We start from the raw sequence: 56,058 nt of genomic DNA on the forward strand, positions 1-56,058 counted from the left end.
ACCGGCTTCTCGCAGATCAACCTGGCGATCAACGACATGGATTCGATGACCCAGCAAAATGCCGCGATGGTCGAGGAAGCCACCGCCGCCGCGCGCGAACTCGCGCAGGAAGCGACGGGCATGGCCGATACGGTCGGCCGGTTCGACCATGGCAGGGCCCTGCACGCCGCAGCCTGGGCACAGCCCGCCCGCCCCACCCGCCGGGCCGCATGATCCCGACGATTCGCCACCCAAGCCGACAGATATTTCCCCGATAACGAAGACCTGGCGCCGACAGGCAAAGCATTGCCCGGCGATGATCTTTGCCGAGAACAGCATATCTCAGAATAACCTCTAGCAGCGCATTACGACATATTCATTCCACCCATGTGACACTTCGGTTTCCGATCTGCGAAATCGTCGCAAAAGACTCGCGACTTGTCGTCAAATTGTCACCGCCTGCTGCGAACAGGGGCCGCATCGTCGTTCAACGGGATGCCCCTTCGATGGCAACGCAGATGAGTACCGCCAGCGTCACCAAGGCCTATGATCGCTGGTCGCCTGTCTATGATCTGGTCTTCGGCCCCGTCTTCAAAAAAGGCCGCTCCGCCGCGATCGTCGCGGCCGAACGCATCGGCGGCCGGATCATCGAGGTGGGCGTGGGCACCGGCATATCGCTGCCCCAATATTCGCGCGACAACCGCATCGTCGGCGTCGACCTGTCCGAGCCGATGCTCGACAAGGCGCGCGAACGGGTGGCGCGCGGCGGGCTGAGCCATGTCGAGCAGATCGCTTACGGCGATGCCGAGGCGCTGCAATTCGCCGACAACAGCTTCGACGTGGTGGTCGCGCAATATGTCATCACCGCCGTGCCGAACCCGGAAAAGGCGCTGGACGAGTTCGCGCGCATCTGCCGCCCCGGTGGCGAGATCGTCATCACGACGCGGGTGGGGGCGGGCGACGGGCTTCGCGGCACGATCGAAAAGACGCTGATGCCGATCACCAGCCGGTTGGGCTTCCGCACCGACTTCCCGTTCGAACGCTATACCGACTGGGCGGCGACGCGCGGCGATGTCGAACTGGTCGAAAGCCGCCCCCTGCCCCCGCTCGGCCATTTCTCGCTGGTCCGCTTCGCCAAGCGCCAGCCTTCCGCCCAAGGACATGTCCAATGACTGGTTTTCGCGCGCAGCTCGCCGAACAGCGGTGGGACGATCATCGCTATTATCATCACAGCCTGGTCAATCAGAGCCTGCACTTCGTCAGCGCCTGCACCTTCCTGACCGCCTATGTGCTGCTGTTCATCGATCCGGCGGTGGCCAGCCTCCTCGCCTGGGGCGTGGCGATGACCAGCCGCCAGGCCGGACACTTCTTCTTCGAGCCCAAGGGCTATGACCATGTGAACAAGGCGACCCACGAGCATAAGGAAGAGATCAAGGTCGGCTACAACCTCGTCCGCAAATATGTGCTGATGGGCATCTGGGGCGCGATCCCGCTGGTGCTGCTGGTCCAGCCGACCTTGTTCGGGACGCTCGACTATCCGGACGGCTTCATGGGCTATCTGCGCCATGTCGGCATCGGCTGGCTGGGCCTGGGCGTCAGCGCGATCGTGGTGCGCGTCATGCAGCTCTGGGCGAAGCGCGACCTGGAGACCGGCCTCGTCTGGGCGACCAAGATCGTCACCGACCCGTTCAACGACTTCAAGATGTACAAGAGCGCCCCCCGCCGCCTGATGAAGGGAGAGCGGATGGATCATCACGATGTCGATGATTTCGAGGATCTGAAGGCGGCGTAACACGCGGCTTCGGTTCGACGGACAAGGCGGCGGTTCGAGAAGGACCGCCGCCCCCTTTTATATTCCGGCCTCTCGTCTGGCCGCTCCCCTCCCGCAGGCGGGAGGGGATGGGGGAGGGCAAGGTGTCTCACAGAGAGCATCGCTTGCGGCCCTGCCCTCCCCAAACCCCTCCCGCCTGCGGGAGGGGCTTAAGAAGTGGGGGCTTTACCTTCCCCGCCCCAGTCGCACCGCCAGCGACTCCTTCAACACCCGCCGCCGGATCGCCTTGTTCGCCGCCTTCAACTCCTTCGGCGCATCGGGCGAGGTCCACCACCAGCCATCGTCACGCATCTGTTGTCCCGCTGCAACGAAGCGGTCGCAAATCTCGGCGAACAGGGTGTCGTCGATGTCGAGGCTGAAAATCAGCCGCCCGGTCCCGACCCAGCTCAACGCCAGTCCTTGCGCCCGGAGATAATATTGCAGCATCCAGTTATAGGGCGAAGCGACCGAATAGAGGATGGTCCAGATCGTCTGGACATGCGCGACCGACAGGGGCAGCCCCGCCGCCGCCATCGCTGCGTTGAACATCGCGGCCCGCGCATTCCACCGCTCGTCCAGCCCGTCATAGAGCGCGGCCACCTCGGGCGTTTCCAGCCGCCGCAGGAATGCGTTCATCGCCCCCATCACCATGGGATGCGAATTGAACGTGCCGCGTGCGAAGCAGATGTCGACCGGGCGATCCTCGCGCCACCGCTTCATCAGATGCGCCGGGCCGCACAGCACGCCGACCGGCAACCCGCCGCCCAGCGTCTTGCCATAGGTGATGAGGTCGGGCTTCACCCCGAAATATTCGGGCATCCCGCCTTTGGCCAGGCGGAAGCCCATGAACACCTCGTCAAAGATCAGGACGATGCCGTTCGCCCGGCACACATCCGCCAGCCGGTGCAGCCAGTCGCGATAGGCCGCCATGTCCGCCCCCGCCTTGCGCCCGCCATCGACCAGCTGCCCGTCGGACGGCGCCGAGCCATTGGGGTGCATCGCCTGGAGCGGATTGACCAGCACGCAGGCGATGTCCTTGCGCGTGGCGAGAACCTTCAGCGTCCGCTCGGACATGTCGGCCAGCGTCAGCGTGCGGTCGGCGGGCACGGGGTTGCCGATGCCGGGCTGCACATCGCCCCACCAGCCATGATAGGCCCCGGCGAACCGCACCAGGCGCGGACGCTTGGTGTGATAGCGCGCCAGCCGCACCGCCTGCATCACCGCCTCGGTCCCGGACATGTGGAAGGACACCTCGTCCATCCCCGTCAGGGTTGTCAGCCGACGGACATTGTCGGCGACGACCGGGTGGAACGACCCCAGCACCCCGCCCAGATCGGCGACGGTCGCCGCCCCCTCGGCCATGGTCCGTTTGTAGAAGTCGTTGCCGAACAGATTGACCCCGTAGGAGCCGGTCAGGTCGATCAGCCTGTTGCCGTCCAGATCGACCAGGATCGGCCCCTCCGACCGCTGGTAAAAGGCCCCGGTCGCCAGCGTCGTGCGGACCTTCTCGCGAAACTGGAACGGCACGCGGTATGCGCCGGTGAATTGCAGGTCGGACAGGCCGGACCGCGTCTCGCGGGTCAGCGCCAGCGTCTGCGCATAACGTTGCGCGAACAAGGCGCCCAGCCGCTCGAACCCTGCGCGCCGCTGCCCGGCCACCGCATCGGGGGCGCCATCGACCCGAAAGAAGCGATCCTCGCCATAGCTGTAGAACGGGATCTGCCCAGCGATCCGCTTGGCCATGCGGACATGGCCGCCCAGTCCGGGATGCTTGGCGCGCGACAGGGTCAGGCGGCGATGCCCTTTCGTCAGGGCGACCGCACCGGCGGAGACGGCCATCAGGCCAGTGAGAATCGGGTTCATGCGGCCTTTGACCGCGTGCCCATGACGGAGGCATGACAATGCGCGGACCCATCATGCGGTTCTTTCTGAACGAGGACATCAATTTCCTCGTCACCAACCGCCTGCCGCGCCGGTTCGCGACCAAGATGGTCGGTCGGATCGCACGGATCGAGCATCCGCTGATCGCCCGGCCCTGCCTGGCCCTGTGGAAATTCTTCGCGGGCGTCGACCTGTCGGACGCGCGGACGACGCGGTTCCGGTCGTTGCGCGACGGCTTCGTCCGCCCCTTGCGCGACGGGGCCCGCCCGTTCGACGGCGATCCCGACACGGTCGCATCCCCTTGCGACGCGCTGGTCGGCGCGCATGGCGAAATCGCGGACGATCGACTCTATCAGGTAAAGGGCTTTCCCTATCGGTTGGGCGACCTGATCCCCGACCCCGCGCTGGTCGAGCGGTTCCGCAACGGATCGTTCGTCACGCTGCGGCTGACGGCGGGCATGTATCACCGTTTCCACGCGCCGACCGACATTGCGGTGGAGGGCGTGACCTATCTCTCGGGCGATTGCTGGAACGTCAATCCGATCGCGCTCAAGCGGGTCGAGCGGCTCTTCTGTCGCAACGAACGCGCGGTGATCGAGGCGCGGACCCTGGTGTCGGGCCAGCCGCTGCTGATCGTGCCGGTCGCGGCGATCCTGGTGGCGAGCATCCGGCTCCATTGCCTCGACACCGAACGCACCCTGCGCGAGCATGGTCCCGGCCGCCGCGCCTGCACCGCGCGGATCGGCAAGGGCGAGGAGATGGGCTGGTTCGAGCATGGCTCGACCATCATCCTGTTCCTGCCTCGGGGCATGCGATTGCTGGATACGCTGACGGAGGGACAGACCATCCGTGCGGGTGAGGCGATCGGGCGCACGGCGTGACCGCTCGCGCGGCTCTCCCGAACGCCGGTCACTGGCTGTCGTTCTCGTCGCGCAGGGCCCGTCCGGCGATCGTGATCTCGCCGACGAAACAGGCCAACCCCGCCACCGCGAACAGCAGGCCCCCGCCGAAGAAGAAGAACAGCAGGGAGGCATGGCCCGATTCGCGCAACGTCCCCAGGAACAGCGTGATCGCCGAGCAACAGGTCATCGCGCCCGCTGCCGCCGTCATCGTCACCGCGATGTCGAGGATCTTCGAGCGCAGGCGCAACCGGCGCATCTCGAAGCTCTTCGCCCGTCCGTCGCGCTTGAGCGCCTGGATCCGGTCGCTGATCCGCCCCAGCCGGGTGGCGAACACGTTGAGCAACGATCCCACGGCGGTCAGCAGAAAGATTGGCGTCAGCGCCAGTTGAATGACATGCGCGGCCGCGTTCAAGGGTTCGGTCATATCGGGTCCATTCTCCACCGATCCCCGATCGATCAAGCCGCCGCGATGTTCCCCGCCATGTCCCCGGCACCGCCCTGACATATTTGTCATGGAACAGGCGATCGGTCCCGATACTTGGAAGGCGATCGGATAACCCAGGAGGATGTCATGCGGATCGCCCTAATCGCCCTTGCCGGTGCCACGCTGCTCGCCAGCCCGGTCTATGCCAAGGGCTGTATCCGCGGCGCGGTGGCGGGCGGTGTCGCGGGCCATATGGTCGGAAAGGGGCATGGCGTCGCCGGGGCAGCGGCGGGCTGCGCGCTGGCGCACCATCATTATGCCAAGAAGGCCAAGAAGCAGAAATAAGCCGGTCGGCCTGGCCGGACAGCGGAGCCGCAGCCACCGGTTGCGGCTCTTTTTCCACGCCCGGCAGGGATCGCCAAGGCATTGGAAAATTGACATGGTGACCCCGACTGGATTCGAACCAGTGGCCCTCAGATTAGGAATCTGATGCTCTATCCTGCTGAGCTACGGGGCCCCATGCGGGCGCGGTGATACAGGGGACGCGGGGTCCGGTCCAGAGCGTTTGCCGCGCCCCATGCGCGCCGGTCAGTTGGTCAGCTTGGGCGGCACCACCGGAAAGGGCAAGGGCGCGACGGGCACGCCCTCCTCGACCAGCGCCTTGGCCTCGGCAAGGCTGGCCTGGCCATGGATCTGGGTGACGGGAGCCTCGCCGTCATGCATCGCACGGGCCCGGTCGGCAAAGGCGGTGCCGACCCAGGTCGATTTTTCCAGCATCCTGGCCTGTTCTCCGGCCAGATGGCGGAGCGCGGCCTTGATCGCTTCGGGCGACGGGGCGTCGGGGCGGCTATTGCCCTTGGCCGCGATCTGCGGCGCCATCACCGCCTTTTCGATGTCGCGGTCGCCGCATATCGGGCATTCGATCCGCCCGCTCTCGCGCTGTTCGGCATAGGCGCCGGACGAGGCGAACCATGCCTCGAACACATGCGCCTGGCCGCAGCGCAGGTCGAAGACGATCATGTCACGGCCACCGGCGGAATGGCGCGACGATGGCGGATGGCGGGCAGCCGCTCGCGCACCGCCTCCACCTGCGCGGGGTCGATCGCGGCCACGCCCAGCCCCGCCGCCTCGCCCATGTCGAGCAGCACCTCGCCCCAGGGCCCGACGACCAGCGAATGGCCATAGGTCGCGCGGCCGTCCTGATGCTCGCCGGTCTGCGCGGCGGCGACCAGATGCACGCCCGCTTCGATCGCCCGCGCGCGCAACAGCACATGCCAGTGCGCCGCGCCGGTCGGCCGGGTAAAGGCGGCGGGCACCGACAGGATCGTCGCCCCCGCCTCGGTCAGCGCGGCGAACAGCGCGGGGAAGCGCAGGTCGTAGCAGATGGCGAGGCCCAGCCGCCCGACCGGCGTGTCGACCACCACCGCCTGCTCGCCGGGCGCGTAGGAGGCGGATTCGCGCCAGCTCTCGCCGCTGGGCAGGTCGACGTCGAACAGATGCATCTTGTCATAGCGGGCCCGGATCGCGCCCGCATCGTCGATGACATAGCCGCGATTGGCGAGCCGCCCGTCCGCTCCGCGCACCGCCAGCGAACCCAGATGGACCCAAAGCCCATGCGCGGCGGCCGCCGCCCGGACACGCGCCAGCACCGGATCGTCCGCCTCGACCACCAGATGCCCGGCCGCCCGCGCACGATCGCGGTCGATCAGCCCGGACATTTCGGGGGTGAACAGCATGGCGCAGCCGCGCCCCGCCGCCTCGGCGATCGCCTGTTCCAGCACGGCCGCATTGGCGGCGGGGTCGATCCCCGCCGTCATCTGCAGGACGGCGATGTCGGTCATGCCGACAGCAGCGGGTCGAGCCCTCCCCGCTTGTCGAGCGCGGCCAGATCGTCCGATCCGCCGATATGCTGGCCGTCGATGAAGACCTGCGGCACGGTGGTCCGCCCCCCTGCGCGCTCGATCATCTCGGCGCGCTGCGGCCCGCCCATGGTGATGTCATATTCCTGGGGCTCGACGCCCTTGGAGGCGAGCAGCGCCTTGGCCCGGGTGCAATAGGGGCAGAACGCCTTGGTGTAGATTTCGACCTTTGCCATCCCCCTCAGGTGTGGCGCGCGGGCCCTATTGTCAATCGTCCGCCCCCTCCACGACCCGCGCCCAGCACAGGATCGCCACCGAAGCGGCCCCCGCCGCCAGCAGCGCGCGGACGCACGCCCCCGTCGTCGCACCGGTGGTATAGACATCGTCGACCAGCACCACCCGCCGCCCCGCGACCCGCGCCGGGTCGGGCACGCGAAAGGCCGAGGTCATCGCCGCCCGCCGCTGCCGGGGCGACAGGCCGCGCAGCAACGGGGTCGCCCTGACCCGCACCAGCCCGTCGCGCAGCATCGGCACGCCCGTCCGCCGCGACAGGCTGGCGCCGATCAATACGGCCTGGTTGAAGCCGCGCCGCCACAGCCGCCAGCGATGCAGCGGCACCGGCACCAGCAGTTCGGCCCCTTCCGGCATCCGCCGCGCCATCGGCCCGGCCATCGTCTCGGCCACCCCGATCCGCCCGCCATGCTTCAGCCGGATCGGCAATTCGCGGGCAATCGGGCCATAGGCGACCGCCGCATGGATCCCCGCATGGACCGGCGGCGAGGCGAGGCACGTCGCACAGCGCGCCTCCCGCCCCGCTTCCGGAACGATCGGCAGCCCGCAACTCGCGCATCCCATGTCATCCAGAAAGCGCAACTGCCCCCAGCAGCCCGCGCAGAAGCGATGATCCGCCTCGACCGGCTCGCCGCAGCCGGGACAGCGCGGCGGCAACGCCCAATCGGCGACGAGGCGGATCAACGAGCCGACCAGCCTGTACGCCGCCCGCCCCGCCGCAAATCCCGGCCGCGTCATGTCCCCCGCCCCATGATCCGACTTGTCCCCGATCGGTTGAGCGCGCACAAGCGCGACCGTGACCCCCACCACCATCTTCGACCGTAACGCCCGCCGCCACCGCCGCGACCGCGCCCAGCCCGATTATGCCGCGCACGACTTTCTGCGCGCCGCGATGCTCGACGGCCTGGCGGAGCGGCTGGATGCGGTGACGCGGCCGTTCCGCGACGTCCTGGACCTGGGCTGTTTCGACGGGGGCTTTCCGGTTCCGCCGGGCGCGCATGTGGCGCGGCTGGACCCCGGTTTCGCCTTTGCCCGCGCGGCGGGCGGCGTACAGGCGGACGAGGACCGACTGCCCTTCGCCGATCGCAGCTTCGACCTGGTGGTCAGCGCGGGCGTGCTCGACCAGATCGACGACCTGCCCGGCGTGCTGACGCTGATCCGGCGGGTGCTGCGCCCCGACGGGCTGTTCCTGGGGGCGTTTGTCGGCGGCGGCTCGCTGCCCCGGCTTCGCGCGGCGCTGCGCGTGGCGGAGGCGGAGCGGCCGGTGGCGCGGCTTCACCCGCAGGTCGATGTCCGCTCGGCGGGGGATTTGCTGATGCGCGCCGGGTTCACCTTGCCGGTCGCGGATATCGAGACGCTGGAGGTGCGCTACCGCGATTTCGGGCGGCTGCTGGGCGATCTGCGCGGCATGGCAGCAAGCAACCTGCTGGCCGAGCGGCGGCCGATCGGGCGGACCGCCCTGGCCTCCGCCGCCGCCGCCTTTGCCGACATGGCCGACGAGGACGGCCGGACCAGCGAGCAGTTCAGCCTGATCTTCCTGACCGGCTGGACCCCCGATCCGTCGCAGCCCGTACCCGCCAAGCGGGGCAGCGCGACCGCTTCGCTGGCCGACGCGCTGAAGGCCAAGCCCCCGGCCGAATAATCTAGGAGATCATGGCCCCGCCGCGATCCCCCGCCAGGATACGGCCGATCGCCTCGAACAGCTGGTCCATCGCGACGGGCTTGACGATCACATCGTCCGCGCCCGCCGTCATGCAACGTTCGCGCAGATCGACGCCGCTGTCGGCGGTGACGACGATGATCGGCAGTTCCGCCTTGTCGTCGCCGCGCGCGCGGATGTGGCGGATCGCGGTGATGCCGTCCATGCCGGGCATCCGCAGATCGATCAGGATCATGTGATAGGTGTCGCGGTCGATCATCTCCAAGCCGATTTCCGCGCTCTCGGCCTCGGCCATGGTTGCGCCCGCGACGTCCAGCATGTCGCGCACGACCCGGCGGTTCATGCGGTCATCCTCGATGAAAAGAACGTTCATCCGCGTCCTTTTGCCACGTCGAGCCCGAATGCGTTGATGCTCAAGGTCATGGGGTCCGCCCTAACGATCATGCCGCTTGCGTTACAAGAGGCGACGGAGCGGTTTGCGATGAGGTGCCGAACAACATGCGCATCACCTCTCCCCCGGAGATCGGTTTGGCGATAACCTTGATTAAGTCGCGTTCGGTAAAATCGTTCCCAGCCAACGACTCCGTTTTCGGCCACAAGAGATGAAGCGGGAGGTTCGCCGGAGCAGCGCCCCGGATGCCGGCGATCGCGGCGGCCACACCGTCCCTGTCGATCGCGCTGTCGTCGATCAGGACATGGGTGATGCCCCCCTCGCCCAGCCGGACCACCGCCTCCGCGACGTCGGCGGCAAAGACGATGGCGGCCTGCGACGCGGACAGCTTGGCCAACATGGCGCGGCGAATGGGGTTGCGGTCGACGAGCAGCAGATGCGGGCGTTCGCCCTCCTCCTGCGGCACCGCCGCCAGTTCGGTCAGCGGCAGGGTCAGGGTGAAGCGGGTGCCGCGCCCCGGCTCGCTCTCGACGGTCACGTCGCCGCCCATCGCGCGCGCCAGCCGCCGGCAGATGGCGAGCCCCAGCCCGGTGCCGCCGAACTGGCGCGTCGTGCTGGCATCGGCCTGGCGAAACGCCTCGAATATATCCTCCAGCGTGTCCGCCGCGATGCCGATGCCGGTGTCGCGGACCTGCACCTCTACCCCCTGGCCGCTGCGCCGCGCCGTCAGGTCGACGCGGCCGGACGGGGTGAACTTCAGCGCGTTGGACAGGAGGTTGAAGACGATCTGGCGAATCCGCGCCGAATCCCCCTCCACCCTTTGCGGACAGTCCGCCAGGTCGAGCGCAAAGCCCAGCCCCTTGGCCGCCGCCTGATCCTCCCATAGTCGCGAGGCGTCGCGGATCGTCGCGACCAGATCGAACGGCGCCTTTTCCAGCGTCAGGCCGCCATGTTCGATCTTGGCGACATCCAGCAGGTCGTCGACCAGCGCGCGCATGGTCAGCCCCGCGCCATGCATCACCTCGACCCGCTCGCGCTGGTCGCGCGCCAGCGCCCGGTCGGCCAGCATGACCTGCGTCATCCCCAATATGCCGTTCAGCGGCGTGCGGATCTCATGGCTGGTGGTCGCCAGGAACTCGGTCTTGACCGCCAGCGCCTTTTCCAGCCGGTCGTTGGTGATCGCCAGGTCGCCATGCGCCGCGCGGATACGGTTGCGGCTGCGCCCCAGCGTGACCAGCCAGATACCGAGCAGCGCGAGCACGACGACGATCCCGGCGACCGACCCGATCAGGATCAGCCGCTCGGTCCGCAACTGCTCCCGCTCGAAGGCAATGTTGCGTTGCAGGTCGGCGGCCTTCATCCGTGCGATCCGCAATTCCTGATTGGCGAAGTCGAACCGCGCGCCCATCAGCGCCAGGCTGGTCGAGGTCGCCAGCCGCGTCGCCTCGTCATCGATGCGTTTGAGCGCCTGGAGATGGCGCAGCGCATCGACGGTCCGCCCGGCGGCGGCATAGATGCGATAGGCGCTCTGATGCGCGTCGCGCTGCGTCATCGGCGTCCCGCTCGGATCGACACCCGCAAAGCTCCGGTCGATCAGCCGCGTCGCCCCCGCCACGTCGCCGCGCTGGAACGCCGCCTGCGCCGCGATGCTGTCTAGCGCGCGACGATCCTCCTCGCCGGCCTGCGGATCGGCCCTGGTCGCGCTGGCGAGCGCCGCCTGCCCCTCGGCGATCCGTCCCGCCTCCAGCCGGGCGCGGGCGATGTTGCGCCAGATCAGCGCCTGGAGGCCTGGGCTGTGCATCGCCTCGGCCAGACGACGCGCCTCGCGCAGCTGCGCCAGCGCATCGTCGAACCGCGTCAGCTCGACCAGCGTCAGCGCGCGGTTGTTGAGGATCGCCAGCCGCAGCGCATCGTCGCCGCGATAGGCGGTCCGCGCCTGCTCCAGATAGCGCAGCGCCGAGGTCAGGTCCTTGCCGTCGCTGTACAGGCCCGCAATCTGGACGAGCGCACGGGCCTGTCCGCGCGTGTCGTCCAGATATTGGAAGACCCGGTGCGCGACCTGATAGGCTTTGAGCGCGTCGGCGATATCGCCCCGGTCGCGGTCCAGCCCGCCCCTGGACAAAAGGAGATTGCCGAACAGATCGGATCGCGGTGCCAACCGCCGCGCGGTGGTCAGCGCGCGCGCGATGATCGGATAGGCATCCTGGCCGCGCCCCAGCCGGATCATGCTCTCGCCGCGCAGCCAGTCCGCCGTCGCCAGCGCGACCAGGCGGCGATCGCCCTGCGCCATGGCCTGCGCCTGGTCCCGCGCGCGCTCGGCCTGGTCCATGGCCTGGGCCGGGTCGCGCAGCATCTCGGCCCTGGCCGCGTCGATCGCATGGGCGAAGCCCGGCGGCCATGGCGCAACCGCCGCCCCCTGCCCCTTCGCCTCGACCACCGCCACCAGAAGGGCCGCGGCGACCAGCAGGACTCTAAGCACGCGCACGGGTAGCGAGCCGGGCAAAGGGCATGGGCGGCGACGGCGCCACCGTCGCCTGATGCGCCTGGGCGTCGAGGAACGGGATCAGCGCGTCGAGCGCGATCGGGCGGCTCATCAGATAACCCTGCACCATGTCGCAGCCCATCACGCTGAGCAGCGCGAGTGTCGCGGGCGTCTCCACCCCTTCGGCGACCACTTCCATCTCCAGCGCATGCGCCAGGTCGATGGTCGAGCGGACGATCAGCGGATCGCGGTGCGAACTGGTCAGCTGGGTGATGAACAGCTTGTCGATCTTCAGCTCGCAGGCGGGCAGCTGCTTGAGATAGGATAGCGAGGACAGGCCCGCGCCATAATCGTCGATCGCGACCGCGATGCCCATGGCGGCGAACGCGCGGAGATTGGCGATCGCGCTGTCGGGATCGCGGATGACCGAGGTTTCGGTGATCTCGAACCCGATGCTGGCGCCGCTGTCGATGACGATCGCACAGGCTTCGCGCACGAAATCCTGATCGCCCAGCAACATGCCCGAGATGTTGATGAAGATGCGCTGCGCATGGCCCAGCGTCGCCAGACGCCGCTGGTCGGCGATGACCCGGCGCAGCACCCACAGGGTCAGCGGCGCGATGATCCGCGATTCCTCGGCCACCGGAATGAACTCGACCGGCGAGATCAGGCCGTGCGTGCCGTGACGCCAGCGCAGCAGCGCCTCCAGGCTCGACACGCGTTGCTGGCGGACATGGACCTTGGGCTGATATTCGATGAACAGCGCATCCTGCTCGATCGCCTCGCTCAGCTCCTGCGCCAGCGTGAGCCGGTCGAGTCGGTCGGTCCGCGTCGCCATGTCGCGGATGACGGTCCGCCCCTCGACCTGCGATTCGGCGAGCGCCTGTTCGGCCTCTTCCAGCAGGCGGATATCATCGTCATGCGGCATCCGCGCGGCCGCGACGCCCAGCATGGGCTTGATGCGGCAGGACGCGTCGCCCAGCGCGAAGGGGTGGACCAGCACCTCGCTCAAGGTCGCCAGATAGGCATCCAGCCCGACGCGACCGGTGGCGTGCAGCATGACCTCGACCTGCGAGGGGCCGGACGGGCGGGCGACGGCATCGGGAATGCACCGGGCGATCCGGTCCGCGATCGCCTCGATCAGCGTGGCGCTTCCCGCCCGCCCCAGGCGACGGCGCAGCGCGTTGAAGTTGCTCAAGCCGATCAGGACCAGGAACTGCCAGGGCGAATCGCGATCGTCCGCCGGATGGCCGTCGGGGGTGAGGCACATAGCGTCACCGGGTGGGGTTCGGGACAATCCTTTACTCACGCCCCTTGGTCTAGGGGCGATCCTTAAACAAGGTGTTAACCGCCTTTGCGTGGGGATCTCAATCGCTTGGCAATTCGTCGCAATGCCATTGCGCCATGGTTAACAGCGTATTAACCATGGCGTCGCGCCAACAAAAGGGGCGCTCTTAGGGAGGTACCCATGCTGAACTTCATTCTCGCGCTGATCTACGGCGAACAGATTCGCCCCTGGTAATCATATCCGCCCCTGAAGCGGGTCGGATGCGCGGCATCCGCTCGCTTCGGGGCGCATATCGGCCGGTCTAGCCGAGCAGATCGTCCGCCAGCCGCAGCATGAAGGCGGCCCCGCGCTCCATCTGCGCGACCTCGATATATTCGTCCGGCTGATGCGCCTGCGCGATCGATCCCGGTCCGCAGATCACGGTCGAAAATCCCGCCCCCTGAAACTGCCCCGCCTCCGCGGCATAGGGCACCGCACGGGCCGGACCATTGTCCCCCGCCCATCGCCGCGCCAGCCGTTCGGCCGCTCCGTCCGCCTCGGGCGCGAAGGACGGTGTGCGCGAGCGCCGCTCGACACGCACCCCCGCCTCGGGGAACCGGGCGCGAAGCGCGGCGTCGGCGTTGGCGCAGGCCGCGAAGAAGGGCGCGAGCAACGCCTCCGGGTCCTGCCCCGGCAGCGTCCGCAGATCGAAGGCGAACCGGCATTCGCGCGCCAGGATGTTGACCGCCGTGCCGCCCGCCATCTGTCCGATGGTCAACGTGGCATGGTGCGGGCAGAAGGGGCCGTGCGGATCGCCCTCGCCCGCCAGCCGGTCGGCCAGATCGGCCAGCTCCTGCATCAGCCGCACCGCGACCATGTTGGCCGATGCGCCCAGATGGATCAGGCTGGAATGCGCCTCATGCCCGGTGACGGTCACGGTCCAGGTCGCGATGCCCTTGTGACCGCTGACCACCACCATCTCGGTCGGCTCGCCTACCACCACCGCCGCCGGCGCGGGAAGCTCGCGCGCGATCTCGGCGATCATCGACGGCGCGCCGAGGCAGCCGACCTCCTCGTCATAGGAAATCGCCAGGTGCAGCGGGCGGACCATCCGCCCCCCGGCGACATGCGGCGCGATCGCCAGCGACAGCGCCAGAAACCCCTTCATGTCGCAGGTGCCGCGCCCGAACAGCCGGTCGCCGCGCCGGGTCAGCCGCCACGGGTCGCTGGTCCAGGGCTGGCCATCGACCGGTACCACATCGCTATGCCCCGACAGGACGACGCCGCCGGGCTCCGCCGGGCCGATGCTGGCATAGAGATTGGCCTTCGTCCCCTCGTCGTTGAAGACCCTCCGCCCGGTCACCCCGAACCCCGCCAGATGCCGCTCGACATAGGCGATCAGGTCCAGATTGGACTCGCGCGAAGTGGTGTCGATCGCGATCAGATCGGCGAGGATGGCGGTTGCATCGGCGGCAAGGCGGTCCGGGGTCATGGCCCCATCCTGCCGGATGTTTCACTATGATGAAACCCCGCCGGGCGGTCCCGGCGGGGTTTCGCCATCGATCAGAAATCGCGCGAATAGCGCAGGCTGGCCGCCGATCCGCCGAACGAGCCGGTCTGGGTCAACAGGCTGAGCGTGCGGGTCAGCGCGATCTGCAACTGGGTGGCGGTGAAGCCGCGCGCATCGGTGACGATCTCGACATAGATATTGTCGGTCAGATATTTGCCCGCCGCCAGGCTGGTGCCCCGGCCGGTCGCCTCGTCCGCGCCCAGCACGCGCAGCCGGTCGAAGCCGACCGCCGAGCGCAGCTTGCCCAGCGGATTGAGCCCGCCGCCGCCCGATCCGCGCAGCGAGTTGAGCGCGGCGGCCAGCTGGATCGCCTCGGTCGCGGACAGATTCTCGGGGTTGGTGCCGAACAGCAACCGGCTGAGCACCTCGTCCTGCGGTAGGGTCGGCGTCGAGGTGAAGCTGATCTGCGGACGCTGGCCGGTGCCGGTGACGTTGATGACCGCAGTGATGCCGTCGGTGGTCGTCGTCGCCTGGATATTGATGTCCGGATCGGTCAGCGCGCCGCCGCGGAAGCGGATCGTGCCGCGATTCACCTCGAACCGCTTGCCGGCGAAGCTGTACGTGCCGCGCACCAGGTCGAGCCCGCCATTGATCGTCGGCGCCGCGCTGGTGCCGCCGATGCGCAGGTCCATCTCCCATTCCGACTCCAGCCCCATGCCCGAGACGAACAGCTGGTTGTCGGCATGGACCCGCAGATCGAGGCGGAACAGCCCCGGCGGCGGGGTGGGCGCGGGCCGGTCGGTCGGACGCGGGGTGCGGATCTCGCTGCGACGGCGCACGCCGGTCAGCTCGGGCACCTCGGCCTGGCCCTGGCGGATGATCTGATAGCGCGCATTGGGCACGGTCAGATCGCCCTGGATCAGTCCGCCGTCGCGGCCATGGGTCAGCCGGATCGTACCGCTGGTCGTCGCGGCCAGCGCATCGCTGTCGGCCAGCCGCGCATTGTTCAGCCTGGCGCGCAGATCGATGGGATAGCCGCTGTCCGCCGCCAGCCCGATCGTGCCCTGCGCCTGGATGCTGCCCTCGCCCGCCTTGGCCTGCATCCGGGTGATCTCCAGCCGGTCGTTGTTGAAGCGTCCCGCCAGCTGCATGTTGTTCAGCCGCGTGCCGTACGCCTCATTGTCATAGGTCAGGTTGTCGGCGCGGATCAGGCCGTTGAGCTGCGGCGCGGACACCCGCCCGCCGAAATCGGCGGCGATCGCGATCGGTCCGCTCAACTGCTGGTTGGGCAGCGCCGCGAAGGAGAACAGCACCGAGGACGGGCCGTTATAGCGCAGGCCGCCGGACAGCGGCGCCTGCATCAGCCGGTTGACCCAGCCGCCATTGCCCGGCGGCAGCGGACGCAGGTTCGCGACCATCCGACCAACGACCATCTGCCCGCGCCGGATCAGCGCGCGCGCCTCGCCGCCGTCGGACACGAGCCGTCCGGCAAAGACGATGTCCACCGCCTCCGACACCGCCGACAGGCCGGTGCGCCGGAAGTTGTTGATGGTCAGCCGCGCCTCGGCCGCGGGGAAGCTGCTGCCCTGCGCCTGGGTGAAATTGAGCGCACCGCTCGCCTGACCCGAAATGCCCAGATTGGGGATGAAGGCGTCGAGGATCGAAAGCTGCAGCTTGTCCAGCCGCGTCTGGACGTTCAGCCCCTTGCCATAGGAACCCGCCATCAGCACCGATCCCTGATCGAAATTGATCCGGGTCGGCGCCAGACGCCAAGTCCCCTGCTCCTGACGGATGCGCGCGGGATTGGTGGTCCGGAAGCCGATGCCGTTGGCCTGCCCCTTGGCCGCCACCAGATAGTCGTTGGGCGCCAGCCGCGCATTGAGCGCGACGTTGAACGGGATGCTCGACGATCCGGTCAGCACCGCCTGCGCCGTACCGCGCCCGCCGGTGTAGTTCACCTTGGCGCGCGCCGATTGGATGACGACCTCGCCATAACGGGTGTCGGCCAGCTGCGCGTCGGCGACGATCTGCGGGGCCTTGGGCAGCATGACGATGCTGGCGTTGACGATGGCGCGGCCGATGGTGAAGTCGACCATCCCCGGCACGCGGGCGTTATAGGCGCGCGCGGCGATGTCGGCGCGCTGGCTGCCGCCCTGATCGGCCAGCTGGACGCGCCCGCTGATCCCCTGGCCGGCGAACTGCAACGCGCCCGCGAACGGTCCCGCCGCCGTCTGGACGACGCGGCCGGTTGCGTTGATCCCGGCGAAGACCAGGCTGCGAATGTCGATCGCCAGCTGTCGCCCGGTGCTGACCAGCACATTGGCGGTGAAGGGGCCGTAATTGGTGTCGCCGCTAGCGTTGACCGCATAGGCGCCGTTCCGCCCGACGATCCGCGCCTTGAGATTGGCCAGCCCCACGCCGACGCCCGGCCTGGCCGCGCGCAGCACGATGACCGGATTGGTCTGCGACCCCGTCACGCGCGCGGTCAACGGGCCATATTGGTTGGAATAGGCATCCGCCTCCACCGCCAGCGCGCCGTTTGCGGGATCGTAGCGACCGCTGCCCCGCGTCACGCGGAATTGCGGCGCGGCCAGCCTCAGGCGGCTGAAGGTCACGATCCCCTGCGGGCTATACTCGACATCGGCGCGGACGACGGCGTTGCCGCCCAGGAAGTTGCGCGCGCCCTCGTTGAAGATCTGCGAGGTGCGCGCGACCACCCGGCCTTTCATCCCGAACCCGCCCGGCGTCGCCACCAGATTGGCGTCGGTGGTCAGGTTGATGATGCCGATGCTCTCGACCCGGTAATTGTTCACCCGGCCCTTCAGCGCGCCGGTATAGCGACCGGTCGACAGGTTCGCGACGACGACCGCCGTCGCGTCGATATTGTCGGAGCGGATGCGCAGATTGTCCGACAGGATATTGGGCATAGCGATCGCGAAATCGCCCTCGATCGCGACATTGTTGGTCAGCCCGCCGACCGCCGCGTTCAGCCCCGCGATCCGCTTCGCCCGCGCCTTGACCGGCACCAGGATGCGGTCGGCATTCACCTTGGCCAACCCCTCGGCATAGAGGTTCTGGACCGAGGTCTCGCCGAAACCGAGCGCCGCCGCGCGGATCTTGTAATCCACCGTCGGCGTCGCGAACGCGCCGTTCAGCACCACGCGCGCCAGCACGTCGCGCCCCGTCAGGTTGGGCGCGATCGCGCCGGGCGTCAGCAGCTTGGCGTCGACCGCGAAATTGCCGAACTGGCTGTTCGCCAGATCGAGCAGACCGCCCGCATCGACCAGCAGCGCCGAGGAGCGCAGCTTCATCCGCGTGTCGGCGCGACGTTCGTTCAGCGTGGTGTCGATCGCGACCTGGAGCGCAGGCGCGGTCAGCCGTTCGACCGGCCCTTCCAGATACAGGCCGGGCCGCGTCACGCCGCGCACCTCGATATGCCCGTCGCGCGCGGTGGCGTTCAGATTGGCCAGCTCGCCGCCGCCCAACGTCGCGATGGCGCGGCCCTGCCAGGCCTTCCAGCCGCCACGCCCGTCGACCGACAGAGTCAGCGGCGCCTTCAGCCCCGCCATCGACGCGACCACGCCGCCGGTCGGCGCGGTCAGCTTGACGTCGACCGCCAGCCGGTCGGCATCGGGCACCGCGTCGAGCACCAGCCGCAGCCGGTCGCCACCCGCGATGCCGGGTCCGCGCAGCGCATCGGCGCTGGCCGTCACCTGGGCGCGGCGATCGGCGATATGCACCTTGCCGTCGATCGCCAGGATATGACGCTGCCCGGTCACCGGCGCACCCAGAACGAAGCGCTTGATGGTCAGGCGGTTCACATCGATGTCGAGATCGGGGAGCAGCGGCGCATTGGGGTCGCTGGGCGTCGGCTTCAGCTCGGGCTTGCGCGCCAGCGTGACCAGATCGGCGCTCAGCGAGCGGACATCGACATGGTTGCGCGTATAGGCAAAGGGGCGCCAGTCCACCGCCAGCTTCGGGCTGGACAGGAACACGCCCTTGGGATCGCTGACCCGCAGGTCGATCAGGTTCATCCGGCCGTAGAGCGACCCCTCGATCCGTCCGACGCGGATGTTCAGGCCCGAGGCGGTGGTATAGCCGCCCAGCTGGTCCGCGACGAAGCGGCGGCCGGGATCGGTGTTGATGCCCAACAGGATCGCCCCGACCAGCAGGATCAGGCCCAGGATCGTGAAGCCGATCCATTTCAGCACACGCTGCCAGAGCGGGCGGCGCACGACGACGGTTTCGGTCGCGGGCTCAGGCACCATGGTCTGTTCGTCCGCCATCAGAAGGCCTGCCCGATCGAGATATACAGCGCGACCTTGCCGTCGCCCGGACGCGGGTTCAGCGGGGTAGCGACATCGACGCGCAACGGCCCGAAATTGGTGTAGAAGCGCCCACCTATGCCCGCGCCGAAGCGCAGGTTCTTGCCCGTCGGCAAGGTGCTTTCATAGCTGTTGCCCGCATCGACGAACGGCACGATGCCGAAATTGCCGAAGCGATAGCGCGCCTCCAGCGAGAATTCGTTCAGGCTACGCCCGCCGACCGGATTGCCCTGCGGATCGAACGGCCCGAGCCGCTGGAAGCCATAGCCGCGCACCGAGCCGCCGCCGCCGCCATAATAGCGCCGCGACGGGGCCAGATCGTCACGCTCGATCCCGAAGATCGCGCCCGCCCGCGCCCGCCCCGCCAGCACCAGGCTGTCGTTGAAGGGATAGTAGAAGGTCCCCTCGACCATCGTCCGGACATAGGGCCGCACCGCGCCGCGCACCGAGGTTTCGGGGCTGAGGTTCAGTTTCAGGCGATAGCCGCGCGTCGGGTTGAGCAGGTCGTTGGACTGGTCGAACACCGCCTGCGCCGGGATGGCCGCGATGCCATAGGTTGCGCGCCGCCGCTCGCCGCGGGCGAAGTCATAGACGCTTTCGTTGGTGCCGGTCAGCTCGCCGCCATAGGCATAGGTGAATTTCTTCTGCCAGATCGGCGTCGAGTCGTAGCTCCAGCGGAACGCCACCGTGCCGATGAACGCATCGAACGCATCGTAATTCTGGTGGCTGGCCGAGCCGATGACCTGGAAGGTCCGGTCGCGCCGCCCGGCATTGGAACGGCGGAAGGTGCCGCTCAGCCCCTGTTCCTGCGTGCCCGCGATCACCGAGGCGATGATCGCCCCCTCGGGCTTGAAGGCGTTGCGGTTGGTGAAGCTGCCCTGCAACCGGACGCCCTGCCCGGTCGAATAGCCGCCCTCGCCCGACAGGGTGCGCGCGGGGCCCTTGGTCTGGGTGACTTGCAGGTCGATCTGCTCGGTCCCGTCGGGGTTCATCCGCCCGGTCCGCTTGGGCTCGACCGCGATGCCGTTGAACAGCCCCGTCGCGACCAGCGCATTGCGCAGATCGTCGGTCAGCCGCGAATCGTAAAGCTGGCCTTCGTCGAAGCGCGGGAAGACGTTCAGATGGTCGAGATCGAACACCCGGTCGCCGACCGTGGTCAGCTTGCCGAACGCGGATCGCGGCCCCGTATCGACCGGCAGCGTATAGGCGCCCACCGGCTCGGGCCCCTGATCCTCCAGCAATATGTCGCGGTCGCCGACCTTGACGAAGGGATAGCCGCGCTGCGGCAGGACCAGGCTGACATTGGCCTCCGCACCCTGGATACGCGCCGCCTCGATCGGCTCGCCGACCTTGAGCGGCAGGTTGGATCGGATCAGGTCGGGCGGGACCGTGGGATCGGCCTTCACCGTGATCGACGACAGGCGATAGAGCCGCCCCGGCGTCGCGGTCAGCACGACCTTCAATCGGCCAGCCTGCGCCTCTCCCTCGCCATCGCCCGCCGCTTCGCGTTGCAGCGTCGAGACGGCGGTGGCGTCATAATAGCCGAGCGACTTCATCAGCCGGATCGCCAGCTGTTCGTCCTCGCGCGCGCGGGCGGCGACCTGGGTCGCGTTCGCCGCCTTGCCCTTGCCTTCGCGCAGCGCCGACAGGCCCCGGAACTCGTCCTCCAGCTTCAGCTCGGCCAGCCCGCGCACGTCCATGTCGTACCGGATTTCGGGGGCGCGCGTCCCCTTGATGTCGGCGGCGGTCTGGAGCGGGGTGGAGTCGAAGCCGGTCAGCGGGGTCAGCGGTTGCGCCAGCTGCGGATCCTCCGGAGCGATCGGGCCGATGGTGTCGCCGGTCGCCAGCGGCTGGGCCGACTGCGCAGCAGGCAGCGGCGGCGCGGTCTGCGGCACGGGGATCGCCTCGACCTTGGGCTGGCCCTTGGTCATCGAGGACATGGATTCCAGCGGTGCGTTGATGTCGCCGCTCAAGGGGGGCAGCGCGGCGTTGAACTCGGCATCGGGAACGATCGGGGCATTGCCCTGCGGATCGCCGGCGGTCGCATTGTCGCCACCCTGGCGCTGTGCGTCGGACAGGCTGGGGCCCTGGGCGGGCGCGGTGCCAGGCTTGGACAATTGCGCCTGGGCGGGAAGGGAAAGCGGTGGAGCGATCAGCGCGAACGCAAGCCAGGTATGTCTGCCGATCCGTCCCGCCACGCCGTTCAAAGCCCCTTTATCCGACAGGGCCTTCCGTCATTCGGATCGATCCCCCACTATCCCGTCAACGCCGGAAGGTCAGTTGGAGTTCCCCCTACAGTTCACTTCTCACCGCGCGGCGGGCGCACATCCCACCAGCCCGCCGACCGGCACCGCGATCTCATCCTGTCCGTCGCGCCCGATCCGCAGCGTCGCGTCGGAGACGATCGCCCCGTCCTGAAGTGTTTCACGCTGCGCAATGGTCATCGACAGGGTGGCGGTCCATCCGCCCCCGGCAAAGCGGGTGCTGTCGGCGAACCCCAGCGTCCCCACCCCGCTTCCCTCGGCGGCGGGCAGGTCCCGGACCGCCCCGTCGACCAGGATGCGCAGCCGGGCGGGCTCCGCCATGGCGACCAGCCGCTGATCCTGCACTGTCCACAGATAGGCGGCGCATCCCCGTTCGGGCAGTCGCTGGCGCGGCAGGGTGCCGAGCACCGGCGGGGCGGCTGGCGGCGCTTGGATCAGCGCCAGGGCGAGGAGCGGCGACATCATGGCGCCGATGCTATCATCAACAGCCAGCTCAGGTAAGCGGCGATGGCCAGCAACAGCCCCAGCGGCACCATATCGTCCCCGGCGACCCGCTTGCCCGACAGGCGACGAAACGCGACATGGCCCAGCCCGATCACGCACGCCGTCAGCAGCACGGCGGGCAGCATCCGCCAGCCCAGCCACAGCCCGATCGCGCCCATCAGCTTGGGGTCGCCGCCCCCCATCCCCTCACGCCCCCGCCAGCGGCGATACGAGGCGGCGATGGCCCAGAGCGTCCCGAACCCCGCCAACCCGCCGACGATCCGGTCCCCCAGCGACGGCGCAAAGCCCAGCGCGCCCGTCAGCAGCCCCGCCCCCGCCAGCCAGGCGGTCAACCGGTCGGGCAGCCACAGCGCCATCGCATCGAGCGCGCCCAGCGCCAGCAGCGACCAGCCGAACACCGCGCCGGTCCAGCCATCCGGTCCTGCGACCCACCCCGCTGCCGCACCAATCAGCACGGCCAGCGATTCGATCCGGAAATGGACCGGATCGATCCGCGTCCCGCACCGGGCACAACGCCCCCGCAGCGCCAGCGCGCTCAGGATCGGCACCAGTTCCCAGGGACGCAGCGGCGCGCCGCACCCGTCACAGGCCGATCGCCCGCGCAACACCGACCGGTCGTCCAGCCAGCGCAGCACCAGCGCCGCGACGAACGACCCGGTGATCGCCCCCGCCAGCCCATAGATACCGGCCCAAAGCCCCGATGCCGCCCCGAACGTCATGCGCCCGCCCCTAACCGCCCGCCCCTTTGCACGCCACGGGCAAAAGGCGTAAGGCCGCGGCAAAACACAGATCACGGAGAGCATGCCGCCATGACGGATCCCATCGTCATCCTGTCCTATGCCCGCACCCCCATGGGGTCGTTCCAGGGCAGCCTGTCGGGCCTGTCCGCGACGCAACTGGGTGCCGCCGCCGTCAAGGGCGCGGTCGAGCGTGCCGGCGTCGCCCCCTCGGCGATCGAACGCATCCATATGGGCTGCGTCCTCCCCGCCGGGCTCGGCCAGGCGCCCGCGCGGCAGGCGGCGATCTTCGCGGGACTGGGCGAGCAGGTCGAGGCGACCACGGTCAACAAGATGTGCGGTTCGGGGATGCAGGCCGCGATCATGGCGGCCGAGGCGCTGGCGGCGGGCTCGGCCGATCTGATCGTCGCGGGGGGCATGGAGAGCATGACGAACGCGCCCTATCTCAGCCACAGGCATCGGGGCGGCGCGCGGATCGGGCATGACACGCTCTACGACCATATGTTCCTCGACGGGCTGGAGGACGCCTATGAGCGCGGGCGGCTGATGGGGCATTTCGCCGAGGAGGCCGCACAGGATTATCAGTTCACGCGGGCGGCGCAGGATGATTTCGCCATCGCCTCGCTGGAACGCGCCAAGGCGGCGCAGGCTTCGGGCGCGTTCGACCGCGAGATCGTGCCGGTCACGGTCAAGACCCGCAAGGGCGAGGAACAGGTCGCGAGCGACGAACAGCCCGCCAAGGGCGATGCCGCCAAGATCCCGACGCTCAAGCCCGCTTTCTCCAAGGACGGGACGATCACGGCGGCCAATGCCTCGTCCATCTCGGACGGCGCGGCGGCGCTGGTCATGACGCGGGCGAGCGTCGCGGAGCGGCTGGGCCTGACCCCGATCGCGCGGGTCGTGGCGCAGGCCGCCCATGCCCATGCCCCCGCCCGCTTCACCACCGCGCCGGTCTTTGCGATGCGCAAGGCGCTGGAACGCGCGGGCTGGTCGACGGGCGATGCCGATCTCTACGAGGTCAACGAGGCCTTTGCCGCCGTTGCGATGATCGCGATGCACGACATGGGTTTGTCGCACGACCGGCTGAACGTCCATGGCGGCGCCTGTGCGTTGGGCCATCCGATCGGCGCCAGCGGCGCGCGGGTGCTGGCGACGCTGCTTTCGGCGCTCGAAACCCAGGGTGCGCGGCGGGGTGTCGCGTCATTGTGCATCGGTGGCGGCGAGGCGACCGCGATGGCGGTGGAGTTGATATAGGGCTGCTTTCGCCTCGCTATCGCGGGCGGAAGAGAAGAAGGGCAGGAGTCTCACTGAGACCATCGCCTGCGGCCTGCCCTCCCCCATCCCCTCCCGCTTGCGGGAGGGGCGTGCCTGGCAGCGAACGAGCGAATCCTTCACAGCGTCCCGAAAACGGCACGCGGCGATCGGGGGCAAGCGCCATCTCCAAGCCTCTCCCCTCCCGCAAGCGGGAGGGGATGGGGGAGGGCAAGGTGCCTCGCAGAGACCGCCCCCTTAAGGAACGACCTCCCCCGGCTCGACGCCCCAGATCGACCCCACCGGCACGAAGCCCGCCTGCCCCTTCACGTCCAGCCGACACCAGCCGCCATTGCACTCGCTGATCCGCCCGACCACGCCCGGCGCGGCGCGCCACAGCGTCTTGGCGGTCTCATTCGGGGCCGATCGCATCGGCAGCGGTTCGGCGCCGCGCACGATCGCGGTGCGGGTGTTGCGCAGCAGGACCGCCAGCATCCACCCCTCGGTGCCGTCGGGGTCCTGCACCTTGCGCCATTCCTTGAACGCGGCGACGACCTTCACCGGCAGGTCGGGGCGGCGATAGGTCCAGCTGGCGGGATAGGCGCGCGCCGGGCCGGTCCGCATCCGCGCCAGCGACGCGCCGATCGAGCCATAATAGGGCATGGCGCGCTTTTCGGGCGCGGCGATCGCCGCCGGGGCGATCGGTCCGGCGGACAGGAACACCGCCATCAAAGCCAGTCCGAACATGGACCTGCGCATCATAATTCCTTCAATTCGCCCCCGCCCCAGGCTCTACGCCGAGGCGGGGGGCCGCTTCAACCTTGTTCGCACGGGTGGCGAGGGACGGCTGGCACGGCATCGCCGGTTGACGGACCGGCGGGCTTGGCCCAATCCCTTGGCCATGGTCGATCCGCGCCGCTGCCTGAACCCCAGGGTGGTCGTCACCCGCGAACTGCCCGATCCGATCATGGACCGGATGGCTGCGCTGTTCGACACGCGCCTCAACCGCAGCGACGAGAAGTGGGACCGCGCGCAACTGACCGAGGCGGTGGCGGATTGCGACGTGCTGGTCCCGACCGTCACCGACGCGATCGATGCCGAGCTGATCGGGCGCGCCGGGCCCCGATTGAAGCTGATCGCCAATTTCGGCGCGGGCGTGAACCATATCGATCTGAAGGCCGCCCGCACGCGCGGCATCATCGTCACCAACACGCCGGGGGTCTTGACCGAGGATACGGCCGACATGACGATGGCGCTGATCCTGTCGGTGCCGCGTCGCCTGCCCGAAGGGGAAAAGCTGGTGCGCTCGGGCGCGTGGAAGGGCTGGAGCCCCGGCGGGATGCTGGGCCACCGGATCGGCGGCAAGGCGCTGGGGATCGTGGGCATGGGCCGGATCGGGCAGGCGGTGGCGCGGCGCGCGCGGGCCTTCGGCCTGTCGATCCACTATCACAACCGCCGCCGCCTGCCCGCCAGCATCGAAGCGGAGCTGGGCGCGAGCTGGTATGACGACCTCGACACGATGCTGGGCGCGGTCGACATCGTGTCGATCCATACGCCGCTCAACGCCGACAGCCACGACCTGATCGACCGCCGCCGGATCGGCCTGATGCGCAGCCATGTCTATCTCATCAACGCCAGCCGGGGCGGCATCGTCGACGAGGACGCGCTGGTCGACGCGCTGGAGGCCGGGCGGCTGGCGGGCGCGGGGCTGGACGTGTGGCGGCACGAGCCCGAGATCGACCCGTGGCTGCTGGCATTGCCCAATGTCGTGCTGACCCCGCATATGGGCTCGGCGACGCTGGAGGGCCGCATGGCATCGGGCGAGCGGGTCATCGCCAATATCCGCAGCTGGGCCGACGGCCACCGCCCGCCCGACCAGGTGCTGGAGGGGTGGCTGTAGGCCTCGGGGCGCCCTCTCTCCCCTGGACAGGGAGGGATAGCGGAGCTCGCTAGCGCAGCTTGGGTGAGGGGTCGAGCGAGCCTTCGGCTCGCGCGCTGCGCGCTCACCCCTCACCCAGCTCCGACTAAGCCTTTGCTTTCGCAAAGGCCAAGTCTGCGCAACCCTCTCCCCTCTGCGAGGGGCGAGGGAAGGAAAGGCATGACGGCATATCGCTCTGATATGTTCGATTCCTCCGATGCGGCCCACGTTCCTTCACCCGCACCCATTCGGACCGGCGGCGTCAGCCTCTTGCCATCCATGTCAAAATGTTGCGGCGCGGAACCGTCATCGGGCCGCCGCATTCCCCTCCTGTCATCACAACAGGAGCTACCCCCATGAAAAAGCTGGCTATTGGCCTGACCCTTGCCGCGACCGCCTTCTCCATGTCGGCCTGTTCGACGCTGAAGGGGGCCGCGATCGGCGGTGCCGGGGGCGCAGGGGTCGCGGCGGCGACCGGGGGTAGCGTGGAAAAGGGCGCGGCCGTCGGCGGCACGGCGGGCGCGGTGGTCGGCACCGTCGCCGACTGATCCTATCGGGCGGGAGAGGCCGCGCTCGGCCTGGCTCCCGCCCGCTCGAGCGCCGCGATGCGCGGGCCGTCCTTGGACCGCCCGAAAAGATGGAACAGCGACAGAAGTTCGTCCCGATCGGGTAGGAACAGCACGCCATCGTCGACCGGGACCCGATGCCGGGAAAGCGGCTCCACCCGCCGCCAGCGCCCCTCGGCCTTGACCTGAAATCCCGCCATCACCTCGACCGGAACGGGCCAAGCCTCGGACTGTGCAAAGACGGCCGAGCGAAACAGCGGATCGGGCGGCAGGGTCCGCGGCGTGATGCCCAGCCGCTCCAGCACCGCCTCGGCCAGCGAGATATCGATCAGCAGATCGATATCGTTCACCCGCCCGGCCTCGACCCCGTGCAGCAGGACCGCCGCGCTGCCGATGATCCACCAGCCTTCGGGAAACACCGCCATCGCCCGCGCGACACCTTGCAATGTCGCGCGAAGCTCCGGCGTCATGACGGTGATCAGTCGCCGGTCAGGATGCGATCGACCAACTGCTTCACGGTCGGCACGAATCCGTTGGAATAGAAGGGATCGCGCTTGAAGTTATAGGCCGCGTGGCCCGCGAACATCAGGTTTTGCTCGACATCGCCGCCATGCGCGATCTCCTGCAGCGTCTTCTGGATGCAGAAGCTGCGCGGATCGGCCAGGCGGCCGGTCGAGTTGGTCTCGCTGTCGGCCCAGCTGGAGAACAGGCATTGCGACAGGCAGCCCATGCAGTCGGCCTGATCCTTGCGGATTTCCTTGGCTTCCTCCGGGGTCACGAAGACCAGCGTATTGTCGGGGGTCTTCAGCGCCATGGTGAAGCCGCTGCCGAACCACTCGCGCGCGCGCAGCAGGTCGCCCTTCGTCACCCAGAAATTCTTGCCCTTCACGCCCACGTCGAGCTGGAAGACATGATCGCCCGCTTCCTGGGTCGAGAAGGCGATCTGGCGGTCCGATCGGGCCTCCAGGCTACGCAGGAACGGGTTGCGCACCGCGCTGGAATAAAAGCCGGTCGGCGAGAAACGATGGAGAAGGACATCGCCCTGCTCGATCGTCATCAGCCGCTGCTTCCACTCTTCGGGGATCGGGCTTTCCTGGGTCAACAAGGGCCGCGTGCCGAACTGGAACGCGATCTTGCCCAGCTCGGGATTGTCGATCCAGTCGTTCCAATCGCGCAGGTACCAGACGCCGCCCGCCATCACGATCGGCACCTCGTCCGAAATCCCGCCCTCGCGCATCGTGTCGCGCAGCGCCTTCACGCGCGGATACGGGTCCTGCGGCTGCAACGGGTCTTCGGCGTTGGACAGGCCGTTATGGCCACCGGCAAGCCAGGGGTCCTCATAGACCACCGCCGCCAGCCATTCCGACGCCTTGGAATAGGCCCGCTTCCACAGCGCGCGAAAGGCGCGGCCCGAGGAGACGATCGGCAGATAGCTGACCTGGTGATGCGCCGCGATCTCGGACAGCTTGTAGGGCATGCCCGCGCCGCAGGTGACGCCCGCGACCAGGCCCTTGGTGCGCGCCAGCACGCCTTCCAGCACCCGCTGCGCGCCGCCCATTTCCCACAGCACGTTGATGTTGATCGCGCCCTTGCCGCCGGCAATGTCCCAGGCGCGCTTCACCTGCTGGACCGCGCCCTCGATGGCATATTCGATCAGTTCCTCGTGCCGCTCGCGCCGGGTCAGCGCGCGGTAGATCTGGGGAATGATCTTGCCCTCGGCATCATAGCTGTCGGCATTCACGGCAGAAACGGTGCCGACGCCGCCCGCCGCAGCCCAGGCCCCCGCCGAGGCGTGGTTGGTGGCGGCGACGCCCTTCCCGCCTTCGATCAGCGGCCAAACCTCGCGGCCGTTGTACAGGATGGGGCTCAAGCCTTTGAACACGTCGTTACCTTGTCTGTCCGAAAGGGCCTCATATAGCGTGTTAGGACCGCTTAGCGAGCGGGAATTAACGGCACGGTCCGGTACGACGCTCCATGGCGGATCAGCCGAGCGCGCCCGGTCGGCCCAGCACCTTTTCGTACAGGGCCTTGTAGCGCGCGACCATCAGGCTTTCGTCGAATTCGGCCCGCGCCCGCGCCTGGTTGGCCGCGCCCGCTGCCGCGCGGTGATCGGGATTGAGGATCAGCGCCTGGATCACGTCGCGCAGGCGCACCTCGTTGGGATGGTCGGTGATGAACGGCTGATTGGCCTCCGACACCATCGACGCCACGTCGCCCACCGGCAGCGAGGCGATAGGCAGGCCTGCCGCCATCCCCTCCAGCACCGAGATGGGCGCCTGTTCGGACAGCGAGGACAAGGCGACGATGTCGAAATGCCGGATGAAGCGATAAGGCCGGTCGAGAAAGCCCGGCATGACCAGCCGGTCGGCGATGCCCATCGCGGCGGCGGCCTGCTGGATGGTCGCGCGCTCCGGCCCCTCGCCGACGATCACCAGCCGGAAGCGCCCGGCGATGCCGCCCATTGCGCGGACCAGCATCGGCAGGTTCTTGACGACGCGCAGACCCGCCAGCGCGCCGACGACCACCTCCTTGGGCTGGCGAACGAAGCCTGGGATCGCCTTGGGCTCGGGGTCGCGGGCATAGAGCGCGGTGTTGATGCCGTTGGGGATGCGATGCACCCGCTCGGCGGGCTGTTTCCAGGTGGTGCGCGCAATCCCCTCCAGCACATGGCTGGGCACCGCCAGCGCATCCGCCGCCGACAGGGCGATGCGGCGATAGATGTTACGCTCCAGCTTCAACCCACGCGCCTCGTCGGCGTTGAACCCGTCCTCGTGATGGACCAGCGGCGGCGCGCCCTTGGCATAGACCCGGCGCGCCATCACCCCGTCGATCGCCCCCCAATTATAGGTCAGCACCAGGTCGAAGCGGCGCATATAGGCGGCGATCGCCTCGTAACGCTTGACCGAGGGCTTGCCGGTCAGCGGCGGCGCATCCTGCGCGATCTCGTAGCGGATCCCCTTGGCGATCGCATCGCGCGCGCCCAGTTCGTCGGGCAGCCCCGAGACGATGGTGTGCTTCGCGGCATCGCCGAACGCATTCATCAGCGCGACCGCCCGCGCCTCCTTGCCGCCCAGCGAGAAGGAGGAATGCAGGTGGAGGATGTGGAGCGGACGGGCCATGCCCGCCGGATTAGCGGGCAAGGGCGGGGTTGGAAACCACTCGCGCCGCCCAGCACTCGTCTTTTCCCGAACCACCAAGCGTCGTCGCGATCGTCGGCCCCTGCCCCAAAACCTGAACCACCCCGGCGGACGCCGGGGTCCAGTTGCGGCACGGAGGGGGCAGATCAGCAGCGCTTACCCAACTGGATCCCGGCCTTCGCCGGGATGGGGCTGGTGGGTTCTTGAAGCGCCACCCTACCCCGCCACCCGGTCGAGCAATCGGCCGATCCCCGCCAGCGCCTCCGGCTCGGTCAGCAGCGGCGTATGGCCGACGCCCGGCACCGTCACCAGCTCGGACGGCGACAGGCGCGCGGCCATGCGCTCCGCCACGCCCGCGCCCAATATGTCCGACCGCTCGCCGCGCACGACCAGCGTCGGCACGCCGTTCAACGCGTCGAGCGCGGCCCACATATCCGGTCCGCCCTCGGTATTGGGCACGCGGAACGGCTCGGCGATCTTCAGGTCATAGTCGAGGACGATCCGCCCCGCACTGGTCAGGCGGTGGGTGCGCTTGGCCATGGCCAGCCAGTCCTCGACGCCCCAGCCGGGATAGATGTCCTCATTGGTTTCCTGGACGCAGCGCGCGGCGTGCAGCCAGGTCGGGAAGCTCTGCCCCCTGCCGACATAGCCGCGAATGCGCGCCAGCCCCGCCGCTTCGATCTCCGGCCCGATATCGTTGAGCACCGCGCCTGCCAGCCGCCCGCGCGCGGTCGCCGCCAGCACCATGGTCACGATCCCACCCAGCGAGGTGCCGACCGCGACGAACCGGCCGATGCCCAGTTCGTCCAGCATCGCCTCGACATCCTGGACATAGGTGAGCGGCACATAGCTCATCGGGTCCTTGGCATAGGCGCTCTCGCCCCGCCCCCGGAAACTGACCGCGATCACCCGCGCGCGGCCCGCCAGCGCCTCGGCCAGCCCTTCGAAATCGCGCGCGTTGCGGGTCAGGCCGGGCAGACAGATGACGGGGGGCAGCGCGTCCGACCCCGGATAGTCCCGTGCGTGGAGCCGCAGCCCGTCTTTCGACCACCAATAACGATTCTCATAGGCCGTCATGCTTGAAGGTCCTCCGGTGCCGCCTCCATATCGCGGCATGCCCGTTTCCCCGCAAGCCTATCGCCCCGCCCGCGCCCTGACCGAGATCGCCGACATCCTCGCCGATCCCGTCGCGCCCGCCGACTTTCCGCAGACCATCCTGCGCTTCCGCAACGACAGGGCGGCGGCGGAGATCGGGCTGGACACGCTGACCGACGACGAATGGGTCGCGCATCTCGGCCGGTTCCAGCCGCTGCCCGACACGCTGCCCGGCCCGGTCGCGCTGCGTTATCATGGGCACCAGTTCCGCCAGTATAATTCCGACCTGGGCGACGGGCGCGGCTTCACCTTCGCGCAGATGACCGCGACCGATGGCCGGCTGCTCGAACTCGGCACCAAGGGGTCGGGGCAGACGCCGTACAGCCGGTTCGGCGATGGTCGCCTGACCCTGAAGGGCGGGGTGCGCGAAATCCTGGCGACCGAGATGCTGGAGGCGCTGAACGTCCCCACCTCGCGCACGCTGTCGCTGATCGAGACGGGCGAGGCGCTGCACCGGGGCGACGAGCCCTCCCCCACCCGCTCGGCGGTGATGGTGCGGATGAGCCATGGCCATATCCGCATCGGCAGTTTCCAACGACTCGCCTTCGAGCGCGACGAGGCGGGAATGAAGCGGCTGGTCGCCTATGCCCTGCATCACCTCTATGGCGAGGATTCGGATGATCCCGTCCGGCTGCTGACGCTGGTGGCGGAGCGGACCGCGACCCTGGCCGCGCGCTACATGGCCGCCGGTTTCGTCCATGGCGTGCTCAATTCGGACAATATCAACGTCACGGGCGAGAGCTTCGACTATGGCCCATGGCGGTTCGCCCCGGTCTGGGACCCCGAATTCACCGCCGCCTATTTCGACCAGAGCGGCCTCTATGCGCTGGGCCGTCAGCCCGAGGCGATCCAGTGGGACGTGATGCAGCTCGCCTCCAGCCTGCGCCTGATCGCCGAGAGCGAGCCGCTGATCGCGGCGCTCGACGGCTTTGCCACCACCTATCAGACGGCGATCGTCGCGGCGATCCTCTGGCGGCTGGGCGTCACCCCGCGCGAGGCCACCGAGGACCGCGCGCTGGTCCAGACGTTCGAGCGCGCGCTGCGCACCAGCCAGGCCTCGATCGACAGGACCTATTTCGACCTGTTCGGCGGGGCGGTGCCTGATCATTATGACGAGACATGGGACGCGCTCCGCGACCTGATCGAGCCCTATGCGCCGCGACGCGCCCGCGATCACGCCTATTGGCAGGGCTCACCCGAATCGATGCTGATCGACGAGGTCGAGGCGATCTGGGCGCCCATCGCCGAGCGGGACGACTGGACGCCGCTCTACGACAAGGTGGAGCGGATTCGCGCGATGGGCGCGGCGCTTGCCGGGGGTCCCGGCACGGCCTAGCCTCGCCGCCATGACCCAGTTCCTGTCGACCCATGAGCCCGCCACCGGCGCGCTGATCGCCCAATTGCCGATCGGGGATGCCACGCGCGAGGTCGCCGCCGCGCGTGCCGGATGGCCGGGCTGGGCGGCCACCCCGCTGGCGGAGAGGATCGCCACGCTCCACCGCTTTGCCGAACTGGTACGGGAGCGCGCTGCACCCTTTGCCGAGCTGATCGCGCGCGAAACCGGCAAGCCGCTGTGGGAGGCGGCGACCGAGGTCGACACCGTGGTCGCCAAGGTTGCCATCTCGATCACCGCGCAGTCCGAGCGTGCGGGCGAGCGCTTCACCGACCAGCCGGGCGGCCGGCGCATGGCGCTGCGCCACCGGCCGCACGGGGTGCTGGCGGTGCTGGGGCCCTATAATTTCCCGGCGCACCTGCCCAATGGCCATATCGTGCCCGCGCTCCTCGCCGGGAATGCGGTGGTGTTCAAACCCTCCGAAAAGACGCCCGCGACGGGGGCGTTCCTGGTCGAATGCTATCATGCGGCGGGCGTGCCGGACGGGGTCGTGCGGCTGCTTGTCGGCGGACCCGACCAGGGGCGGGCGTTGGCGGGGCATGAGGGTATCGACGGGTTGCTCTTCACCGGATCGGCACGCACCGGCATCGCGCTCAACCGCCAGTTCGCCGAACGACCGGAAAAGATCCTCGCGCTCGAGATGGGGGGCAACAACCCGATCCTCGTCTGGGACGATCCCGACCCGGATACCGCCGCCGCGCTGATCGTCCAGTCGGCCTTCACCACCGCCGGACAGCGCTGCACGGCGGGGCGGCGGCTGATCGTCGAGGATCGGCTGTACGATCCGGTGATGGCGGCGCTGACCCGGCTGACCGACCGGGCTGATCGTCGGCGCGCCGCAGGATGACCCCGCGCCCTTCATGGGGCCGGTGATCGACAATGCGGCGGCCGATCATCTTCTCGCACGGGCCGACGAGCTGATCGCGAGCGGCGCGACGGTCGTCCGCCCGCTGGCGCGTCTTACCCCCGGCTTGCCGCTGCTGAGCCCCGCGATCCTCGACGTGACCGATGGGACGGAGCGGCCCGATGACGAGTTGTTCGGCCCGGTGCTGCAGGTTTCGCGCGCGCGGGATTTCGGGCAGGCGATCGAACAGGCCAACGCCACCCGCTACGGCCTGTCCGCCTCGCTGATTTCGCCCTCGCGCGAGCGGTACGAACAATTCTGGACCGGCATCCGCGCCGGGATCGTCAACTGGAACCGCCCGACCAACGGCGCGGCGTCGAGCGCGCCGTTCGGGGGCATCGGCTGGTCGGGCAATCACCGCCCCAGCGCCTATTACGCCGCCGACTATTGCGCCTATCCGGTCGCCAGCGCCGAGACCGACCATATCGCCGCCGCGATCCCGGTCGGTCTTCGCTGATCGGGAATGGCCCGGAACCAGGGTTCCGGGCCATTCCCGATCAGAAGCGGGCGGAAATGCCGACCCGCAGGGTCCGTCCCCGTACCGTGTAATAGGCCGGGAAGGTGTTGAAGGACGATCCGCTGGAATAGTTGGTATCGAACCCGATCAGCGGCGGATCCTTGTCGAAGATATTCTGGACGTTGAACCGGACGTCGATCCCCTTCACCAGCGTGACATTGGTGTTGAAGTCGAAATAGCTGTATCCCGGAATGTGGTTGGCCAGCGGATAGGTCTGCCCCGCCGCCGCCTTCAGGATGGAATTGCTCGACAGCTTGGAATTGTCGGTCGGGCCGGTATAGCGCCAGGTGAAGCCGACACCGCCCTTGATCCATGGCAACTGCCAATTCACTCCGGCGACATGGCGCCAACGCGGCATCGGTCCGCCACAGGCGAAGCCGAAATAGCCCAGGCACGACCAGGGTGTGTTGCCCGGTGCGAACTGCCGCTCATATTTGGTGGTCAGCGTTCCGTTGAAGTTCAGGCCAAAGGTGCCGATGTTGTCGGCGATCCCCAGACGTTTCGGATCGAGCGCATAGTTGGCCCCGAAATCGATACCCCGCGTCTTGGTATAGCCGGAGTTGTTGTACCGTGCATCGGCGACGAGCAGCTGTCCGGACTGCGGGTCACGCTTGTAGAACTGACAGAAGAAATCGACCTTGTTGTTGTAACACTGGTCGAAAGCCATACCGATCCGCGTCCATTCAAAGGCGCCACGGATATCGATGTCATACCAGTCTACGGTGGCGGACAGACCGGGGATGCCGCGCGGTTGCAGCACCACGCCCAGCGTCTTGCTGCGCGAACGTTCGGGTTGCAGCCCGGAATTGCCGCCATTGACCAGGGTCGTCGGGCAATAGCCCTGTGAATTGCATCCCGTATAGCTGGTCAGCGCGTCATATTGTGCTCGCGTCATGCCGATCGAGCACTGATCGAAGGTGTAACGCTGGACAGTGTTGGCGCCGCTGGACGCACGGGGCGGGGCACACAGGTCGAGCATCAGCGAATTGGGATAGCGGTTCTCGCCTTCCAGCCGCTCGAGTACGCCGACCCGCACCGCGCGGTTATAGCTGCCCCGGAAGCGGATGCCGTCGACGGGGGCCCAGCTCGCCTCCGCCTTCCAGCTATGCACCAGCGACTGATAGACGTCGTAATCGGAAATCCGATAGCCGCCATTGACGCTGAGTTCCTTGAAGAACGGCTTGTTCTCGATCAGCGGGATATCGATTTCGCCGCCCAGTTCCTTCACGCTGGTCCGGCCGTCAAACGTCGTGAAGATCGACCAGGCGCCCATCCCCTTCGACTGGTTGCGATATTTGCGATATTCGCCGGTGATCGCAAAGCCGACACCGCTTTCGGCAAATGGGCTTTTGATCCCGTAATCCTCCAGCGTGCCCGACACGATGGCGTTGATGACCTGCAGATCGTTCTGCTGGCGGCGGCTGCCATCGGTGGTCAGATAATTATAGACCGCGTCGCTGATCGGCGAGTTGACCGAGAAGGCATCGACCGGCTGGCAGGTCGGATCGCTTCCGTCGATCTTGGACAGACAGGTCGGAACGCCGTTGACGTTACGGACCTGAAGACCGCGCCCCATACGGGTTTCCTGGTCCGATGCCGGCAGATGGTCCGCATAGCCCTGCATGATGTTGCGGGTCTGCTGATAGCTGAGCTCGAAGCGGATCTTGTCGACGATCGTGCCCGACAGGTTCAACGATCCGCGCCAATCAGCCGTGGTGTTGCGGAAGTTCTGGATCATGCCCGGCCGGAACAGCGACACCGAAATCGGATTGCTGAGCGCCGTCGTGCCCGCCGCCGCGCCGCAGATCACCTGGGCCTGCTGCTGGCCCAGGAAGGGATTGTCGCAGTTGACGCGGGCGCTGGGCGTCCAGATGCCGCCATCGATTGAAAGGGCGCCACGCTCGACGATGCTGCTGTACAGGAAGCTGCCGTTCAACCGCATGCCCGCCGGCAGGTCGGCGGTCAGGAAGCCGCCGACATTGACCTGCTCGTTGCGACGCTGGACCGAGTCGACACGCTGGATGCGCTGCTCGTCCTGCAGGTCATAGGCGCGGAAGCTGCGCGAACCATCGCGTGCGTTGGTGAGGTCCTGGTTGTTGATCCCGAAATAGCTGTACGGATTGTAGGTCGTGCCGTCGCACGTCCACTTCGTGTTGCCTGCCTCCACCTTGTTCGGGTCGAACATCAGCAGCGGACAGTTGGTCGTGTCCAGATTTCGGTACTGGATCGGGTCGGCGCGCTTGTAGGTCGCGAAGGCGCTGAGATTGACCTTGTCGTCCAGGAACGAATGCCCGGCCGCCAGCGACGCATAGTAATTGCCGCCGCCCAGATAGCTGCCGCGCGGATAGGTGTAGCCCGCTTCCTGCGCCACCTTGGCCAGCAACGGATTGTTGTTGTTGTGGTTGAAGCCGCTGACCTCGCCATCGAAGGCGATGCCGTTGAACTTGCGCTTCACGATGAAGTTGACGACGCCCGCGATCGCGTCCGAACCATAGACCGCCGATGCGCCGCCGGTCATGATGTCGATCCGCTCGATCAGCGCGCCGGGGACGATATTGACGTCATTGTCCATCCGCTGCCCGTTGAGCAGTATCAGCGTGCGGCCCGCCCCCAGACTGCGCAGGCCGACCGGCGCCGCGCCGGACGTCCAGGTCGAGCCCTGCAACCCCAGCATCGGCGTGATCTGCGGCAGTTGCGCCAGCGCATCCTCGACGCGGGCGAGGCCCCGCTCCTTCAGATAGGTGGCGTCGATCGTGGTGATCGGCGCATTGCTTTCCATGTTCGGCCGCACGATGCGCGTGCCCGTGACGATCACGTCGCCGGGATCAACCTTTTCCTGCTTGGCGTCGATCCTGTCGGTCGATGCCGCCACACCCGTGACGACGGAGGCCTCGGTCTTCGCCTTGTCATCGTCACCCGCCGGAGTCGTTTGTGCCGACGCAACCCCCGTCCATGCCAGCGCAATCAAAGATGCGCCAAGCCCCATCTTGGAGCAATATGATGTCTTCATTGCCACGCCCCCCATCAGCTTCTTCTACTTTCGTTCATCAAAGCACATCCAAATGCGAATCACAAATATAATATACTATCGGTCCGGTCCCTCCCTGGGCGGCACCCAAGCTGATCTACCCCCGTCCCAAGCATCGCTCGGTTGTGGCAGGCGCGGAGCGGGCGCACATGGGCATCATGGCTAGTCTCCTCGATCCCGCCGCGCGTGGACGCGTGATCCTTGTCGGTGCAGGCCCCGGCGATCCGGGCCTGCTGACGGTTCGCGCGGTCGAGGCGCTGAAACAGGCCGATGTCGTCGTGCATGACGGGCTGATCGACCCGCGCGTGCTCGACATCGCGCCCGGCACGGCACAGCGCATTTCGGTGGCCAAGCGGCGCGCGCGGCATACCCTGTCGCAGGACGCGATCAACGCGCTGATCGTCGCACACGTCAAGACCGGCGCGATCGTCGTCCGGCTGAAGGGCGGCGACCCCTTCATCTTCGGGCGCGGCGGCGAAGAGGTGGAGGCGGTGCGCGCCGCCGGCCTGCGCGTCGAGGTGATCCCCGGTGTCTCGGCCGCGCTCGGCTGCGCGGCCGAGGCGATGCTGCCGCTGACGCACCGCGACCATGCCTCGGCGGTGTCGTTCGTCGCGGGCCAGTGCAAGGGGCTGACCGATCAGGACTGGTCGGGGCTGGCGGGCCAGGGCCGCACGCTCGTCATCTATATGGGCGTCGCGACCGCCAACGGCATCGCCGACAAGCTGATGGCGGACGGCGTCGCCCCCGACATGCCGGTCGCGGTGCTGGAGCGCGGCACGCTGGAGGGCCACCGCGCCATCCGCACCCTGCTCGCCGATCTCGGCCCGATGGTCGAGCGCGAAAAGGTGCAGAGCCCGGCGATCATCGTCGTGGGCGAGGTGGTGGAATTGTCGGATGCTGAGGACAAGCTGGCGCGTTGGGCCCGCGTGGCGGAAGGGATGAACGCATGAAGCTGTTGACGGGCAATGATCTGGCGACCGGCGATGTCGTCTGGTGGACGGGGCGAGACTGGTCGCGCCATATCGAGGATGCGGTCGATGTCGGCGCAGGCGGCGAGGCGATCCTGCGCGCCGAGGAAGGCGCGCGCCGGGTCAACGTCCCCTATCTGATCGACGCCGAGGCGACCGGGCAAGGCCCCCGCCCCGCGCATATCAAGGACCGTATCCGCGCGCTCGGCCCCACGGTGCGCCCCGACCTGACGCTGAAGCCCGCCGATGCCGATGCCGGCGCCTGGATCATTTGAGAGAATAGCGCATGTATCGTTACGACGAGTATGACCAGAGCATCGTCGATGCCCGTGTCGAGGAGTTTCGCGACCAAGTGGAACGCCGCCTGTCGGGCGCGCTGACCGAGGATCAGTTCAAGCCGCTGCGGCTGATGAACGGGCTCTATCTTCAGCTTCACGCCTATATGCTGCGCGTTGCGGTGCCCTACGGCACGCTGGACAGCCGCCAGATGCGGATGCTGGGCCATATCGCGCGCAAGTACGATCGCGGTTACGGCCATTTCACCACGCGTCAGAACATCCAGTATAACTGGATCAAGCTGGCCGATGCGCCCGACATCCTGGCCGAGCTGGCGACGGTGCAGATGCATGCCATCCAGACCTCGGGCAATTGCATCCGCAACATCTCGTCCGACCAGTTCGCCGGGGCGGCCGCCGATGAAGTCGCCGATCCGCGCCCCTGGGCCGAGCTGCTCCGGCAATGGTCGACCTTCCACCCCGAATTCACCTATCTCCCGCGCAAGTTCAAGATCGCGGTGATCGCGGCGGACGAGGACCGCGCGGCGATGCGGCTGCACGATATCGGCATCCAGTTGCTGGAGCGGGACGGTGTGCTGGGCGCGAAGATCTTCGTCGGCGGCGGCATGGGCCGCACCCCGATGATCGCGCATGAGGTGAAGGACTTCATCACCGCCGACCATCTGATGAGCTATCTGGAGGCGTGCCTGCGGGTCTATAACCGCTATGGCCGTCGCGACAATATCTACAAGGCGCGGATCAAGATCCTGCTGCACGAGATCGGCGTCGACGCCTATCGCGACCAGGTGGAGGCGGAATTCGCCGCGATCCGCGAACTGGGCATCGATCCGCCCGTGGCCGAGCTCGCGCGGATCACCGCGATGTTCGCCGGACCGGACTTTGCCAGCGACGCGCCCGACAGCGTGGACCGGTCCGACCCCGACTTCGCGGTCTGGCTCGACCAGAATGTCGCACGCCACAAGCAGCCCGGCCATGCCATCGTCACGATCAGCCTGAAGCCGATCGGCGGGATTCCCGGCGACGCCTCCGCCGACCAGATCGACCTGATGGCCGACCTCGCCGAGCGTTACGGCCATGACGAACTGCGCGTCACCCATGCCCAGAACATCGTCCTGCCGCATGTCCGCAAGGCCGACCTCCACGCCATCTGGACCGCGCTTCGCGATGCCGGGCTGGCCGAGGCCAATCTCGACCTGATCTCGGACATCATCGCCTGCCCCGGCCTGGATTATTGCAGCCTGGCCAATGCCCGCTCCATCCCGCTGGCGCAGAAGATCGGCGAACGCTTCGCCGGGCGGCAGCGCGAGCTGGGCGAGTTGAAGCTGAAGATTTCAGGCTGCATCAACGCCTGCGGCCACCATCATGCCGGGCATATCGGCATCCTGGGCGTCGACAAGAAGGGCACCGAAAACTATCAGCTGCTGCTCGGCGGATCGGGCGCGGAGGACGTGTCGCTCGGCAAGATCACCGGCCCCGGTTTCGACGAGGACGGCGTGGTCGACGCGATCGAGCGCGTGACCGACCGTTATGTTCAGCTTCGCGAGGGCGGTGAACGCTTCCTCGACACCTATCGCCGCGTCGGCATGCAGCCGTTCAAGGAAGCCATTTATGGTTGATCCGATCACCGTGAACACCGATGCGGGCGAGACGCTGCTGCGCTTTCGCGACGATGTGGTGCATGACGAACCGGCGGTGACGCTGGACGCGTTCCTGGGCCAGACCAACGCCACCGCCGTCCGGCTGGAGGCGGGCGACGATGCCCGTGCCCTCCTCCCGCATCTGGGCCAGATCGCGTTGGTCGAGATCAGCTTCCCGACCTTCCGCGACGGGCGCGGCTATTCGGCGGCGCGGATCCTGCGCGAAGCGGGGTTCGAGGGCGAGTTGCGCGCGGCGGGCGACGTGCTGGTCGACCAAATCCCGCATATGCGCCGCTGCGGCTTCGACAGCTTCGCGCCGGAAAAGCCGGTCGATGCGGCGACGCTGACCAAGCTGCTGAATCTCTATCCGCAACCCTATCAGAAGGCCGCCGATGCCCGCGTGCCGGTGTGGAAGCGGCGCCATGGCTGAGCGGGCGCTCGACCGGATCGACGTTCGGCCGACTTACACGGCGGAGGACGCTGCGGCTTATGAAGCGCGCTTCGCGGGCGTGGCTGCGCCCGAGATGCTGCGCACCCTGCTGACCGGCGAGTTGCGCGGGCAGATCGCGGCGGTGTCGTCCTTCGGCACCGAGTCCGCCGTGCTGCTGCACATGGTGGCGCAGGCCGATCCAGCGACGCCGGTGGTCTTCACCGACACGCTGAAGATGTTTCCCGAGACGCTGGCCTATCGCGACACGCTGGTCGCACGGCTGGGCCTGCTCGATGTGCGCGTCATCCAGCCCGACCCGGCGCTGCTGGCAGCCAAGGACCCGGAGGGCATCCGCCATGGCTATGATCCCGACGGTTGCTGCGACCTGCGCAAGGTCGAGCCGCTGGCGCGTGGTCTCGCCCCGTTCGAGGCCTGGATTTCGGGTCGCAAGGGCTTCCAGGCGGGCACCCGCCGCGCCCTGCCCCGGTTCGAGGTCGAGGATGGCCGGTTGAAGCTCAACCCGCTGGCGGATTGGGACAAGGCGGCGCTGGACGGCTATTTCGCCGAACACGACCTGCCGCGCCATCCACTGGAGGCGCAGGGCTATCTATCGATCGGCTGCGCACCCTGCACCAGCAAGGTCAAGCCCGGCGAGGACCCGCGCTCCGGTCGCTGGCGCGGGTTCGAAAAGGTCGAATGCGGCATCCACCGGCCGGTTTCGGCGGGATAATCAGGGGTATGAGGGGCCCCCGCTTCATCCTGTCTTAACCACGCCGCGACACAAGGCACCGGGCAGGATGAAGGTGCATTCGATGTACAAGGTGACGGTCGACCTGGAACGCGGCTATTTCGAGGTCACGACCCACGGGTTCTGGACCCTCGACACCATGGCCGACTTCACCCGCGAGCTGGAGCAGACCATCCGCCGCATCCGCGCCACCGGCCGGTCGCCCGTCAGCCTGTGCGACTATTCCAACGCGATGGTGCAGAGCCAGGAGGTCGTAGCGGCCTTTGTCCAGATGATGGAAAGCCCGTCCGTCCGCTCGGGCCGCGTCGCGGTCTATACCAAGGGCGCGCTCACCAAATTCCAGGCGGAGCGGGCCAATCAGAATCACGACGAATTCCGCTTCTTCACTGACAAGGACGAAACCCGCGCCTGGCTGTTCGCGCCGCAAGCATGAAGCTGTGCGGCGCATCCATTTTCATCATCTGCTCATGTAAAAGCGGTACCGGTCTGGTTCCTACTCGGCCATTCATGCGTCATTACATGTTGGCGATCGAGTGGGGATAGACCGATGCCGCCCTGATTTGGCGTTGGGGAGTCACCAGAACGTCAGTCGGCGCTCAAAAGCGCCAACCGACCGAAGCCTGAAGAATCGGCCACACTTTCACCTTATCCACGTCTTCCTGTAAATCGATACGCTCGCGTTCCAGTACCGTCTGAAACGCGGCGTTGCTATTGATCGGACCGCTGGCGCGGAAATCCTTCAGCTGGAAGGAGCCTTGAAACAGCACCCCCCCTTCGATGCCGACAAAAAAGCCGCGACGCTTCTTGCCTGCCCAACCCAGCGTCAGCGCAGGTGCAAAACGCTTCGGCTCCGCTCGGCCTGTGAGGATGCCAACCTGCGGCACCAAATAGGTCTGGCCGCCGACCTTGACCTCTGCCGTACTGTTTAGGGGCGTTCCCACCAGCCCGACGCGCGTTCGATTGATCCGCGCCCCTGCCGAGATGCGGAACGCCCCGCCAAACGGATAAACATCGGCCATGGCACCGTAGGAGTGAAGCTTGAAATCACTGTCATAGTGAATGTCTTTCGAGTCAAAGCTCGGCGACACCTTAAGAAAAGCCGCACTGCCACGAACGCCGAAATGGTCGCTGATCCGCAGCCCCAGTTCGGGCCCGACACCCAATGTGCCCCCTGTCAATGCGGCGGTCACGCGTGGACCATCGTCATGGGCAACCACGGGGCGAACCTCCATCTCAGGAGAGTTTCCCAATGCCGCTACCGTCTGGGCGGTGCTTGGCACCGCGACCATCACAACTGAAAATGCCGAGCACAAGGCGGCAATCCTAACGCAATTCATGCTTTCCCCCATCATTCCGGTACGGCCGAGGAAATGCGCCCGTTTGCGGCCTAGGTAAGCCTATGTTGCATGAATTTATTTATAAATTGTTCTAGGACTTACATTGACTGCGGTATGTGTGTCGCGGATCTTCACCACACCGCGAAGCCGGTGAATCGTGATTATCGGGTCGAATCTCACACGAGCTTGCCGGTCGCACCGTCGCATTGCATGGTGACGATCAGTCTACTAACCCGCGAGTTGCGCGGGCAGATCGTGGCGGTGTCGTCCTTCGGCACCGAGTCCGCCGTGCTGCTCTACATGGTGGCGCAGGCCGATCCCACGACGCCGGTGGTCTTCACCGACACGCTGAAGATGTTTCCCGAGACGCTGGCCTATCGCGACACGCTGGTCGCGCGGCTGGGCCTGCTCGACGTGCGGGTGATCCAGCCCGACCCGGCGCTGCTGGCGGCCAAGGACCCCGAGGGCATCCGCCATGGCTACGACCCCGATGGCTGCTGCGACCTGCGCAAGGTCGAACCGCTGGCGCGCGGCCTCGCCCCGTTCGAGGCCTGGATTTCGGGTCGCAAGGGCTTCCAGGCGGGCACCCGCCGCGCACTCCCCCGGTTCGAGGTCGAGGATGGCCGGTTGAAGCTCAACCCGCTGGCGGATTGGGACAAGGTGGCGCTGGACGGCTATTTCGCCGAACACGACCTGCCGCGCCATCCACTGGAGGCACAGGGCTATCTGTCGATCGGCTGCGCGCCCTGCACCAGCAAGGTCAAGCCCGGCGAAGACCCGCGTGCGGGAAGATGGCGCGGGTTCGACAAGGTCGAATGCGGGATACACCGGCCGACGACGATGTCCTGAAGAGCCGCATCAGGCTCCGATCCGGGACAGAAGCTGGATCATTTCCGCCTGTCGATTGGTATCGGTCTTGGCGAATATCTGGCGCAGATGGACCCGCGCGGTCGCCTTGCTGATCGCGAGAATGGTCGCCGCATCATCCAGGGACTGGCCCGCCACCATAAGCTCGGCCATCTCCCTTTCCCGCGGGGTCAAGCCATAGGCCAGTTGCCAGCGATGCGCCGATGATGGTGGCACGGCGGCGGGATCGATCAGCGTAACCATCGCGACCGCCTCCATCGGCGCCATGATACGCGCTCGTCCGGGCAAGGGATAACCGTTGAGAATATAGGCCGCCTTGCCGGACGGGCGATCGATCCGACATAGGCCCGGCACGCCCGATCCGCCCGTCAGCAGGCCGACGAATCGGTCCAGCGCAGCGTCGGCGATGCCGCCGCCACAGGTCAGTCGCCTCCGCACGCATCGCAACCCGTCGCCCCGAACGAGCAACGCCTCCATTTCGGGGGTAGTCCGAAGCACCTTTCCCTGTTCGTCCAACAACAGACAGGGTTCCGTCCGCCTGGACAGAAGGCCGTCCCAATATGCGCTGGCCATCTTCTCGGCATGAAGGAAACCCAGGTCGAGCGCCCTGTGGATATCGGGCAACAACTTTTCCAGTCGTCGGCGCATTTCGTCTGGGGTCGGCCCATCATCGACATGTCGGTGGAGGGACAGGCCCGCATAGATACGGCCGCCATCCAGTGGTGCCGCAGCCGTCAGATAATGCTGCATCTTTCCATTCGACGCCTGCCAGGCAAAATATTCCCGCGTGGCCGGGTCATCCCGGTCGGCATGATCGGTATCGGCATAGATATGGGGCGAGCGCCGACTGGCCGCATAGGAGATTTGCGGGTCGAAGCGCATGATGTTTTCCGAGATATAGCGTTCCACCAAGCCCGAATTTTCATGCCGTATATGCTGAAGCCGGATACGGCCCGGCGCTTCGACCACATAGAAAGTGCCACAGACACCGCCGAGCATATGCGCGGTCTGCCATGTCCATTCGGCCCATAGGCTTTCGTCCAGCGCCGCCGCATAGGCGCCCTCGATCGCTATTCGTAAATCCACGCCCATATCGGCCGCATCCTTGCCTACGCAGACTTAAGATGCGGTAAGAAAAAGGGCGGAGTCCATCCTTTACGTCATGTTCCGACCCGATCAGGGCAAAGGGACATCAATACCCCGCGAAGTCGGTGAACCGCGTGATCGTCGGGTCGAACTTCATCACGACCTTGCCGGTCGCACCGTGACGCTGTTTCGCGACGATCAGTTCGGCCAGGCCGTAGACCCGCTCCACCTCGGTCGCCCATTTCGCGTGGTCCTCGAAGACCTTGCCGTCATCGCCTTCCATCGGGCGCTTGGGCTCGCGCTGCATCATGTAATAGTCTTCGCGGAACACGAACCAGACCATGTCGGCGTCCTGCTCGATCGAGCCCGATTCGCGAAGGTCGGACAGCATCGGCCGCTTGTCCTCGCGCTGCTCGACCGCGCGGGACAGCTGAGACAGGGCCAGCACCGGCACGTTCATGTCCTTGGCCAGCGTCTTGAGTCCGCGCGAAATCTCCGAGATTTCCTGCACGCGGTTGCCCTCCGACGACTTGCCCGAGCCGGTCAGCAGCTGGAGATAGTCGACCACGACCAGCCCGATCTCGTTGTTATGCCGCCGCTGCAAACGCCGGACACGGGTGTGCAGCGCGGAGATGGACAGGCCGCCGGTATCGTCGATGAACAGCGGCAGCTGCTCCAGCTCGGCGGCGGCGGCGGCCAGCTGCGCGAACTCGTTGCGGCTGATCTTGCCCATGCGCAGCGCCTCGGAGCTGATCCCCGATTGCTCGGCCAGGATACGCGTCGCCAGCTGGTCGGCGGACATTTCGAGGCTGAAGAAGGCGACCTTGGCGCCGACCGACTCGGACGGCGGGATGCCGTCCTGCATGTCGCGCATCCAGCGCCGCGCGGCGTTGAACGCGATGTTGGTGGCGAGCGAGGTCTTGCCCATGCCCGGACGGCCCGCCAGGATCATCAAGTCGGAGCGGTGCATACCGCCGATCTTGGCATTGACTGAGTCGAGGCCGGTGGTGATGCCCGAGACATGGCCGCCGGAGTTCAGCGCGCGCTCGGCATTCTTGACCGCCATGGTGGTGGCCTGGGCGAAGCTCTTCACCGCATTTTCCGAGCCGCCGTCCGCCGCGACCTTGAACAGCTCGTTCTCGGCCAGCTCGATCTGCGCGCGCGGGTTCACCTCCTCCGAGGTATCCATCGCTCGGTCGACCAGCGTCCGCCCCACCGTCACCAGCGCGCGCAGCATGGCCAGGTCGTAGATCTGCGTCGCGAACTGCCGCGCGCCGATCAGCCCCGCGCCCGACCCGGTCAGCTGCGCCAGATAGGCCGGGCCGCCCAGCGCCTTCATCCCCTCGTCCGCCTCGAACATCGGACGCAGCGTGACGGGGGTCGCCAGCATGTCGGTGGCGCGCAGATTCTTGATCGCGGCGAAGACGCGGCCATGGACCGGCTCGAAGAAATGGTCCGGGTCCAGCCGGTCGACCAGATCGTCGGCCAGCCGGTTGTCGATCATCATCGCGCCCAGCAGCGCGGCCTCCGCCTCGATATTGCGGGGGAGCTGCTGCGGCTCGGCGGCGGCAGCGGTGTTCGGAAATGCGAGGGTGGCCATTTCTTCGGCGTTAGCGCGGAGTGGCGCCGGATGAAAACGCATTGCGTCGATCAGCGAGGGATTTGCGGCGCACGCGCTTCGCGACTATCCCTGCCGGATGGCCGATCCGCGGATCATATCCATCGATCTCGACGAACGCAGCCTCGGCTGGCGGTCGGCCGATGTCGAGCAGGAGCGGCGGATCGCGATCTTCGATCTGATCGAGGAAAATTATTTCGCGCCGCAACGGCCGCAGGCGGACGGCTATGCCGGGCCCTATCGGATCAAGCTGGAGTCCGAGGAAGGTCGCCTGGGCATCCATATGTATCGCGAGGACGGCACGCATATCGAGACGCTGGTGCTGGCGCTCGGCCGGTTCCGGCGGCCGATCAAGGACTATTTCGCGATCTGCGACAGCTATTACCAGGCGATCCGCGCCGCCACGCCGCAACAGATCGAGACGATCGATATGGCCCGGCGCGGCATCCATAACGACGCCGCCGAAATGCTGAAGGACAGGCTGACCGGCAAGATCGAGGTGGATTTCGACACCGCACGTCGCCTCTTCACACTGCTGTGCGTCCTGCATATCCGCAACTGATGGCGATTCTCTGGAAAATCGGTGCCGGGCTGCTCGCGCTCGGTGCGGCGGGCATGGGCGGCTGGCATTGGGCGACGCATTGGCGCCCCTCGGCCGACCATTATGCGTTGCAGGGCATCGACCTGGCCGAGAATCCGCCGCCGGTGGAGTGGCGGACGCTGCGCGCGGGCGGCGCCGACTTCGCCTATATCGTCGCCACCTCGGGCGCGGACCGCCGCGATCCCGCGTTCGAGGCGAACTGGGCCGCGCTGCCCGAGGCCGGGCTGCGGCGCGGGGCGGTCCATATCTATTCGCTATGCCAGCCCGCCGCGGCGCAGGCGGATGCCTTCAACATCTTCGTGCCGCGCGCCGGGGATGCGCTGCCCGCCGCGATCGACCTGTCCTTTCACGACGATTGCACCGCGCGGCCCGATCGCGCGACGCTGGTCGCCGACCTGACCCGGTTCGTGACGATGGTCGAGACGCATACGCGCAAGCCGGTGATGCTACGCGTCGCCAAGCCGTTCGAGTCCGAATACAGCATCACGACCGCGTTCGACCGCCCGATCTGGGCGGTCGGCAATATGTTCAAACCCGATTATGCCGCCCGCCCCTGGCGGATGTGGCGCGCGAGCGATTTCCGCCGGGTCGAGGGGGTGGAAGGCCCCGTCAACTGGGACGTCGTCACACCATGAGCCAGATCGATCCGACCGCCGCGCGCCTGATCGCCGCAGCCCGCGCCGCCGCGCGCCACGCCCATGCGCCCTATAGCCGGTTCGCGGTAGGAGCCGCCTTGTTGATGGAGGACGGGTCGGTCATCACCGGCGCGAACTTCGAGAATGCCAGCTATGGCCTGTCGCTCTGCGCCGAGACGGTCGCGATCGCCACCGCCTCGGCCGCCGGGCGGCTGCGCGAGATCGTCGCGGTCGGCGTGATCGGCGGCGCGATGGACGCGAACGGCGTGCCGACCGGCACCGCCCCGGTCGGCCCCTGCGGCCGGTGTAGGCAGGTCATCAACGAGGCCGCCCAGATGGGTGGCCGCGACCTGCCCGTGCATTGCGGCGCGGCGGAGGGCGATGCGGTGCGCAGCTATCGGCTGTCCGAATTGCTGCCGGATGCCTTTGGTCCGGCGGACCTGGGGATCGGCTGAATTTCGCGCGACGCCGCGAAGACATGAAGATGTGTTCGCGCAGAGGCGCAGAGAAGAGGTTCCGGCTTTGCCTGCCTCAGCTGCCCGGCTCTTCTCCCCGCACCCGCATCGCGGCGGCGGCCGCCTGGATGAACTGCCACACATCGGCCGAAAAGCCCGGATCGGCCTGCCCATCCCACGCCGCTCGATTCTCATGCAGCCGCGTCGCGCCTGCCCACATCTCCGGCGAGGCCACCGCGCGGAACGGCGCCAGCAGCGCGAACCACTCGCGCACAAAAGCCTGCGCCGCCTCCGAACCGGGGTCGAGCGGCAATGCGGCGGCGATCCGCTGGCCCAGATCGGCCCATTGCGCCTGATAGGCGTCCTGATCGAAATCGGGGGCGAGCGTGGCCATCCGCTCGGCCCAATGGGCCTGTTCTTCCTTGGTGAAATGCTGGTCGGCCACGGCCTTCCATTGGGTCGTCGTCATGCTGTTTCCCTTTCGAATCAGCGAGCAGAGTGTCGCGACGCCGATGCGCTCGCCGGCATCGATGCGGGACTGGATGGAATGAAGCAGGGTCGCCGTATCGGCCAGCATGGCGGCTTGCGCCTCGACCACCGCCAGCTGCGCCGCGACCATCGGTCCCAGCCGCGCATCGGGCCGGTCGAGCATCCGCCCGATCGCCGCCAGCGTGAACCCGGCCCGTTTCAGCGCGACGATCGCATGCAGCCGCTCGAGTTCCCCTGCACCGAAGATACGCCGCCCGCCCTCGCTGCGCAGTGGCCGGATCAGCCCCCGCGCCTCGTAAAAGCGCAGCGCCCGGCTGCTGAGCCCCGTGGCCTTCGCGATCTCGGCAATATCCAGCATCTTCGTCATGCGGGGCAGCCTACCGCTTGACGCAACGTCAACCGCAAGCCCCATTTTGCGTTTCGGCGCTTGCCCTGTCCGGGCGATCCGGCAATGAGCGGCAACGCTTAAGGGGAATGAAGATGTCGATCCTGTCCGACCGCTGGATTCGCGAAGCCGCGCAGACCCAAGGGATGATCGAGCCCTTTGTCGAGAACCAGCGCCGCGACGGCTGTATCAGCTATGGTCTGTCCTCCTATGGCTATGACGCGCGGGTGGCGGACGAGTTCAAGATCTTCACCAATGTCGACAGCGCGGTCGTCGACCCCAAGGACTTCGCGTCGAACAGCTTCGTCGATCGCAAGACCGATGTGTGCATCATCCCGCCCAACAGCTTCGCGCTGGCGCGGACGGTCGAATATTTCCGGGTGCCGCGCGACGTGCTGGTCATCTGCCTGGGCAAGTCGACCTATGCGCGCTGCGGAATCATCGTGAACGTCACGCCGCTGGAGCCGGGTTGGGAGGGGCATGTGACGCTGGAATTTTCCAACACCACGCCGCTGCCTGCGAAAATCTATGCCAATGAAGGCGCCTGCCAGTTCCTGTTCCTGAAGGGCAACGAGCCCTGCGAGACCAGCTATGCCGACCGCGCGGGCAAATATATGGGCCAGCGCGGCGTCACCCTGCCCCGGCTGTGACCGGGCAACCGTAACGCTCCCAAAGCTCACGGGCCTCGACCGTCGGTTGCGACCCGGATGGCGACACGAGGACGATGATGGCCCTCATCAAGACCGGGTTGATCTATTTCGATCAGGCGATCCGCCACGGCTCGATCCGCAAGGCGGCGGAATCGCTCAACATCGCATCCTCGGCGGTCAACCGGCAGCTGTTGCAGCTCGAAGAGGAGCTGGACGTGCAACTGTTCGTCCGCATGCCGCGCGGGATACGCCCCACCGCTGCGGGCGAGGCGTTGCTGGCCTATATCCGGCGGTGGAAGCGCGAGAGCGTCGCGCTACGCCACGAGATGCTGCGGCTGCGCGGCGGGGAGCGGGGCCATATCCGGATCGCCGCCGCCGAGAGCCTGGCCGACGACCTCGTGCCGCGCACCATCGTCCGCTACAAGGAACGCTTCCCGCTGATCGAGTTCTCGCTGCTCGCGGGCGACAATCACCGGGTGAAGGCGGAACTGCTGTCCAAGGAGGCGGATGTCATCTGCGCCTTCGACCTGACGGGCACCGCGCGCACCGCGACGGTGGCGCATGTCCAGACGCCGATCGGCGTCATCACCCCGCCGGGCCATCCCCTGTCCACCCTCGACCGTGTGACCCTGTCCGACTGCGTTCCCCATGCGGTGGTGACGCCGCATGACGACTGGCTGAAGCAGAGCGTGCTGCACGATCTGTTCGACATGAGCGACGTTCCGCTCAAGCGGGTCGCCACGGTCGAGCGGATCGATACGCTGAAGAATCTGGTGCGCGCCGGGGTCGGCATCGCCTTCCTCTCGCGCATCGGGCTGGAGCGCGAGCTGGCGGCGGGCGAACTCTGCTGGGTTCCGCTGGCCGAGGGGATCGTCCGCCCGGCCAGCGTGTCGATGCTGCTTCAACGCGGCCGGGTGTTGCCCATCTATCTCAGCACCTTTGTCGACATGCTGAAGGAGGAGTTCGCCCGGCTGGGCGAATAGCCGACCTATCCTGACGCCACCGCGCGCGGCATGGCGGGCTCCGCCTCCACCGCGTCCGCCAGCCGCCGCGCGAGGAAGGCGCAGGCGATCAGCTGCAACTGGTGGAACACCATGACCGGCAGCAGGACGACGCCGACCTGCGCGGGCGGGAACAGCACGCCCGCCATCGGCACGCCCGTCGCCAGGCTCTTCTTCGACCCGCAGAAGCGCATCACGACCGCGTCCTCGGGCGCCAGCTTCATCGCCCGCGCCATCACGCCGGTCAGTACCAACACCACCGTCAGCAGCAGCGCGCACCATCCGACGAGTTCCGCCAGCTCCAGCGCGCCGACCTGCGACCACAGCCCCTGGCTCACCGCCGCACCGAAAGCGGTATAGACGACCAGCAGGATCGATCCGCGATCGAGCGTCGTCACCAGCCGCTTGCGCGCCGCGATCCACGCGCCGATCCAGGGGCGCAGCATATGCCCCGCCGCGAACGGCACCAGCAATTGCAGGACGATCGCCCGCACGCTGTCGAACGACAGCTCGACGCCCCCGGTGCCCGGAAGCAGCAGGGCGGCCAGCGCGGGCGTGACGGCGATGCCCAGCAGGTTGGACAGCGAGGCGCTGCACACCGCCGCCGCGACATTGCCGCGCGCGATCGCGGTAAAGGCGATCGAGGATTGCACGGTCGAGGGCAGCAGGGTCAGGAACAACAGGCCGGTGGCGAGGCTGGGCGACGGCAGGCCGCTGCCCGCGATGGCGAGCCCCAGCAGCGGGAACAGCAGAAAGCTGGTCGCCAGGATCGCCGCATGCAACCGCCAGTGCCGCGCCCCCGCCAGCAGGGCGCTGCGCGACAGTTTCGCGCCATGGACGAAGAACAGCGCGACGATCGCGGTATCGGCGGCAAGATCGAAGACGCGCACGCCGACACCGCGCGGCGGCAGCAGCGTGGCGATCAGCACGGTCGCCAGCAGCATCAGGACATAGGGCTCGATCGTGGCGAGCAGGCGACGGATCATCGGGGCACTCCGGCGGGAAGGAACGGGATCAGCTGCCCCGATAGGTGGAATAGCTGTAGGGCGAGACGAGCAGCGGCACGTGATAATGCCCCCCCTCCGGCGCGATGCCGAAATCGATCGTCACCCGGTCGAGAAAGGGCGGATCGGGCAGTTCCACTCCGGCGGCGCGGAAATAGTCGGCGACCGCGAAGCACAATGCATGGCGTCCCGGCGAAACCGGCACGGCGGCCAGCGCGGGACAGCGCCCATCGGCATTGGTCACGCCATCGAACAACCGCATTGCGTCGCCGTCGAGCAGCGTGACGGCGATGCCCGCCGCCGGCCGGCCATGCGCGGTGTCGAGAACATGGGTGGACAGGGTCGCACTCATGCCACCGCCCCCGTGCGCGGCCATGCCCCGATGAATTCGGGCTCGTCATAGTCGAGATAGGCGGCGATCATCGCATCGCGGTCGTCGAGGAACAGCTGGTCGGCCACCCCCGCCACCAGCCGGGGCAAGGCGTGGCGCAGTCCCGACAGCGCGGAGGCCGACAAGCCGAGACTGATGAGCCCCGAATAGTTGAACGCGAACAGCCCGTGCAGCGCCGCCGCATCGTCGGGCGTGCGCGGCAATAGCTGGAATTGCGGCCCCAGATAGGGATGCGCATCGATCAGCGGATGCGACGCCTCCGCCGGGCGATAGCGGTCGGACCAGCGCGCGATGCCGTCGGCGACCAGTGCCAGTTCGGGGCGCAACGCAGGATCGGTGACCAGCCCGGTCGACAGGACGAGGAAGTCGAACGTCTCGGTCCCGCGCGGGGTGGTGACCGCGACCGCGTCGCCGGTATCCGCCACGTCCAGCCAAGGCGTGCCGAGATGCAGGTGAAAGCCGGGCAGCGCCGACGCGCGGTCGAACGTGTCGTTGGTCGGCGGCTGGCTGCGGTCGAAAAAAGCGACCATCATTCGGTATTTGGCGGCATCGTCGAGCGCGGGGAAGCGGCCGATGATCCCGCTGCGCTCCATATGCCGGATCGGATTGACGCGCGGCAGTTCCGGGCGGCGGACGAAGACATGCGCCTCGGCCACCCCGGCGGACAGCGCGGCATGGGCATTGTCGAACGCCGAGGCCCCCGCCCCCAGCAACGCGATGCGCTTTCCGGCCAGCCCCGCATAGTCGATCGCCGCCGAGGTATGGGCATAGCGGTTCGCGGGCAGCCGATCGCGCACCAGTTCGGGCACATGCCAGTTGCCGCCCCCCTGGATGCCGGTCGCCAGCACGACCTTGCGCGCGAGCAGCGGCGCACCGTCGGCGAGGTGGACGCGGAACCGCCCGCCCAGCGGCTCGATCAGCGTCACCCGCGCCTCGTTGCGCACGGGCAGGTTCAGGACGGCGCGATACCAGCGCAGATAGGCCATCCAGTCGCGGCGCGGGATCTTCTCCAACGCGTCCCATCCTTCCGCCCCATGCTGCGCTTCCCAGAAAGCGCGGAAGGTCAGCGAGGGGATCCCCAGGTCGATCGCGGTCAGGTGCTTGGGCGTGCGCAGCGTCATCATCCGCGCATAGGTGTCCCACGGCCCCTCATAGCCCGCCGGGTTTTCGTCGAGGACGAGGATGTTCGACACGCGCTCGCGCAGCAGCCCGAACGCCGCGCCCAGCCCGCTCTGCCCGCCGCCGACGATGATGACGTCATGGACATGGCCCTCCGCCATGGGCTGAGGCACCGTCCAGGCGGGGCCGCCATGCGCCAGCCGTTCGAGATCGGTCGCGACCTGGTGGGCCAGGGCGGCCAGGCCGATGGGTTGGGTCATGCCAGGGTCTCCAGTCGCAGGCGGACAATATGGCCGATCTCAGCCAGCGCGGTTTCGACCTCGGCCTCGCGGTCGTTGCCCAGCCGCTCGGCCATGGCGCGCAATATGCCCGCCCGGTCGGTCCGCCGGACACAGATGACGAAGGGAAAGCCGAATCGCTCACCATAGGCGGCGTTCAGCGCATGGAAGCGCTCGAACTCTTGCGGGGTCATGCGGTCCAGCCCGGCCGAGGCCTGCTCGCTGCGCGACTCCTCGGTCAGCGTACCCGCGATCGCGGCGCGCCCCGCCAGTTCGGGATGGGAGCGGATCACCGACAGCCGCTCCTCGGGCGTGGCGTCGGCGAGCACCGCCACGATTCCCTCCGCCAGATCGGCAAAGGGCCGCCGCGCCGCCGCGCGTTCGACCACCCAGGGCGAATGCTCGACCACGCTCGCATAGCGCGCGACGAAAGCCTCGCTCGACATAGCATTGAAATCGCTATCGGTCATGATCCCGCCCCCTCGATCGAGACATGCGCGGCGACGACCTTCCACCCATCGGGAAAGCGCACCCAGGTCTGGCTCTGCCGCCCGCGCCGGGCATCGCCTTCGCGGAAGAATTCGGCGTTGGCGGTGGCATGGTCGCGGCCGAAGCTGTGGATGGCGACCGTTCCGAGCCGACGTTGCGGCGATCCGCCCCGCCCCTTGCGAAAGGCGCGGATGGCCTCCGCGCCATACAGCACCTCGCCCACGCCATAGCGGATCGTGGTCGGATGATCGTGGAACAGCCGGTCCATCGCGGGCACGTCATCGGCCATCAGCGCGGCTTCATAAGCGGTGAAGGCGGCCATGACCTCGGCCACCACCTGCGGATCGTCGATCATCATCTCGGGCGTCATGCCGGGTGCACCTGTTGCCAGTGTCGCGCGATATCGATGCGGCGCGCGATCCACGCGTCGCCGCTGGCGATCACATGATCGACGAAGCGGGCCAGCGCCGCCGCGCGGCCGGGCCGTCCGACGATACGCCCGTGCAAGCCCACCGACATCATCCGCCCGCCCTCGGCCCGCAATTGCTCGAACGTGTCGCGCAGATAGCGGAAAAAGGGTTCGCCATCGGCAAAGCCGTTATAGGCGACGAACTTCATGTCATTGGCGTCGAGCGTATAGGGCACGATCAGTTGCGCCCGCCCGCCATTCGCCCCGGCATGGCGACGATCCCAATAGGGCAGGTCGTCGGCATAGCTGTCGGCGTCATAGACGAACCCGCCCTCGGCGGCGACCAGCGCGGCGGTCGCGGGCGAGGTGCGCCCCTGGTACCAGCCCAGCGGGCGCGTGCCGGTCAACCGCGTGTGCAGCGCGATCGCCTCGGCGATATGCGCACGCTCCACCTCGGGCGGGACATATTGATAGTCGATCCAGCGATAGCCGTGGCTGGCGATCTCCCAATCGGCGGCCAGCATCGCGTCGACCGCCGCCGGATTGGCGGCCATGGCGGTGGCGACGGCGAAGGCCGTCACCGGCACCTGTCGCTCGGCGAACAGCCGGTGCAGCCGCCAGAAACCGGCACGCGCGCCATATTCGTACAGGCTTTCCATCGCCATGGCGCGCGCGGGATGGCTGGCCGCGCCGACCATCTCCGACAGGAACGCCTCCGACCCGGCATCGCCGTTCAGGACGCTGTTCTCCGCGCCTTCCTCGACATTGACGACGAACTGCACCGCGACGCGCGCGCCGCCGGGCCAGCGGGGATCGGGCGGCGACGCGCCATAGCCCACCAGATCGCGCGACGCGGTCATGCGGCATAGCTTTCGAGCGCGGCATCGACCCCGGCGCCGGAGGGCAATGCCATCCCCTCGGCCCGCAACACCGCCTCCAGCGCGGCGAGCGTCAGCAGCACCTTGTGCTTCATCGCGTTGTAGCCCATCGCGCCGATCCGCCAGACCTTGCCCTGGAGCGGGCCGAAGGCAGTGCCGATCTCGATCTCGAAATCCTCGCGCATCCGGGCGCGCACCCGCTCGCCGTCGACGCCGGGCGGGATGACGATGCCGGTGACGTTGGTCATGCGGAAGCGATCGTCGCCGAACACCTCCAGCCCCAGCGCGCGGGCCCCGGCCACCACCGCCCGGCCCGCCGCCGCATGGCGCGCGAACCGCGCCTCCAGCCCCTCGCCCAGCGCCACGCGGGCGCATTCGCGCGCGCCGTAGAGCATCGTCGTCGCTTCGGTATGGTGGTTCAGCCGCTTCTCCGACCAATAGTCCATGATCATGGCGAGGTCGAAATAGTTGGTGCCGATCCGCACCCCGCCCGCATCGACAATGTCGTCGCGGCGAATGCCCTTTTCGACATGGCGACGCCCCAGGATGCGCTCGGCGGCGCGGGGCGAGACGGTGATCGGGGCCGATCCCGACGGACCGCCCAGGCATTTCTGCAAGCCGCCGGTGACGATGTCCGCCCCCCAGCGGTCGGCGGCGATCTCCATCCCGCCGATCGTCGCGGTCGCATCGACATAGAGATACGCGCCCGCCGCTTGTGCCAGCGCCCCCACCCCGTCGAGCGGCTGCGCCATGGTGGTCGAGGTGTCGCCATGGACGCAGGCGACCACCATCGGCGCGGTCCGCTCGATCGCGGCCGCGATGGCGTCGAGCGGCACGGTTTCACCCCAGGGGACCGACAGCCGCTCGACCTGCGCGCCGATCCGCTCGCCAATCTCCTGCAACAACAGCCCGAAGCGGCCGAAATCGACGACCAGCAGCCGGTCCCCCGGTGCGAGCAGCGACACCAATGACGCCTCGATCGCCGCGCGCGCGGTGCCATCGATCAGGAAGGTCCAGTGGTTCTCGGTCCCGAACACCGGACGGTACAGCGCCATGACCTGGTTCATATAACCGGTCATTTCCGGATCGAACTGGCCGAGCAGGTCCGCACTCATCGCGCGCAGCACGCGCGGATGGGCATTGACCGGCCCCGGCCCCATCAGCAGCCGCTGCGGCGGATCGATCTCGCCAAATAGATCAGGCGTCACGATAATCTTCTCCCAATCGGTCGATAAAGCCGCGCATCGCGGCAAAGGCGGCATCGGCATCGGCCGGGTCGACATGTTCGGCCGGGTTGTGGCTGATCCCCCCGGCACAGCGCAGGAACAGCATCGCGACCGGCCCCAGCGCGACCATCGCCATCGCGTCATGCCCCGCGCCTGACATCAGCCGCCGCGAGCCCTGCCCGGTGGCGACGACCGCCGCGTCGAGCAGATCCATCAGTCCCGGATCGCATGGGCATGGCGGCAGGTCGTGGACCGTCGTGACGGTGAGGGTCACGCCCCGATCGCGCGCGATGACGTTCATAGCCTCACCGATCGCGGCGGCGGCGCGGTCGCGGCGGTCGGTCGCGCCTGCGCGAATGTCGATGGTGAAGCGCACCTCGCCCGCGATCACGTTCGCCGCCCCCGGCGCGACCTCGATCCGGCCGACCGTCGCGACCAGGTCGGACGCGGCGGCGACCGCAATGTCCTCGACCGCCGACACCATGCGCGCGGCGGCGGCCAGCGCGTCGCGGCGCAAGGGCATGGTGACGGTTCCGGCATGGCCCGCGACGCCGTTTACCGTAACCTCTAGGCGGAGTTGCGCGGCGATGCCGGTCACGACCCCCAGTGCCAGCCCCTCGGCCTCCAGCACCGGCCCCTGTTCGATATGCGCTTCCAGATAGGCGAGCATCGTGCCCGGCGCGCGACGTGCCGTGGCGAGCGCGGCGGCCTCGCTGCCGAACTCACGCAACGCGGTATCGACGCAGATCCCCGCCGCATCGGCCATGTCGGCTGCGCCCGGCGTCAGCGTGCCCGCCACCGCGCGGCTGCCCAGCATCGCGGCGGGAAAGCGCGACCCCTCTTCGTCGCCGAAGCCGATCACCTCGATCGCGAAGGGCATGCGACGTCCCTCGGCATGAAGCGCGG

General features: G+C 67.7%; 54 protein-coding genes, 1 tRNA gene and 1 pseudogene (2 of these 56 running past the window's edge). 23 read left to right on the forward strand and 33 right to left on the reverse strand.

The features are described from left to right. The 3 genes from QE363_RS15835 to QE363_RS15845 form a co-directional block, all read left to right on the forward strand. Window positions 1-213: the 3' portion of a methyl-accepting chemotaxis protein gene (locus QE363_RS15835; RefSeq protein ID WP_309696788.1), read on the forward strand. The gene continues 1,137 nt to the left of window position 1, outside the view; only the last 213 of its 1,350 coding nucleotides appear in the window; its start codon lies beyond the left edge, outside the window; the stop codon is at window positions 211-213. A gap of 284 nt (window positions 214-497) precedes the next feature. Then, on the forward strand, window positions 498-1,151 hold the full coding sequence (locus QE363_RS15840) for a methyltransferase domain-containing protein (RefSeq protein WP_309696791.1): 654 nt from the start codon (window positions 498-500) through the stop codon (window positions 1,149-1,151). Next, complete coding sequence (locus tag QE363_RS15845; protein WP_309696793.1) at window positions 1,148-1,771, forward strand: hypothetical protein; 624 nt, start codon at window positions 1,148-1,150, stop codon at window positions 1,769-1,771. The genes QE363_RS15840 and QE363_RS15845 overlap by 4 nt, the downstream gene beginning before the upstream one ends. Before the next feature lie 204 nt (window positions 1,772-1,975). On the opposite strand, the gene QE363_RS15850 is transcribed toward QE363_RS15845, so the two are convergent. Then, window positions 1,976-3,652, reverse strand: coding sequence for an aminotransferase class III-fold pyridoxal phosphate-dependent enzyme (locus QE363_RS15850; RefSeq protein ID WP_309696795.1), 1,677 nt, complete (start codon window positions 3,650-3,652; stop codon window positions 1,976-1,978). Window positions 3,653-3,690: 38 nt separating this feature from the next. Between QE363_RS15850 and asd the strand changes: the two genes are divergently transcribed. Continuing rightward, entirely contained in the window at window positions 3,691-4,551 is an 861-nt protein-coding gene (gene asd, locus QE363_RS15855) for an archaetidylserine decarboxylase (protein WP_309696797.1), read from the forward strand. A gap of 28 nt (window positions 4,552-4,579) precedes the next feature. Here the strand turns inward: asd and QE363_RS15860 are convergent, their stop codons facing one another. Beyond that, window positions 4,580-4,996, reverse strand: coding sequence for a DUF2721 domain-containing protein (locus QE363_RS15860; protein ID WP_307100210.1), 417 nt, complete (start codon window positions 4,994-4,996; stop codon window positions 4,580-4,582). A 147-nt stretch (window positions 4,997-5,143) separates the two neighbouring features. On the opposite strand from QE363_RS15860, the gene QE363_RS15865 reads away from it, so the two are divergent. Further along, complete coding sequence (locus QE363_RS15865; protein ID WP_307100212.1) at window positions 5,144-5,341, forward strand: hypothetical protein; 198 nt, start codon at window positions 5,144-5,146, stop codon at window positions 5,339-5,341. Between the two features lie 95 nt (window positions 5,342-5,436). Here the strand turns inward: QE363_RS15865 and QE363_RS15870 are convergent. From QE363_RS15870 to QE363_RS15890, 5 genes are all read right to left on the reverse strand, one after another. Next, window positions 5,437-5,513: transfer RNA gene (locus tag QE363_RS15870), tRNA-Arg, on the reverse strand. Window positions 5,514-5,584: 71 nt separating this feature from the next. Next, window positions 5,585-6,016: a DUF1178 family protein gene (locus QE363_RS15875; RefSeq protein WP_309696801.1), complete on the reverse strand. Its 432-nt coding sequence runs from the start codon at window positions 6,014-6,016 to the stop codon at window positions 5,585-5,587. After that, window positions 6,013-6,837 carry a carbon-nitrogen hydrolase family protein gene (locus QE363_RS15880; protein ID WP_309696804.1) on the reverse strand — a complete coding sequence of 275 codons (825 nt, stop codon included), beginning with the start codon at window positions 6,835-6,837 and terminating at the stop codon, window positions 6,013-6,015. The genes QE363_RS15875 and QE363_RS15880 overlap by 4 nt, the downstream gene beginning before the upstream one ends. Beyond that, a complete protein-coding gene (gene grxC / locus QE363_RS15885; protein WP_307100218.1) occupies window positions 6,834-7,091 on the reverse strand; it encodes a glutaredoxin 3 in 258 nt (85 codons plus the stop codon). The genes QE363_RS15880 and grxC overlap by 4 nt, the downstream gene beginning before the upstream one ends. Before the next feature lie 31 nt (window positions 7,092-7,122). Next, window positions 7,123-7,884: a ComF family protein gene (locus tag QE363_RS15890; RefSeq protein ID WP_309696807.1), complete on the reverse strand. Its 762-nt coding sequence runs from the start codon at window positions 7,882-7,884 to the stop codon at window positions 7,123-7,125. Window positions 7,885-7,942: 58 nt separating this feature from the next. Here QE363_RS15890 and QE363_RS15895 point away from each other — a divergent pair, with 58 nt between their 5' ends. Next, a complete protein-coding gene (locus QE363_RS15895) occupies window positions 7,943-8,788 on the forward strand; it encodes a class I SAM-dependent methyltransferase (RefSeq protein WP_309696809.1) in 846 nt (281 codons plus the stop codon). A gap of 1 nt (window position 8,789) precedes the next feature. Here QE363_RS15895 and QE363_RS15900 read toward each other — a convergent pair whose 3' ends face one another. The 8 genes from QE363_RS15900 to QE363_RS15935 form a co-directional block, all read right to left on the reverse strand. After that, the gene (locus QE363_RS15900; RefSeq protein ID WP_307100223.1) at window positions 8,790-9,179 is read right to left on the reverse strand and encodes a response regulator; all 390 of its coding nucleotides are present in this window, start codon (window positions 9,177-9,179) and stop codon (window positions 8,790-8,792) included. Between the two features lie 67 nt (window positions 9,180-9,246). Continuing rightward, window positions 9,247-11,682 carry an ATP-binding protein gene (locus tag QE363_RS15905; protein ID WP_309696812.1) on the reverse strand — a complete coding sequence of 812 codons (2,436 nt, stop codon included), beginning with the start codon at window positions 11,680-11,682 and terminating at the stop codon, window positions 9,247-9,249. After that, window positions 11,669-12,949, reverse strand: coding sequence for a GGDEF domain-containing phosphodiesterase (locus QE363_RS15910; RefSeq protein ID WP_309696814.1), 1,281 nt, complete (start codon window positions 12,947-12,949; stop codon window positions 11,669-11,671). Before QE363_RS15910 ends, QE363_RS15905 begins: the two co-directional genes overlap by 14 nt. A gap of 319 nt (window positions 12,950-13,268) precedes the next feature. Beyond that, a complete protein-coding gene (gene argE / locus QE363_RS15915; RefSeq protein WP_309696816.1) occupies window positions 13,269-14,438 on the reverse strand; it encodes an acetylornithine deacetylase in 1,170 nt (389 codons plus the stop codon). Window positions 14,439-14,509: 71 nt separating this feature from the next. Continuing rightward, window positions 14,510-18,742 (reverse strand): translocation/assembly module TamB domain-containing protein, encoded by a 4,233-nt coding sequence (locus tag QE363_RS15920; protein WP_309696818.1) that lies wholly within the window; start codon window positions 18,740-18,742, stop codon window positions 14,510-14,512. Then, a complete protein-coding gene (locus QE363_RS15925; protein ID WP_405053192.1) occupies window positions 18,742-20,988 on the reverse strand; it encodes a BamA/TamA family outer membrane protein in 2,247 nt (748 codons plus the stop codon). Before QE363_RS15925 ends, QE363_RS15920 begins: the two co-directional genes overlap by 1 nt. 99 nt (window positions 20,989-21,087) lie before the next feature. Continuing rightward, window positions 21,088-21,510, reverse strand: coding sequence for a hypothetical protein (locus QE363_RS15930; RefSeq protein WP_309696822.1), 423 nt, complete (start codon window positions 21,508-21,510; stop codon window positions 21,088-21,090). Beyond that, the gene (locus QE363_RS15935) at window positions 21,507-22,268 is read right to left on the reverse strand and encodes an A24 family peptidase (protein ID WP_309696824.1); all 762 of its coding nucleotides are present in this window, start codon (window positions 22,266-22,268) and stop codon (window positions 21,507-21,509) included. Before QE363_RS15935 ends, QE363_RS15930 begins: the two co-directional genes overlap by 4 nt. 90 nt (window positions 22,269-22,358) lie before the next feature. Between QE363_RS15935 and QE363_RS15940 the strand changes: the two genes are divergently transcribed. Continuing rightward, window positions 22,359-23,540, forward strand: coding sequence for an acetyl-CoA C-acyltransferase (locus tag QE363_RS15940; RefSeq protein WP_309696826.1), 1,182 nt, complete (start codon window positions 22,359-22,361; stop codon window positions 23,538-23,540). Between the two features lie 255 nt (window positions 23,541-23,795). On the opposite strand, the gene QE363_RS15945 is transcribed toward QE363_RS15940, so the two are convergent. Next, window positions 23,796-24,284 carry an SH3 domain-containing protein gene (locus QE363_RS15945; RefSeq protein WP_309696828.1) on the reverse strand — a complete coding sequence of 163 codons (489 nt, stop codon included), beginning with the start codon at window positions 24,282-24,284 and terminating at the stop codon, window positions 23,796-23,798. 154 nt (window positions 24,285-24,438) lie between these two features. On the opposite strand from QE363_RS15945, the gene QE363_RS15950 reads away from it, so the two are divergent. Together QE363_RS15950 and QE363_RS15955 are read left to right on the forward strand one after the other, a co-directional pair. Next, window positions 24,439-25,437, forward strand: a complete 999-nt coding sequence (locus QE363_RS15950; protein WP_309698225.1) for a D-glycerate dehydrogenase — start codon at window positions 24,439-24,441, stop codon at window positions 25,435-25,437. Between the two features lie 374 nt (window positions 25,438-25,811). Next, complete coding sequence (locus tag QE363_RS15955; protein WP_307100247.1) at window positions 25,812-26,003, forward strand: hypothetical protein; 192 nt, start codon at window positions 25,812-25,814, stop codon at window positions 26,001-26,003. 2 nt (window positions 26,004-26,005) lie between these two features. Here QE363_RS15955 and QE363_RS15960 read toward each other — a convergent pair whose 3' ends face one another. From QE363_RS15960 to QE363_RS15975, 4 genes are all read right to left on the reverse strand, one after another. Next, complete coding sequence (locus QE363_RS15960) at window positions 26,006-26,491, reverse strand: hypothetical protein (RefSeq protein WP_309696832.1); 486 nt, start codon at window positions 26,489-26,491, stop codon at window positions 26,006-26,008. Between the two features lie 8 nt (window positions 26,492-26,499). After that, complete coding sequence (locus QE363_RS15965; protein ID WP_309696834.1) at window positions 26,500-27,903, reverse strand: nitronate monooxygenase; 1,404 nt, start codon at window positions 27,901-27,903, stop codon at window positions 26,500-26,502. 100 nt (window positions 27,904-28,003) lie between these two features. After that, window positions 28,004-29,140, reverse strand: a complete 1,137-nt coding sequence (locus QE363_RS15970) for a glycosyltransferase (protein WP_309696836.1) — start codon at window positions 29,138-29,140, stop codon at window positions 28,004-28,006. A gap of 234 nt (window positions 29,141-29,374) precedes the next feature. Then, window positions 29,375-30,235, reverse strand: coding sequence for an alpha/beta hydrolase (locus QE363_RS15975; RefSeq protein ID WP_309696838.1), 861 nt, complete (start codon window positions 30,233-30,235; stop codon window positions 29,375-29,377). 37 nt (window positions 30,236-30,272) lie between these two features. On the opposite strand from QE363_RS15975, the gene QE363_RS15980 reads away from it, so the two are divergent. Continuing rightward, window positions 30,273-31,649, forward strand: coding sequence for a protein adenylyltransferase SelO family protein (locus QE363_RS15980; protein WP_309696840.1), 1,377 nt, complete (start codon window positions 30,273-30,275; stop codon window positions 31,647-31,649). Between the two features lie 10 nt (window positions 31,650-31,659). Further along, window positions 31,660-33,067 (forward strand): annotated as a pseudogene (gene astD / locus QE363_RS15985) (succinylglutamate-semialdehyde dehydrogenase). Window positions 33,068-33,107: 40 nt separating this feature from the next. Here astD and QE363_RS15990 read toward each other — a convergent pair. Next, window positions 33,108-36,095, reverse strand: a complete 2,988-nt coding sequence (locus tag QE363_RS15990; protein WP_309696842.1) for a TonB-dependent receptor domain-containing protein — start codon at window positions 36,093-36,095, stop codon at window positions 33,108-33,110. A gap of 218 nt (window positions 36,096-36,313) precedes the next feature. Between QE363_RS15990 and cobA the strand changes: the two genes are divergently transcribed. From cobA to QE363_RS16020, 6 genes are all read left to right on the forward strand, one after another. Continuing rightward, entirely contained in the window at window positions 36,314-37,105 is a 792-nt protein-coding gene (gene cobA / locus QE363_RS15995; protein ID WP_307104605.1) for a uroporphyrinogen-III C-methyltransferase, read from the forward strand. Then, on the forward strand, window positions 37,102-37,398 hold the full coding sequence (locus tag QE363_RS16000; protein ID WP_309696845.1) for a DUF2849 domain-containing protein: 297 nt from the start codon (window positions 37,102-37,104) through the stop codon (window positions 37,396-37,398). Before cobA ends, QE363_RS16000 begins: the two co-directional genes overlap by 4 nt. A gap of 11 nt (window positions 37,399-37,409) precedes the next feature. Next, complete coding sequence (locus tag QE363_RS16005) at window positions 37,410-39,035, forward strand: nitrite/sulfite reductase (RefSeq protein ID WP_309696846.1); 1,626 nt, start codon at window positions 37,410-37,412, stop codon at window positions 39,033-39,035. Continuing rightward, window positions 39,028-39,486 carry a DUF934 domain-containing protein gene (locus QE363_RS16010; protein ID WP_309696848.1) on the forward strand — a complete coding sequence of 153 codons (459 nt, stop codon included), beginning with the start codon at window positions 39,028-39,030 and terminating at the stop codon, window positions 39,484-39,486. Before QE363_RS16005 ends, QE363_RS16010 begins: the two co-directional genes overlap by 8 nt. After that, window positions 39,479-40,216 carry a phosphoadenylyl-sulfate reductase gene (locus QE363_RS16015; protein ID WP_309696850.1) on the forward strand — a complete coding sequence of 246 codons (738 nt, stop codon included), beginning with the start codon at window positions 39,479-39,481 and terminating at the stop codon, window positions 40,214-40,216. The genes QE363_RS16010 and QE363_RS16015 overlap by 8 nt, the downstream gene beginning before the upstream one ends. 67 nt (window positions 40,217-40,283) lie before the next feature. Beyond that, the gene (locus tag QE363_RS16020; RefSeq protein ID WP_309696852.1) at window positions 40,284-40,667 is read left to right on the forward strand and encodes an STAS/SEC14 domain-containing protein; all 384 of its coding nucleotides are present in this window, start codon (window positions 40,284-40,286) and stop codon (window positions 40,665-40,667) included. A gap of 163 nt (window positions 40,668-40,830) precedes the next feature. Here the strand turns inward: QE363_RS16020 and QE363_RS16025 are convergent, their stop codons facing one another. Continuing rightward, window positions 40,831-41,451, reverse strand: a complete 621-nt coding sequence (locus QE363_RS16025; protein WP_309696854.1) for a hypothetical protein — start codon at window positions 41,449-41,451, stop codon at window positions 40,831-40,833. Window positions 41,452-41,781: 330 nt separating this feature from the next. Between QE363_RS16025 and QE363_RS16030 the strand changes: the two genes are divergently transcribed. Further along, complete coding sequence (locus tag QE363_RS16030; RefSeq protein WP_309696856.1) at window positions 41,782-42,420, forward strand: phosphoadenylyl-sulfate reductase; 639 nt, start codon at window positions 41,782-41,784, stop codon at window positions 42,418-42,420. A gap of 9 nt (window positions 42,421-42,429) precedes the next feature. On the opposite strand, the gene QE363_RS16035 is transcribed toward QE363_RS16030, so the two are convergent. Continuing rightward, window positions 42,430-43,530 carry a helix-turn-helix transcriptional regulator gene (locus tag QE363_RS16035; protein ID WP_309696858.1) on the reverse strand — a complete coding sequence of 367 codons (1,101 nt, stop codon included), beginning with the start codon at window positions 43,528-43,530 and terminating at the stop codon, window positions 42,430-42,432. Window positions 43,531-43,630: 100 nt separating this feature from the next. After that, on the reverse strand, window positions 43,631-45,124 hold the full coding sequence (locus QE363_RS16040) for a replicative DNA helicase (protein ID WP_307100268.1): 1,494 nt from the start codon (window positions 45,122-45,124) through the stop codon (window positions 43,631-43,633). A 97-nt stretch (window positions 45,125-45,221) separates the two neighbouring features. On the opposite strand from QE363_RS16040, the gene QE363_RS16045 reads away from it, so the two are divergent. Genes QE363_RS16045 through QE363_RS16055 form a run of 3 tightly spaced genes read left to right on the forward strand, consistent with a single transcriptional unit; the run spans window position 45,222 to window position 46,833 of the window. Next, window positions 45,222-45,704 (forward strand): UPF0262 family protein, encoded by a 483-nt coding sequence (locus QE363_RS16045; RefSeq protein ID WP_307100270.1) that lies wholly within the window; start codon window positions 45,222-45,224, stop codon window positions 45,702-45,704. Then, window positions 45,704-46,378 carry a GH25 family lysozyme gene (locus QE363_RS16050; RefSeq protein WP_309696864.1) on the forward strand — a complete coding sequence of 225 codons (675 nt, stop codon included), beginning with the start codon at window positions 45,704-45,706 and terminating at the stop codon, window positions 46,376-46,378. Before QE363_RS16045 ends, QE363_RS16050 begins: the two co-directional genes overlap by 1 nt. Then, entirely contained in the window at window positions 46,375-46,833 is a 459-nt protein-coding gene (locus QE363_RS16055; protein WP_307100274.1) for a cytidine deaminase, read from the forward strand. The genes QE363_RS16050 and QE363_RS16055 overlap by 4 nt, the downstream gene beginning before the upstream one ends. A 76-nt stretch (window positions 46,834-46,909) precedes the next feature. Here the strand turns inward: QE363_RS16055 and QE363_RS16060 are convergent, their stop codons facing one another. Then, complete coding sequence (locus QE363_RS16060; RefSeq protein ID WP_309696866.1) at window positions 46,910-47,689, reverse strand: MerR family transcriptional regulator; 780 nt, start codon at window positions 47,687-47,689, stop codon at window positions 46,910-46,912. A gap of 113 nt (window positions 47,690-47,802) precedes the next feature. On the opposite strand from QE363_RS16060, the gene dcd reads away from it, so the two are divergent. Then, window positions 47,803-48,357, forward strand: coding sequence for a dCTP deaminase (gene dcd, locus QE363_RS16065; RefSeq protein WP_007405039.1), 555 nt, complete (start codon window positions 47,803-47,805; stop codon window positions 48,355-48,357). A 74-nt stretch (window positions 48,358-48,431) separates the two neighbouring features. Further along, window positions 48,432-49,340, forward strand: a complete 909-nt coding sequence (locus QE363_RS16070; protein ID WP_309696868.1) for a LysR family transcriptional regulator — start codon at window positions 48,432-48,434, stop codon at window positions 49,338-49,340. 5 nt (window positions 49,341-49,345) lie between these two features. Here QE363_RS16070 and QE363_RS16075 read toward each other — a convergent pair whose 3' ends face one another. The 8 genes in view from QE363_RS16075 to QE363_RS16110 are tightly spaced (at most 37 nt apart) and all read right to left on the reverse strand, a layout consistent with a single transcriptional unit that may run on beyond the window. After that, window positions 49,346-50,344, reverse strand: coding sequence for a bile acid:sodium symporter family protein (locus QE363_RS16075; protein WP_309696870.1), 999 nt, complete (start codon window positions 50,342-50,344; stop codon window positions 49,346-49,348). Between the two features lie 28 nt (window positions 50,345-50,372). Then, on the reverse strand, window positions 50,373-50,714 hold the full coding sequence (gene uraH / locus QE363_RS16080; RefSeq protein WP_309696872.1) for a hydroxyisourate hydrolase: 342 nt from the start codon (window positions 50,712-50,714) through the stop codon (window positions 50,373-50,375). Beyond that, a complete protein-coding gene (locus tag QE363_RS16085; protein ID WP_309696874.1) occupies window positions 50,711-52,132 on the reverse strand; it encodes an NAD(P)/FAD-dependent oxidoreductase in 1,422 nt (473 codons plus the stop codon). The genes uraH and QE363_RS16085 overlap by 4 nt, the downstream gene beginning before the upstream one ends. Further along, a complete protein-coding gene (gene uraD / locus QE363_RS16090; protein ID WP_309696876.1) occupies window positions 52,129-52,620 on the reverse strand; it encodes a 2-oxo-4-hydroxy-4-carboxy-5-ureidoimidazoline decarboxylase in 492 nt (163 codons plus the stop codon). The genes QE363_RS16085 and uraD overlap by 4 nt, the downstream gene beginning before the upstream one ends. After that, entirely contained in the window at window positions 52,617-52,997 is a 381-nt protein-coding gene (gene hpxZ, locus QE363_RS16095) for an oxalurate catabolism protein HpxZ (protein WP_309698226.1), read from the reverse strand. Before hpxZ ends, uraD begins: the two co-directional genes overlap by 4 nt. 8 nt (window positions 52,998-53,005) lie before the next feature. Continuing rightward, entirely contained in the window at window positions 53,006-53,908 is a 903-nt protein-coding gene (gene puuE / locus QE363_RS16100) for an allantoinase PuuE (RefSeq protein WP_309696878.1), read from the reverse strand. Beyond that, window positions 53,905-55,086, reverse strand: coding sequence for an alanine--glyoxylate aminotransferase family protein (locus QE363_RS16105; RefSeq protein WP_309698227.1), 1,182 nt, complete (start codon window positions 55,084-55,086; stop codon window positions 53,905-53,907). Before QE363_RS16105 ends, puuE begins: the two co-directional genes overlap by 4 nt. Before the next feature lie 37 nt (window positions 55,087-55,123). Next, window positions 55,124-56,058: the 3' portion of an allantoate amidohydrolase gene (locus QE363_RS16110; RefSeq protein WP_309696880.1), read on the reverse strand. The gene runs 322 nt beyond the window's last position; the window shows 935 of its 1,257 coding nt (coding positions 323-1,257); its start codon lies off the right edge, out of view — the gene reads right to left on this strand; its stop codon occupies window positions 55,124-55,126.

It is taken from the genome of Sphingomonas sp. SORGH_AS_0870, from assembly GCF_031453175.1.
Lineage (GTDB): Bacteria > Pseudomonadota > Alphaproteobacteria > Sphingomonadales > Sphingomonadaceae > Sphingomonas.

What these genes read in the sequence shown, in the direction of transcription:
- QE363_RS15980 (WP_309696840.1), top strand. Translation starts at nt 30,273, where the DNA reads ATGCCCGTTTCCCCGCAAGCCTATCGCCCCGCCCGCGCCCTGACCGAG.
- QE363_RS16105 (WP_309698227.1), bottom strand. Translation starts at nt 55,086, where the DNA reads ATGGGGCCGGGGCCGGTCAATGCCCATCCGCGCGTGCTGCGCGCGATG.
- QE363_RS15875 (WP_309696801.1), bottom strand. Translation starts at nt 6,016, where the DNA reads ATGATCGTCTTCGACCTGCGCTGCGGCCAGGCGCATGTGTTCGAGGCA.
- asd (WP_309696797.1), top strand. Translation starts at nt 3,691, where the DNA reads ATGCGCGGACCCATCATGCGGTTCTTTCTGAACGAGGACATCAATTTC.
- cobA (WP_307104605.1), top strand. Translation starts at nt 36,314, where the DNA reads ATGGCTAGTCTCCTCGATCCCGCCGCGCGTGGACGCGTGATCCTTGTC.
- QE363_RS15865 (WP_307100212.1), top strand. Translation starts at nt 5,144, where the DNA reads ATGCGGATCGCCCTAATCGCCCTTGCCGGTGCCACGCTGCTCGCCAGC.
- QE363_RS15935 (WP_309696824.1), bottom strand. Translation starts at nt 22,268, where the DNA reads ATGACGTTCGGGGCGGCATCGGGGCTTTGGGCCGGTATCTATGGGCTG.
- QE363_RS15840 (WP_309696791.1), top strand. Translation starts at nt 498, where the DNA reads ATGAGTACCGCCAGCGTCACCAAGGCCTATGATCGCTGGTCGCCTGTC.
- uraH (WP_309696872.1), bottom strand. Translation starts at nt 50,714, where the DNA reads ATGAGTGCGACCCTGTCCACCCATGTTCTCGACACCGCGCATGGCCGG.
- hpxZ (WP_309698226.1), bottom strand. Translation starts at nt 52,997, where the DNA reads ATGATGATCGACGATCCGCAGGTGGTGGCCGAGGTCATGGCCGCCTTC.
- QE363_RS16070 (WP_309696868.1), top strand. Translation starts at nt 48,432, where the DNA reads ATGATGGCCCTCATCAAGACCGGGTTGATCTATTTCGATCAGGCGATC.
- QE363_RS15930 (WP_309696822.1), bottom strand. Translation starts at nt 21,510, where the DNA reads ATGATGTCGCCGCTCCTCGCCCTGGCGCTGATCCAAGCGCCGCCAGCC.
- QE363_RS15845 (WP_309696793.1), top strand. Translation starts at nt 1,148, where the DNA reads ATGACTGGTTTTCGCGCGCAGCTCGCCGAACAGCGGTGGGACGATCAT.
- QE363_RS16085 (WP_309696874.1), bottom strand. Translation starts at nt 52,132, where the DNA reads ATGACCCAACCCATCGGCCTGGCCGCCCTGGCCCACCAGGTCGCGACC.
- QE363_RS16015 (WP_309696850.1), top strand. Translation starts at nt 39,479, where the DNA reads ATGGCTGAGCGGGCGCTCGACCGGATCGACGTTCGGCCGACTTACACG.
- QE363_RS15900 (WP_307100223.1), bottom strand. Translation starts at nt 9,179, where the DNA reads ATGAACGTTCTTTTCATCGAGGATGACCGCATGAACCGCCGGGTCGTG.
- QE363_RS15955 (WP_307100247.1), top strand. Translation starts at nt 25,812, where the DNA reads ATGAAAAAGCTGGCTATTGGCCTGACCCTTGCCGCGACCGCCTTCTCC.
- QE363_RS15910 (WP_309696814.1), bottom strand. Translation starts at nt 12,949, where the DNA reads ATGTGCCTCACCCCCGACGGCCATCCGGCGGACGATCGCGATTCGCCC.
- QE363_RS15970 (WP_309696836.1), bottom strand. Translation starts at nt 29,140, where the DNA reads ATGGCCCGTCCGCTCCACATCCTCCACCTGCATTCCTCCTTCTCGCTG.
- QE363_RS16045 (WP_307100270.1), top strand. Translation starts at nt 45,222, where the DNA reads ATGGCCGATCCGCGGATCATATCCATCGATCTCGACGAACGCAGCCTC.
- QE363_RS16005 (WP_309696846.1), top strand. Translation starts at nt 37,410, where the DNA reads ATGTATCGTTACGACGAGTATGACCAGAGCATCGTCGATGCCCGTGTC.
- QE363_RS16020 (WP_309696852.1), top strand. Translation starts at nt 40,284, where the DNA reads ATGAAGGTGCATTCGATGTACAAGGTGACGGTCGACCTGGAACGCGGC.
- QE363_RS15940 (WP_309696826.1), top strand. Translation starts at nt 22,359, where the DNA reads ATGACGGATCCCATCGTCATCCTGTCCTATGCCCGCACCCCCATGGGG.
- QE363_RS16000 (WP_309696845.1), top strand. Translation starts at nt 37,102, where the DNA reads ATGAAGCTGTTGACGGGCAATGATCTGGCGACCGGCGATGTCGTCTGG.
- QE363_RS16050 (WP_309696864.1), top strand. Translation starts at nt 45,704, where the DNA reads ATGGCGATTCTCTGGAAAATCGGTGCCGGGCTGCTCGCGCTCGGTGCG.
- uraD (WP_309696876.1), bottom strand. Translation starts at nt 52,620, where the DNA reads ATGACCGATAGCGATTTCAATGCTATGTCGAGCGAGGCTTTCGTCGCG.
- QE363_RS15960 (WP_309696832.1), bottom strand. Translation starts at nt 26,491, where the DNA reads ATGACGCCGGAGCTTCGCGCGACATTGCAAGGTGTCGCGCGGGCGATG.
- QE363_RS16055 (WP_307100274.1), top strand. Translation starts at nt 46,375, where the DNA reads ATGAGCCAGATCGATCCGACCGCCGCGCGCCTGATCGCCGCAGCCCGC.
- QE363_RS15975 (WP_309696838.1), bottom strand. Translation starts at nt 30,235, where the DNA reads ATGACGGCCTATGAGAATCGTTATTGGTGGTCGAAAGACGGGCTGCGG.
- grxC (WP_307100218.1), bottom strand. Translation starts at nt 7,091, where the DNA reads ATGGCAAAGGTCGAAATCTACACCAAGGCGTTCTGCCCCTATTGCACC.
- QE363_RS15850 (WP_309696795.1), bottom strand. Translation starts at nt 3,652, where the DNA reads ATGAACCCGATTCTCACTGGCCTGATGGCCGTCTCCGCCGGTGCGGTC.
- puuE (WP_309696878.1), bottom strand. Translation starts at nt 53,908, where the DNA reads ATGACCGCGTCGCGCGATCTGGTGGGCTATGGCGCGTCGCCGCCCGAT.
- QE363_RS16075 (WP_309696870.1), bottom strand. Translation starts at nt 50,344, where the DNA reads ATGATCCGTCGCCTGCTCGCCACGATCGAGCCCTATGTCCTGATGCTG.
- QE363_RS16060 (WP_309696866.1), bottom strand. Translation starts at nt 47,689, where the DNA reads ATGACGAAGATGCTGGATATTGCCGAGATCGCGAAGGCCACGGGGCTC.
- QE363_RS16035 (WP_309696858.1), bottom strand. Translation starts at nt 43,530, where the DNA reads ATGGGCGTGGATTTACGAATAGCGATCGAGGGCGCCTATGCGGCGGCG.
- QE363_RS16030 (WP_309696856.1), top strand. Translation starts at nt 41,782, where the DNA reads ATGGTGACGATCAGTCTACTAACCCGCGAGTTGCGCGGGCAGATCGTG.
- dcd (WP_007405039.1), top strand. Translation starts at nt 47,803, where the DNA reads ATGTCGATCCTGTCCGACCGCTGGATTCGCGAAGCCGCGCAGACCCAA.
- QE363_RS15950 (WP_309698225.1), top strand. Translation starts at nt 24,439, where the DNA reads ATGGTCGATCCGCGCCGCTGCCTGAACCCCAGGGTGGTCGTCACCCGC.
- QE363_RS15945 (WP_309696828.1), bottom strand. Translation starts at nt 24,284, where the DNA reads ATGTTCGGACTGGCTTTGATGGCGGTGTTCCTGTCCGCCGGACCGATC.
- QE363_RS15860 (WP_307100210.1), bottom strand. Translation starts at nt 4,996, where the DNA reads ATGACCGAACCCTTGAACGCGGCCGCGCATGTCATTCAACTGGCGCTG.
- QE363_RS16040 (WP_307100268.1), bottom strand. Translation starts at nt 45,124, where the DNA reads ATGGCCACCCTCGCATTTCCGAACACCGCTGCCGCCGCCGAGCCGCAG.
- QE363_RS15920 (WP_309696818.1), bottom strand. Translation starts at nt 18,742, where the DNA reads ATGGCGGACGAACAGACCATGGTGCCTGAGCCCGCGACCGAAACCGTC.
- QE363_RS15890 (WP_309696807.1), bottom strand. Translation starts at nt 7,884, where the DNA reads ATGACGCGGCCGGGATTTGCGGCGGGGCGGGCGGCGTACAGGCTGGTC.
- QE363_RS15880 (WP_309696804.1), bottom strand. Translation starts at nt 6,837, where the DNA reads ATGACCGACATCGCCGTCCTGCAGATGACGGCGGGGATCGACCCCGCC.
- argE (WP_309696816.1), bottom strand. Translation starts at nt 14,438, where the DNA reads ATGACCCCGGACCGCCTTGCCGCCGATGCAACCGCCATCCTCGCCGAT.
- QE363_RS16010 (WP_309696848.1), top strand. Translation starts at nt 39,028, where the DNA reads ATGGTTGATCCGATCACCGTGAACACCGATGCGGGCGAGACGCTGCTG.